The 57,671-nt window shown below is 28.5% G+C and carries 40 protein-coding genes (2 of these 40 running past the window's edge); 33 read left to right on the top strand and 7 right to left on the bottom strand.

Annotated elements, in window-relative coordinates; all coding sequences use genetic code 4:
- The 27 genes from ACWXVT_RS02275 to ACWXVT_RS02145 form a co-directional block, all read left to right on the top strand.
- A protein-coding gene (locus ACWXVT_RS02275) for a hypothetical protein (RefSeq protein ID WP_455967923.1) crosses the window boundary here: on the top strand, positions 1 to 886 show its 3' end. The gene continues 3,677 nt to the left of window position 1, outside the view; only the last 886 of its 4,563 coding nucleotides appear in the window; its start codon lies off the left edge, out of view; the stop codon is at positions 884 to 886.
- 78 nt (positions 887 to 964) lie between these two features.
- The gene (locus ACWXVT_RS02270) at positions 965 to 4,810 is read left to right on the top strand and encodes a ZmpA/ZmpB/ZmpC family metallo-endopeptidase (RefSeq protein WP_455967921.1); all 3,846 of its coding nucleotides are present in this window, start codon (positions 965 to 967) and stop codon (positions 4,808 to 4,810) included.
- 125 nt (positions 4,811 to 4,935) lie between these two features.
- Positions 4,936 to 5,259: a hypothetical protein gene (locus tag ACWXVT_RS02265; protein WP_455967919.1), complete on the top strand. Its 324-nt coding sequence runs from the start codon at positions 4,936 to 4,938 to the stop codon at positions 5,257 to 5,259.
- 282 nt (positions 5,260 to 5,541) lie between these two features.
- Positions 5,542 to 8,187: a hypothetical protein gene (locus tag ACWXVT_RS02260; RefSeq protein ID WP_455967918.1), complete on the top strand. Its 2,646-nt coding sequence runs from the start codon at positions 5,542 to 5,544 to the stop codon at positions 8,185 to 8,187.
- A 57-nt stretch (positions 8,188 to 8,244) separates the two neighbouring features.
- Positions 8,245 to 9,498: a hypothetical protein gene (locus ACWXVT_RS02255; RefSeq protein WP_455967917.1), complete on the top strand. Its 1,254-nt coding sequence runs from the start codon at positions 8,245 to 8,247 to the stop codon at positions 9,496 to 9,498.
- A 201-nt stretch (positions 9,499 to 9,699) separates the two neighbouring features.
- Positions 9,700 to 11,610, top strand: a complete 1,911-nt coding sequence (locus tag ACWXVT_RS02250) for a type IV secretory system conjugative DNA transfer family protein (RefSeq protein WP_455967916.1) — start codon at positions 9,700 to 9,702, stop codon at positions 11,608 to 11,610.
- Between the two features lie 3 nt (positions 11,611 to 11,613).
- Entirely contained in the window at positions 11,614 to 12,123 is a 510-nt protein-coding gene (locus ACWXVT_RS02245; protein WP_455967915.1) for a single-stranded DNA-binding protein, read from the top strand.
- Between the two features lie 13 nt (positions 12,124 to 12,136).
- Positions 12,137 to 12,490, top strand: coding sequence for a hypothetical protein (locus ACWXVT_RS02240; RefSeq protein WP_455967914.1), 354 nt, complete (start codon positions 12,137 to 12,139; stop codon positions 12,488 to 12,490).
- Positions 12,483 to 13,850 carry a DNA cytosine methyltransferase gene (locus tag ACWXVT_RS02235; RefSeq protein ID WP_455967912.1) on the top strand — a complete coding sequence of 456 codons (1,368 nt, stop codon included), beginning with the start codon at positions 12,483 to 12,485 and terminating at the stop codon, positions 13,848 to 13,850. The genes ACWXVT_RS02240 and ACWXVT_RS02235 overlap by 8 nt, the downstream gene beginning before the upstream one ends.
- Complete coding sequence (gene dcm_N / locus ACWXVT_RS02230; protein WP_455967911.1) at positions 13,819 to 14,421, top strand: DNA (cytosine-5-)-methyltransferase N-terminal subunit; 603 nt, start codon at positions 13,819 to 13,821, stop codon at positions 14,419 to 14,421. Before ACWXVT_RS02235 ends, dcm_N begins: the two co-directional genes overlap by 32 nt.
- Complete coding sequence (locus ACWXVT_RS02225) at positions 14,417 to 15,013, top strand: DNA cytosine methyltransferase (protein ID WP_455968062.1); 597 nt, start codon at positions 14,417 to 14,419, stop codon at positions 15,011 to 15,013. Before dcm_N ends, ACWXVT_RS02225 begins: the two co-directional genes overlap by 5 nt.
- Positions 15,014 to 15,221: 208 nt before the next feature.
- Positions 15,222 to 15,350 carry a hypothetical protein gene (locus ACWXVT_RS02220; protein ID WP_455967910.1) on the top strand — a complete coding sequence of 43 codons (129 nt, stop codon included), beginning with the start codon at positions 15,222 to 15,224 and terminating at the stop codon, positions 15,348 to 15,350.
- A gap of 119 nt (positions 15,351 to 15,469) precedes the next feature.
- Complete coding sequence (locus ACWXVT_RS02215) at positions 15,470 to 16,015, top strand: hypothetical protein (protein ID WP_455967909.1); 546 nt, start codon at positions 15,470 to 15,472, stop codon at positions 16,013 to 16,015.
- A 7-nt stretch (positions 16,016 to 16,022) separates the two neighbouring features.
- Positions 16,023 to 16,568 (top strand): hypothetical protein, encoded by a 546-nt coding sequence (locus tag ACWXVT_RS02210; RefSeq protein WP_455967908.1) that lies wholly within the window; start codon positions 16,023 to 16,025, stop codon positions 16,566 to 16,568.
- Between the two features lie 8 nt (positions 16,569 to 16,576).
- On the top strand, positions 16,577 to 17,116 hold the full coding sequence (locus ACWXVT_RS02205; protein ID WP_455967907.1) for a hypothetical protein: 540 nt from the start codon (positions 16,577 to 16,579) through the stop codon (positions 17,114 to 17,116).
- 37 nt (positions 17,117 to 17,153) lie between these two features.
- Entirely contained in the window at positions 17,154 to 17,900 is a 747-nt protein-coding gene (locus ACWXVT_RS02200) for a hypothetical protein (RefSeq protein ID WP_455967905.1), read from the top strand.
- Positions 17,901 to 17,922: 22 nt separating this feature from the next.
- Positions 17,923 to 18,336 (top strand): hypothetical protein, encoded by a 414-nt coding sequence (locus ACWXVT_RS02195; protein ID WP_455967903.1) that lies wholly within the window; start codon positions 17,923 to 17,925, stop codon positions 18,334 to 18,336.
- A gap of 71 nt (positions 18,337 to 18,407) precedes the next feature.
- On the top strand, positions 18,408 to 19,172 hold the full coding sequence (locus ACWXVT_RS02190; RefSeq protein WP_455967902.1) for a hypothetical protein: 765 nt from the start codon (positions 18,408 to 18,410) through the stop codon (positions 19,170 to 19,172).
- Positions 19,173 to 19,398: 226 nt separating this feature from the next.
- Positions 19,399 to 19,695, top strand: a complete 297-nt coding sequence (locus ACWXVT_RS02185) for an Mbov_0395 family pilin-like conjugal transfer protein (RefSeq protein ID WP_455967901.1) — start codon at positions 19,399 to 19,401, stop codon at positions 19,693 to 19,695.
- A 2-nt stretch (positions 19,696 to 19,697) separates the two neighbouring features.
- Positions 19,698 to 20,468 carry an Mbov_0396 family ICE element transmembrane protein gene (locus ACWXVT_RS02180; RefSeq protein WP_455967899.1) on the top strand — a complete coding sequence of 257 codons (771 nt, stop codon included), beginning with the start codon at positions 19,698 to 19,700 and terminating at the stop codon, positions 20,466 to 20,468.
- Positions 20,438 to 21,307: a hypothetical protein gene (locus ACWXVT_RS02175; protein WP_455967898.1), complete on the top strand. Its 870-nt coding sequence runs from the start codon at positions 20,438 to 20,440 to the stop codon at positions 21,305 to 21,307. Before ACWXVT_RS02180 ends, ACWXVT_RS02175 begins: the two co-directional genes overlap by 31 nt.
- A gap of 8 nt (positions 21,308 to 21,315) precedes the next feature.
- On the top strand, positions 21,316 to 22,050 hold the full coding sequence (locus ACWXVT_RS02170; RefSeq protein ID WP_455967896.1) for a hypothetical protein: 735 nt from the start codon (positions 21,316 to 21,318) through the stop codon (positions 22,048 to 22,050).
- Entirely contained in the window at positions 22,034 to 24,832 is a 2,799-nt protein-coding gene (locus ACWXVT_RS02165; RefSeq protein ID WP_455967895.1) for an Mbov_0397 family ICE element conjugal transfer ATPase, read from the top strand. The genes ACWXVT_RS02170 and ACWXVT_RS02165 overlap by 17 nt, the downstream gene beginning before the upstream one ends.
- Before the next feature lie 304 nt (positions 24,833 to 25,136).
- Entirely contained in the window at positions 25,137 to 25,469 is a 333-nt protein-coding gene (locus ACWXVT_RS02160; protein ID WP_455967893.1) for a hypothetical protein, read from the top strand.
- Entirely contained in the window at positions 25,451 to 30,115 is a 4,665-nt protein-coding gene (locus ACWXVT_RS02155) for an Mbov_0399 family ICE element protein (protein WP_455967892.1), read from the top strand. Before ACWXVT_RS02160 ends, ACWXVT_RS02155 begins: the two co-directional genes overlap by 19 nt.
- A gap of 10 nt (positions 30,116 to 30,125) precedes the next feature.
- The gene (locus ACWXVT_RS02150) at positions 30,126 to 30,359 is read left to right on the top strand and encodes a hypothetical protein (protein ID WP_455967891.1); all 234 of its coding nucleotides are present in this window, start codon (positions 30,126 to 30,128) and stop codon (positions 30,357 to 30,359) included.
- 8 nt (positions 30,360 to 30,367) lie between these two features.
- Entirely contained in the window at positions 30,368 to 33,592 is a 3,225-nt protein-coding gene (locus tag ACWXVT_RS02145) for a hypothetical protein (RefSeq protein WP_455967890.1), read from the top strand.
- A 43-nt stretch (positions 33,593 to 33,635) separates the two neighbouring features.
- Here ACWXVT_RS02145 and ACWXVT_RS02140 read toward each other — a convergent pair whose 3' ends face one another.
- Positions 33,636 to 35,363, bottom strand: coding sequence for a hypothetical protein (locus tag ACWXVT_RS02140; protein WP_455967889.1), 1,728 nt, complete (start codon positions 35,361 to 35,363; stop codon positions 33,636 to 33,638).
- Between the two features lie 58 nt (positions 35,364 to 35,421).
- Entirely contained in the window at positions 35,422 to 36,771 is a 1,350-nt protein-coding gene (gene ffh, locus ACWXVT_RS02135; protein ID WP_438341752.1) for a signal recognition particle protein, read from the bottom strand.
- 174 nt (positions 36,772 to 36,945) lie between these two features.
- On the opposite strand from ffh, the gene ACWXVT_RS02130 reads away from it, so the two are divergent.
- From ACWXVT_RS02130 to ACWXVT_RS02115, 4 genes are all read left to right on the top strand, one after another.
- A complete protein-coding gene (locus ACWXVT_RS02130) occupies positions 36,946 to 39,321 on the top strand; it encodes a phosphoketolase family protein (RefSeq protein WP_455967888.1) in 2,376 nt (791 codons plus the stop codon).
- Between the two features lie 44 nt (positions 39,322 to 39,365).
- A complete protein-coding gene (locus ACWXVT_RS02125; RefSeq protein WP_438341754.1) occupies positions 39,366 to 39,671 on the top strand; it encodes a hypothetical protein in 306 nt (101 codons plus the stop codon).
- A 69-nt stretch (positions 39,672 to 39,740) separates the two neighbouring features.
- Positions 39,741 to 40,691, top strand: a complete 951-nt coding sequence (locus ACWXVT_RS02120; protein ID WP_438341755.1) for a Cof-type HAD-IIB family hydrolase — start codon at positions 39,741 to 39,743, stop codon at positions 40,689 to 40,691.
- A complete protein-coding gene (locus ACWXVT_RS02115; protein ID WP_438341756.1) occupies positions 40,681 to 41,340 on the top strand; it encodes a ribonuclease HIII in 660 nt (219 codons plus the stop codon). Before ACWXVT_RS02120 ends, ACWXVT_RS02115 begins: the two co-directional genes overlap by 11 nt.
- A gap of 49 nt (positions 41,341 to 41,389) precedes the next feature.
- On the opposite strand, the gene tpiA is transcribed toward ACWXVT_RS02115, so the two are convergent.
- Positions 41,390 to 42,151, bottom strand: a complete 762-nt coding sequence (gene tpiA, locus ACWXVT_RS02110; RefSeq protein WP_438341757.1) for a triose-phosphate isomerase — start codon at positions 42,149 to 42,151, stop codon at positions 41,390 to 41,392.
- Between the two features lie 89 nt (positions 42,152 to 42,240).
- On the opposite strand from tpiA, the gene ACWXVT_RS02105 reads away from it, so the two are divergent.
- Positions 42,241 to 42,615 carry an NUDIX domain-containing protein gene (locus tag ACWXVT_RS02105; RefSeq protein WP_438341758.1) on the top strand — a complete coding sequence of 125 codons (375 nt, stop codon included), beginning with the start codon at positions 42,241 to 42,243 and terminating at the stop codon, positions 42,613 to 42,615.
- A gap of 83 nt (positions 42,616 to 42,698) precedes the next feature.
- Here the strand turns inward: ACWXVT_RS02105 and ACWXVT_RS02100 are convergent, their stop codons facing one another.
- From ACWXVT_RS02100 to ACWXVT_RS02090, 3 genes are all read right to left on the bottom strand, one after another.
- Positions 42,699 to 45,584 (bottom strand): GmrSD restriction endonuclease domain-containing protein, encoded by a 2,886-nt coding sequence (locus ACWXVT_RS02100; RefSeq protein ID WP_455967887.1) that lies wholly within the window; start codon positions 45,582 to 45,584, stop codon positions 42,699 to 42,701.
- Positions 45,568 to 46,812 carry a DNA cytosine methyltransferase gene (locus ACWXVT_RS02095; RefSeq protein WP_455967885.1) on the bottom strand — a complete coding sequence of 415 codons (1,245 nt, stop codon included), beginning with the start codon at positions 46,810 to 46,812 and terminating at the stop codon, positions 45,568 to 45,570. Before ACWXVT_RS02095 ends, ACWXVT_RS02100 begins: the two co-directional genes overlap by 17 nt.
- Before the next feature lie 493 nt (positions 46,813 to 47,305).
- Entirely contained in the window at positions 47,306 to 47,701 is a 396-nt protein-coding gene (locus tag ACWXVT_RS02090; RefSeq protein WP_438341762.1) for a hypothetical protein, read from the bottom strand.
- Between the two features lie 34 nt (positions 47,702 to 47,735).
- On the opposite strand from ACWXVT_RS02090, the gene ACWXVT_RS02085 reads away from it, so the two are divergent.
- A complete protein-coding gene (locus ACWXVT_RS02085) occupies positions 47,736 to 47,966 on the top strand; it encodes a hypothetical protein (protein ID WP_455967883.1) in 231 nt (76 codons plus the stop codon).
- A 111-nt stretch (positions 47,967 to 48,077) separates the two neighbouring features.
- On the opposite strand, the gene ACWXVT_RS02080 is transcribed toward ACWXVT_RS02085, so the two are convergent.
- Positions 48,078 to 57,671, bottom strand: the 3' portion of a protein-coding gene (locus ACWXVT_RS02080) for a GDSL-type esterase/lipase family protein (protein ID WP_455967882.1). 4,773 nt of this gene lie beyond the right edge of the window; only the last 9,594 of its 14,367 coding nucleotides appear in the window; its start codon lies beyond the right edge, outside the window — the gene reads right to left on this strand; its stop codon occupies positions 48,078 to 48,080.

The raw sequence follows: 57,671 nt of genomic DNA, 5'->3' as shown, positions 1-57,671 counted from the left end.
ACTTGAATTATTCTTAGACTTTTTTGATCTAAATAGTTCATATCCTAATTGAGAACAAAACAAAGAAGAGATTGTTTCAAAATTAAAAAATAAATATGCTCTAATTAAGAAAGCATTATTTGAAGATTACAAATGTATAAACTACAGTGACTATTTAGCAGAAGATCGAAAAGATGATCCAAATGAAGCAATTGAAACACTTAAAAAATGTTTATTTTACACATTTATTCTTCTACACACAGATAAAGATGGAACAGTTATAACTAGAATAAAACATCTTGCGTCAAGTTACGAGAATTTAATAAATAGTTTACAGCAAGATAATGTGAATGATTCTCTATTAAACGAGCTAAGACAAAATAGCGATTTTAATCAATCGATTAGTTCACTTCAAAATTATTCATCAATGGATAATAGTGATTTCATAAAAACAGGCAGAGAAGATGAAATCAAAGCAAATCATCAAGAGGTTGCTGAGTTGTATGCAAAACATGAAGAACTAGGTTGATGAATAGAGTGACAATTGAGAGAGTATTATGAAGATGGAAATGGATATATGACAAACAAAAGCAAAAATGCTTATGACTTCATCCAGGCTATAATATCAACACAAAATAAGATAAATCTAGTTATTGAGAATTTATATAATAAAAAAGTAAGCAAAATCAAACAAAAAGCACAACAAATTGAAAACAAACTATCATCAAAATACTTTGATATTTTGCAAAAACTAGACGAAGCACAAAATTACTATGATCAAGCTTCAGTTAAACAAGAAAATCTTGATGACAATTCATATTCTCAAACATACGATTCGTTACAAAAGGCTAATAAAGCTTTCAATATTCTTGATTCATTAATTAATTCACTTTCAACAGAAAATTAACATTTAGCACTTAGCAAAACCTAAGTGCTTTTTTGTTTGTATAAACTACTATAATTTAATTAATAATTAAGGAATAAAATGGCGAAAAGAAGAAAGATTTGAATAACATCAAGCATATTTTTATCATTATCATCACTATCTTTAGGATCGTTTGTGTTATCTTGCAAAAACACAAATGAATCAGTTGTTGATTATACAAAACTTTTGCAAGCAATCAAAAGTGCTGAAACTTTAGTTAAAAATAATGCCAATAGTCAGGAAATTGCTGAATTGCAAAAGTTGCTCGAAAAGGTGCAAAAAGAGTTAAAAATATACAATCAAGATCAAGTTGATAACACAGTGAAATTGATTAACGATCTAGCAGAATCCACCGCTAAAAAACTTTCAGAAATTAAGCAAACTAAACATTCCGACAGTGATGAAAAACAGGGTGAAAACATTAATAAAGAGGATAATATTACTAATCCGGAAAATATTAAAAACACTGGTGATAACACTGAAAACAACACAAGCAACACTGACACAAAGACCCAGGATAATGAAAATGCACCAAGTGAATCTAAAACAGATATAAACCCAGAACATGCCGATCATGATAGACAAAATTATTTCACCCAAAAGCTAAATCTACTTCAAGAATTTCAAATCTTTTCTTCGTTAGTAAGAACTAATTTATTGAACTTTTTTGCTCAAGAAAAATTAAAACCACTATATGTTACGAACATCGAGAAAACGTTAAGTAAAATAACACTTGATTTTCAAAATGATGAAATAGCCTTGCAAGACATACAAAATCAAATTTCTAATCTAAAAAGCTTCTACAACACTGAAATAAATGAGTCTTTAACTAAGTTGTTTTCAAGATTTGAAAAACTGATCAATTTACCAAAAGATGATAATCTTAATCAAGAAGAATGAAATACTTTTAAGTCAAAACTTAGCAAAAAAATTGAGGATTTGAAACGTAATTTATGCTCTAATAAAAATACAATTTCATTTATTAAACTTCAGCAAAATGAGCTTGAAAATTTTGTTAAGCAACAACAGCCACATTCTAAAGATATAGAACTGTCTTCAGACTCTTTAGTTGTACCGTTAAACAACATTTTGAATGCAAAAATTTACTATAAAAATGCTAACAATAAATATGAGTCTATTTCAAATTTAGATTCTTCTAAAATACCAAAAAACAACATTTTTATTGAAATTTTTACACAAAATCACACTTTTTATTTTCCTATCATTCAAATTTCGAAATTTCAAAACCTTTTAAAAGTGAGCTTTGATATAAGTAACTTAAACTTAGTTAAAGCATCAGAATTTATCTTTTTACCACTTGGTAATCAGCAACCGGAAAATATTAAAAATTTGAATCAACGAAATGTTGATTTTAGCAAAAATGATGCATACAAAGAAAAAAACCTTGTCGTTTATCAAAATGTTAGTTTATTAGCTCCATTCCTGACTGAAGAACAAACAATTTCACTAGCAAACAAAATTGACATAAACAGCCATATAGCTTGCAAAAAAATCACATCAGTTGTTCCTTTAAATGAAAATGAAGTTGTTGTCAATTTAAACAAAAATCACTCAGATATTAACAGAATCCTAATCAGATATGAAGATGGATTTGTCGAAAAAGTGAATGTTAGTCTTGAAAACAATGCAAGTTTACAAAAACGTTATCAGTACAAAATATCTGGACTAGATTTATATTATCAACCACTAGTTTCAAACCTAAAATCTGACAATATTATTGAAAAAGTAAAAGATGATTTTATGAGTCTAGATTTTTCGTGGCAACAAATAAAAAATCATTTCAATCTTGATTCAAATTTTGTTGATGTTTCTTCTTCACTGCATTTGCAAAAAACATTTTTGAAAAACAAGCAAAATATAGTGACGATCCTAGAAGACATTCTTGAAAGTAATGCAATAGCTGCAAATAGTGAAGATATTACTTCGTTTTATGTACAAAAATTAGCTCAAAACTCTTTTAGCATATTGTTTAACTACTCTTATTTTGATAGATGGTATTCAATAGATTTTGCAGGAATTCACTTGACAAAATTACTTATTTTTTATAAACATTTCTGACATATTCAAACCACTAGTTTATTGGATTGATTAATAGAAGTTAGTCAAGTTGATTTTTCTTTCTTCAAACCAGAGTTAAATGTGGAAATGTTTTTGAAGTCTCTAGCAACTAAACTAGATAAAAAATCGCTTTTTGACTTTATTGTTGATACTAGAAAAATGTTAGTGCCTAATCTTTCGAATAATGAATGACTAAAACAGTCTTCAAAAGCATATATTGTTGAGGCTTTTACTTCAGATAGCGAACTAAAAATATTGCAAATGCAAGCTAACCAGCCATACAGTATCGGAGTGTTTGATAGGATTAGTGATTCTAAGTTTAAATATCGTCAAATGTTATTGCCCTTGTTAACTTTATCAAAAGAAAGCATGTATATAATTTCAACCTTATCTTCACTTTCTTTTGGTTCATATGAACGATATTTTGATTTAAATGACAATGTAAACGTCCAAAATAATATTCAAAACATTCATACTATGATAAACAATGCTGCCAAGTGACAAAGTAATTATTTTGATTTCTGATATCACTTATTAAACAAACAAGATAGAACTAAATTATTTGATTATGTAAACACATTCGACGGTTATTTATTTGTTAAACAAAGTAACATTGAAAATTCTGAAGGGTGACAAGATTTAAATTCGTCTTGCCCTTCTATTGAAGAATTTTTTAGTCCTATTAACAAAGGAATTAAATATTTATATACAGCTGGTGCTTATGCAATAAGTCATGAAAACTATTTCACTTTCAGAAAAATATTAACACCCGACGGACATACTATTTTTACACACGAAACGACTCATAATTTAGATGGAAGTACGTACTTTTTAGGTTATGGACGAAGAAGCGGAATGGGAGCTGAAGCCTATGCCCAAGGTCTGCTGCGAAATCCAATGTTTGATGAGTCAATAATCGGTATCAATTTTTCGTTTGAAACTGATTTTAACAACAGACAACGATACCAAGTTTCAAATCCACTAAGTCAATTCAGCAGTGACCCAGCATTGCAAAACTATATGCATAATGTTTTTGACTTTATTTATTTGACCGAATATCTAGAAGCAAAAAGTCTTCTAAAACAACCACTTAAAACAAAGAAAATATTATTTTTCCAAGTATCAAATCAATTAGAAAAAATCAACAATGATTATTCACATGCTAATAATGTAATTGACATGAATTTATCTGATGATTTTATTAACAATTTAAAAACTGTTGATGATCTTGTCGATAACAATATCGTTTCTATTAGAAATCAAAATCGTAAAACTAGTTTCTTTTCCAGAAATGAATATAATGAAGTGAGCTTGACTAATAGTATATGAGCAGCCCTTGACAATCCAAAGGGCGCTCCTGGATCGTTTATGTTCAAAAGAATGGCTTTCGAATTACTAGCCTACAAGGGATATTACAATGGGTTTATTCCTTATGTTTCGAATCAGTTAGCAATCACTTTAAAAGATTATTACGACCAAAAAATTGTTACTGATAAGCAAGTTTTCGATGCTATTTTAAAAGATAAATTCAATAGTTGATCTGACTTTAAAAAGACCATGTATAACAATGCTTATAAAGCAGCTCAGAATTTTATTAAACCTATAACTATCAATTATGAACTTGGTAAAGAAATCACCGATCAACAAATCATAATTAATAATGTTGCTCAGCTTGAAAATTTAATTAATCAAGCAATTACTTATGACAACAAAAATCTAACACTAGCAAAACTAGGTTCAGGTGAATATGATAGACTTAAAAAACTCTTATTTAAAGCATACCTTTTTGCAACTAATGATTTTCGTACCTCGATGTTTAAAAAGTAATTTAAATGCACAAAAAAACTTAAAAAAGTAGTCAAAATAAGTAATGTTTCACCTTTTAAAGGCACATTACTTTTTTTTTTTTTTTTTGTGATAATATTTCTTAAATATTAAAAGCGAGGAGAATTATGAAGAAAACCAAAAAATATGCCATTTTGTTATCACTTCTCAGTGCTATTGCAGCAGGTAGTTCAATAGCCTATTTGTTAAGTGCTAAAAGTGTTGAAAATGAACCTGTTAAAGATTTTGAAACCTTACGTAAAACATTGCAAGACAGCAATGAGTTTTTAGCTCAAAACAATCAAAATAATGATTTTGAAACTCTAAACGATAAATATCAAACAATTAACAATGAATATTCCGGATACAAAAGTCAGGATATTATCGATACTCGTAATAACGAATTGCAAGATGAATTGCAAAAAGCCAAAGATAAACTTTTAGTAATGTAACAAAAGCAAAAAGATTTACAAAAGGCTATTGAAAACAACAAACAAAGTCTTGAAAATTTAAATTCTTGAATTGAAGATAACAAAAACAACCTAGAAGAAAATGAAGAACAAGATTTAAAAAACAAAATTAATGACAATCAGAATAAAACTCAAGAAGCTATCAATGCAAAAGATGATAAAAAAGTCAATGATTTAACTCAAGAGCTGCAACAACTTTTAGAAGACGCACAAAAGAATTTAGAAAATAAAAAGCAATCGCTTTTGACCAAAAATAAACAGTTAATGCAGAAAGCGCAAGACTTAAACAAAGAAGTAAATGATGAAGAAAGTCAAAAAGCAATTGATAACAATAAAGGAAATGACAAGGACGCAACAAAAACTTTAGAACAAAAAAATAAACAACTAGAAGACTTAATATCGAAGTTACAAGAAAGTAAAAACAAAGACGATCAGCCAGTTCTTGATTTTGAAACTTTAAAGAAAACATTGCAAGAAAGCAATGAGTTTTTAACACAAAATAATCAAAACAATGATTTCAAAGAGTTAAAAGAGATACACCAATCAATCAATAGTGAATATGAAGGTTACAAAAGCCAGGATGTTATCGATACTCGCAATAAAGAATTGCAAGATGAATTGCAAAAAGCTAAAAATAAACTTTTAGCAATGCAGCAAAAACAACAAGATTTACAAAAGGCTATTGAAGATAATAAGCAAGCACTAAATAACTTGAATTCTTGAATTAAAGATAATGAAGACAATCTAGATAAAAACGAAAAACAAGATTTAGAAAACAAAATTAATGAAAATCAAAAACAAGTACAAAATGCAATCAATTCAAAAGATGATAAAAAGATCAATGATTTAACCAAAGATTTGAAAAAGCTTTTAGAAGATATTAAAAACAAAGTCGACACTAAAAAGCAACAACTTTTAGCAAAAAATAGACAATTGGCACAACAAGCACAAGATTTAAATAAAGATAAGAATGATAAAGATGTCCAAAAAACAATTGAAAACAATAAGGGAAATTATCCAGATTCAATAAAAACTTTAGGACAAAAAAATAAACAACTAGAAGACTTAATTTCAAAATTACAAGATAATAAAAACAAAGAAGAAAGTCTGAATATTCAAAACGAGTTGGCCTTACAAAAAGCTAATGAACTTTTGGCTAAACTAAAAGCCAATAAAACTGTCAAAACTGATGATTTGATTAAAGATTTAAATGGCGAAATAGAAAAAGATAAAAATAGCTTCCCATCAGCTGACTTAAGTCAAAAACAAGGTTTGATTGATTCATTGAATCAAGCCATTACAAGAAACGAAACCACTTTTAATAAGCGTCTATATCTAAAAGCACTAAATGATGCTAAAAATCTAAATCAATTTATCCAAGATTCTCCTGATAATAATAACCCTTATAACACTCAACTTCCAGAAGTAATTAATTCGAATACTCTTAGCGATAATGCAACTGTAGCTCAATACGTTGCAAGTACAGAAAAATTAAACGCAACAACTAGCCAAATTCAAGCTGTTTTACAAAACAAATTAAACACAGTAAAAACAAGTTACACTCAAGCACTTAATAATGCTAATGAAGCTCTTAGCTTTTTAAAGAAATTGAATGCTGAAAATCCAAAAGATGAACTATCTGAAGCAATTAAAAACCTTTCACAAGCAATAGAACAAAACAATAGCGTCGATAGCAATTACAGAAAACCATATGAACAAGCAATTTTGGCTTTAAATAAAACTGTGGAAGATGCTAAGAAACGTGTCAAAGAACTTGAAACTTTATCAAAAGAAAATTATGAAAAGTGACTAGCAAAAGATAAACAATTGCAAAGTGAAAATCAAGATAAAACTAATATTTTCAACTACCTTGATAAAGTTATAAAAGCTAATAGTAATTTCAAAAACCCAACAACACAAATTTATGATGCTTCCAGTCAAAAATTACAAAATGCTTACTATAAAGCAACAAAAATGCAAGAATTTGAAAAATTTGCACAGCAAGCTGATGAATCATTAAAAAATATTAACTTAGATCCTAAACCAGATTATGTTACAAAACTAGAATCTGACATTTCTGCATTAAAAAACCAGTTTAACAAACTTTTAAATGATGATACGAAAACTAGTGATGATTTAGTTATTCCTACCCAACAAATGTCACTTCTTTCTTTAAAAGCAAAACTAGCTCTTTTGAAAGAACCTAGCCAAAAACTTCTAACAAAAGTCACCGAAGAACTAACAAAAGAATATAACGACATTCCAAAACAAAATTTGAGTCCTTTAAAACAAATTGCTCAACAAAATTTAGACTTAGTTAACAAACTTTTAGAAGCTGATAATATCACTGAAGAACAAATTAAATCAGTTCAAAATACTATCGATTCTTCAAACACAATGTTGCAAAAAGTATCAATTCAAAACCAAGGTTTAAATTGAATTAAAAAGATTGATGATTTTCTTGCTAATGAAAATTATGACGAAGGCACAAAACAAGAATTGAATAGTGTTCTAAATGAAAATAAACCTGTAATTTTGGATTTAAATAACCAAACTAGTGCTCTTTCACAAGCATCAAGTAACTTAGAAAATGCTTTAAAAACTGCAGAGAAAAAACAATACAAAATTGACTTACAAAATCTTAAAAACAAGTACAGTCTGTTGAGTCAAACAAATACTGAAAAGTTACAAAATTCAAACTCAGAGGTTCTTGAACATGTCAACCTAACTGACATCAATCAACAAATCAACACCAAAACAACAACTATAGATACCTTGATGGAAACTGACGAAGTAAAGAGAACTGAATACAATGACTTATTGCAAAAATATAATGACTTGCTAGCTTCTTCAAAATTAGAGTATTTAAGACAAGAAATAAGAAAAAATAAGGAACATAAGAAAAACTAGGGGTAAGGGTAAGACAGTCGCATTTGCGGCTGTTTTTTTGTTGAAGGGAATTTTAGTATGGCGGATAAAAGTTTTCACGACGACCCTAGAGTTATTACCAAAATAAATTTTACTCCTTGAAAAAATTTAGATAAGGGAGTGGTGCACGATACTAAGTTTTACAAATTAGGGGGTTGAGCGGATTATGTTGGACGCAAAAGCGCAATTATAAGCGAACCCGAAGATATTGACTTGATAGAACAATGAAAAGCAAGTGAGTTGGACTTACAAGCATTTATGAGAACTCAGACGCAAGAAATGAGTAAGCGAAATACCAAGGATTTTAATAGACTTTTTGAACCTGGTAAATTTTCAAAGGAAGAAGTCAAGGAAGAAATGCGAAAAATTGATAACGAACAAATTGTTTATGAAATGTTTGTCAACTTAGGACAGTTAGGAATTGACACTAAATTTATTACCACGGACAAATGAAAGAAAGTTTTGGAACCTAGTTTAAAAGGGTTGTTAAAAGGGAGTAGTATTGATTGACAAAATATAACAGGTTATTGAGTGCTACACGGTAATACTAGTTGACCCCACGCACATATTGCTTTTTGAGAAAAAGAAAAAGTTTATGAAAATGGTAAGTCTTGACGGAAGCGGGGTTTCATTGATAAAGCAAGTAATAATAAGTTTAAAAGAGTTTTATATCAAAGAATAGCACAAAGTCAAGAATATGAAAACATTAATGCTAGCAAAAATGAAATATGAAAGCAAAGGAATAATTTAAGGGAAGAGTTGAAAAACATTGTTAATACTCTTAACAGTGACGAAAAAAATAAAGTGTTAGGAGATATAGCAATTATAAGAAATGAACTTAAAGGGATTAGAAATGTTTCTTATGCTAAACAAAATGAAACCGTTAAAAAAGCAGTATGAGAAATTTTTGAAGCAGTTAAGGAAGATAATCCATATTTTGAAAAAATTTATTATGAATATACAACTAAACTTGATATCTTAAACAACTTAAAATCTAACAATACTTTTACAAATCGGCAGGTTATGGAAGCAATTAATAAAGAAAAAGATAATTTTGAAAAATTCGTTGGGAACATTATTATCAAAAGCGCAATTAGTGGAGATAGTGGTAGGTTTTTAGACAATATTAAAAGTTACAAAAAAGAAGATTGAAAAGACATTGAAGAAGACAAGAAAAAGCAAAAGCGTAAAAAGATTATTGATAAATTGTTTAATGAAATTATTTTCGATATTAATAGAAGAGAAAAAAGCAAAATCAATAAAGCAACTTGAAAAGCGCGCCGCGGATATTAGAAAGGTTAAGTTATTAAAAAGTTTTTTCTACACTTAATTGGTATTGCGTTGTTGTTTATTGTTTTTGGATTGTTATTTTATGCGCTTTATGTATTGTTATACAAAAATAATATATCTTCTTATATTAACAAAAAAGAAAATTATTGAAATTCATTTTGTGTTGCGATTTTTGATAAAGACTTCTTAAAGTCTTTTAGTCCTATGTTTTTAATTTCATTATTATTAAGTCTTTTTACTTTTTATTGATTTCAAAGTGCTAGATTCCGTAATTTCTTGCGTCAATTAGTTGGTGGTAAAACGGAACAACTTGAAAATAAAAAGAAAATGAGTTGACTATTTAATGAATTCGAAAATTGAAGACTTAAAAAACAAGTTAAAAAATGATTCAAAAGCAATAATGCTAAGTCTACTTGAACTAATAATTTCGCTTTTGGATATTCTAAAAAGTTTAAAGGATATTTTACTGATACGTCGGACAATCACGCATTAGTTATTGGAACTAGTGGTAGTGGAAAAACGGAAAAAGTTGTTATACCAAATATTGTTTATCAAGCAAGTTTAAGTCACGATAAAAGACCGAATTTAATAATAAACGATAGTAAAGGGGATATTTTAAGACGTACTGGGAGTTTTTTAGAAAAACAAGGGTACAAAATTAAAACATTGAACTTAAAAAATCCTTTTCTATCTAACCGTTGAACCCCATTAGCAAAGATATGAAGAATATTTTGAAACTCGGACAATACCTTAAAAGAAAATCTTGATTATGATAAGGCACTAAGTGAAATTCAAGAGATTATTGTCAACTTAGATTGGGGTAGTAAAGCGGACGAGTTTTGGGGATTAAAAGCAAAAAACTTAACTAACTCAATTCTTAAATTCTTTTTGTTTTTAAGTACTATCAACCCTGACTTTAAATTCGATTTTTATAACTTTACTACCTTTAGAAATATGTTAGATAGTGAAGTGTTTACAAAAAGTGAATGAATATCAATTGTTGAGAAAAATAAAAATAATAACAAGTACTGAAATCAATTAGCAAATGATATTAAAAGTGACGCTTCTTTACCGGACGTAACTTTAGGGGGTATCTTAGGAAATGCTACTGCAGTTTTAAATAATTTCTTGAAAATGGAAATTGAAGAGTTAATGGCAGAAGACGATATCAAAATTAATGAATTGTTAGAAAGCGATAAACCTTTTGCTATTTACATAACTTACAACGACTCAAAAGATAATTTACTATTTTTTGTCCCTTTATTCATTAAAGAAATTTATCAGACTGCGACAGAAAAAGCGGATAAATCACCTAAAGGTAAATTGAAAAGACAACTAAATTTTGTCTTAGAAGAATACTTTAGTATACCCCCAATAGATAAACTTGGAAATTGACTTTCAATTTCACGGTCAAGAAACATTTTCTTTATGATTGTAGTCCAAGATTTCGAACAACTTGGAGCAAAAAATAAGGAACAAGGACAAATTATAAAGTCACAATGTAAAACGTTGATATTCCTGGAGACGAATAATGTTAATACGCTTCAAGAAATTGAAAAGATTGCTGGAAAAGTGGAAGTTGTTAAAGAAAGTGACAATAATCAAACGTATACAAAAGAAAAAGAGTTTTTGAGTGTTAACGACTTGAAATTCAAATCTTCAGATATGGTAATTGTTTTTAGTGGAACCAATAAACCTTTAGCACTTAAACCGGAACCTGCTTGAAAATACTTAAAAATTGAAGATTTTGTACTCAGAGAAAGACAAAGAAGCAATTCTAATAATAATGAAGTATGAGACATAAAAACAATGAAAAAATTGGATTTTAACAATATACAAAAAGAAGAAAAAGAGTCAATTAGTAGAAAAACTAAACGGAGAATTACAAGTAGAGAAAGAGAAGTACTTGCTAAGTTAACAAATAATCACAAAACAAGAAATATTGGTTTTGAAGCAAGCGAAGACTTAGATTTTGATTTCGAAGATTATAAAGCAATGCTTTTAGAAGAAAAAAGAAACCCGGAATATAACGAAGAAATTGACTTAGCAAATATTCATATTGAAGAAAAAGATATAAGTGGAATAGAAGAAGAAAAGAATGATAAAGAAAGGTAAGAAATGTTTGAATTTACATTAATTGGAAGAGTAATTGACAATCCTACTGTTTCAAATTTACAAGACAATAGAAAAATGGCAGTTTTCAATGTTGCAGTTGAAGATAAGTATATTGTTGGTAATCACAAAATATATGGTTTTAGCAATGTGTGTACGTTTATCACTAATCAAATAAGACAAGGAGACTTAGTGGTGGTAAAGGGTAATGTAAAACAGACTTTTATTAATTACCCTAACGCACAGTATATGAAGATATCGTTTGTAGCAACAAATATTAGAAAATTGGACTTAACTTTAGAAAATAATGAAAACTTGACAAATGAAAATGAAAATTATTGAAAACAAGATTATGGATATAGAAGAAACAATTTCGAGTATGGAAACGAGTCACAAAGGGAGCAAGAATATGATATTTCAACTAACACTCATATAGATAATGGATATTCAACAGGGGAAAACTTTAAAGGAAAAGAACCGGTTTTGAATTGAGACGAATTAGGATTTCTAGATTAAATGGAGTAAATGTGTGAACTGTTTTATAGCAATTAAATTGAGTAATTATGGAAAGTTTTTTCTTAAGGATTTTTATAAGGTTTTAGAAGACACATTTAATGCTATTCCGATTAAAAGCAATAGTGAAGATAATAATGAAAATTTACAAAATTATCAACTTAGTAATATTAAAAAAATTGCTTTTATAAGTTTTAAGTTGGATAAAAACTTGACATTAAATGAAATTGACACGATTGGTAATTTACTCACTAAAGAATACGACTACTTAATTAATCATAAATATAAATATCTATTAGATTATATTGAAGATTTTGAAGTTAGATTATCACAAATGAAATATACAGTTGAAAGGGAAAATATTGAATAAAAAAGATAATATTGTGCTTTTTGAAGTTTTTGGTGGAATTGGATCGCAATATATTGCTTTAAAACAAGCACAAAAAGAACGTAGTAAAAATGAAAGTGAAATAGAAGAAAGTGTCTATCGAGCAGGAACGATTGAATGAAATCCATATGCTTTAGTTTTTGCTGATTTTGTAGCGGAACAACTTGAAAATGATAGATTGATTAATAAAATTAAAAACGATAAATTAAGCAAGGAAGAAATTGATTTTTTAAAAGATAAACAGTTTTCAACAAACTCAAAATCGATTAATTCTCAAGCGGTAAATAAATTTAATAATTGAATGCTTAATAGATTGATAGAAACTTTGGTGAATAATCAAGCATTTTTAGATATATACGAAACAAAAGGTAGTCAAGTTGAAAATAATATTAAAAAAGTAGTAGAAGATATTAAAGTTAAGGACAAAAAATATGAAAACACATTTAATTCAATACTAACTTACTCATTCCCGTGTCAAAGTTTAAGTAATGCTAACTTTAAAGAAAATAAAGGAATAATGAGTACGGACTCGCAATCTAGTGTTGTGTGGGAAGTTATGCGAATATTGAATGAAATGAATGATAAACCGGACTTTTTGTTACTTGAAAACGTGAGTCAGTTAAAAACTAAATATGGAAGTGAATACCGAATATTAAAAAATAGTTTAAGTCACTTAAAATATAAGACTTTTGATATTGTGTCAAATTCACAAGAACACGGAGCATTACAATCACGAAAAAGACTTTTTGCTATTAGTGTGTTTAATGAAAATGGGTTGTGGGATAACATAGAAGAAGAACAAATAAACGAATTATTTCAAGATATTGTTAATAGGAATAAAAGCAATAAACAAGACATTAAACAGGTTATTGATTTTGGTAACAATAAATTTAAGTATGAGAATAGTCAAGCAATAATGAAAGACACAAAAACGCGTCGAAAAATGGTAGAACAAGGAGTTGTTTTAGACAAAGATAGTACTAAAACCCGGACTGTTACTACAAAACAAGATAGATTTCCTAATACTGCAAGCGTTAAAGTGGAACAAAATAATCCTGACTACTTAGATTATAGACTTTTGACTCCACGTGAATGTTTTAAATTAATGGGTTGAGATACTTATAAGGATTTTGATAAAGTCTTTAATTATTTTGTTTCAGTACCTGACAATAAGCAAAAATTAGCATTTAATTACCCGAATAGCATTCTTTATCAACTAGCAGGTAATGCAATAGAACTTAGAACACTTAAAAATGTTATGAGTCTTATTTTAGAACTTAAAGATTATAAAGAAAGAAAGTTAGAAGAACGTGAAGAAAATAAGATTGTATGAAGCGTTTAGTGGTATAGGGTCACAATATAAGGCGCTTAAGAATATATCTAGCGAATTAGATATTGAAGCAGTTTCAGTAGGACAAATTGAATGATACATAGACGCTATAGTTTCGTATCAAGTAATTAATTATGGTATTTTGGAACCTGAATTTAATATTGATTCCAACGAACAAATAAGATTACTTTCTAAGTTTAATTTTTCTAATGATAGTAAAGCAAAAGTATCTAAGGACTATTTCAAGAAATTGTCAGTAAACAAATTAAATGCAATCTTTAGTTATTTATATTCTTTTATTAATAATGATTATTTTGAAAAAAGATATGGGGCGAAAAGAGAAGAAGATTTTCTTAGTTATACCGACATTTTAAGTGTTAAGCATTTACCTGAAAAAGTTGATATATTTACATATTCATTCCCGTGTCAAGATATAAGTTTACAAGGTAAGCAATTGGGGTTTAACGGAAATACAAGAAGTAGTCTTTTGTATGAAGTTAAAAGAATTCTAGAACATAACAAAAATAACTTACCTAAAGTCCTGGTCTTAGAAAATGTTAAGGCGTTAGTGAAAATTTATTAATAAATTTAATGAGTGAATTGATTATTTAAATACTTTAGGATATAAGACATATTGAAAAGTTTTAAATGCTACTGATTATGGTAGCGCGCAAAATAGAGAAAGAGTCTTTGCGGTAAGTATTTTAGAAAATGAACTCAAAAAAGATTTTGTCTTCCCTGAAAAAATAAAACATAATAAAACGTTAAATAGTGTTATTCATAATTTAGAAAACGACAAATGATTGAATGTAATGAATGAGTATAAAATAAGTGATTTTAAAAAGACTAAGCAAAATATTGTGAAAGCAAAAATATTAAATTATTCAACATTCAACTCAGAAGCACAAATATATCAAGCAACAAATTATGGCGCAACATTAACTGCTTCAGGTGCGAACAGTAGGTTAAAACTTTACTTACCTGAAGAAAATAAAGTGAAAATCATTAATGCTTTGGAAGCATATTTATACACTGATTTTGATTATCAAGATTGACAAAAAGTGAACTCTACACAACTAATAAGTAGTCAAAAAATGATTTTTTGTTGTGGTAATAGCATATGTGTAAAGGTGCTAGAAGCGTTATTTAAAGAAATCATTAAGCACTTAAATTAAAAAATGTTAGCGCTTTCACTTCCGCATATTACTAATAGATTTTAATAACAAAATAAATTACATATTGTCCTTTTCATTTTCTTCTTTGTTATCTATGAGTATATATTCAAAATTATTATTCAAAAGTTATTTCCTTTTCTAATGATTGTATTGAGTAATATGCGGAAGTGAAAGTGCTAATAAAATATTTCAAATCTATGGAGTTGGTATGGAAATAAAAAATGAAATGAAAAATATAAAAACAGCAAGCCCCGGAAAAAATAGATTGATTTTTGGAAGAGTATCCGAAGTTTATAGACAAGGAAAGCGAGAAAAGAATAAAAAAAGAGTTTTGTAAAAGTTTTGATAATAAGGAGTTGAATTGCTTTTAAAAAATAAGGTAAGGTATTTAGATTGACATACTCCACCATAGAGTAGAAGATTGTTTTAATAAAAGTGTAGATTGAAAGGAGACGAATGAATTTCAAAAAAAGAATTGATAAGGAAATTGAAGAAATTGAAAAAATGAATATTAGCACAGGTTGAAAAGAAGAAGATATTTATAAGTTAAAAACTTTTAGAGATTTTATTGAAGAAAATCCTGACTTGGAGAATGAAGAAAATTATGAAACGTTAAGGGATTTCTTTATTTATAACCCACTTGATAGTCAAAATCCTGCTTGTGAGTTCATAGAAGAAGAAAATCAATATGATAATCGTAATGGGGTTATTGATTATCCTAGGTTAGAACAATATCTTGAATTGTTAATAGAAAAGCAATATATGGAAAAAGATTTTGATTGAGAACGCATACAAGAGTATACGAGTACTTTAGCCGAAGCACACGGGAATGAAGAGACATATTACAAAGCGGATTTTATGTACGAAGATTTTGAAATAATGGATTGAAAAGAATTACAAGATTGAAAGGTTGAATTTTTTGAAGATTATAAGGAAGAGTTAATTGAAGAATTAGGATTGGACGTTGAAGAAAAAAATAAAGAACAAGTAATGAGTGTATAGGAGCAAAATGGAATTTATTGAAAAAATTGATGAAGAAATGGAAGCAAATAGAGAGTGGATTAAGGAGTTAGAAGAAAAAAACGAAAAGTTGAATTGATTACAAGATTTTATTAAAGAAAATCCTGATTTGGCGAATGAAGAAAATTATGAAACGTTAAAGAATTATTTTATTTACGACCCTTTTAGTGCAAAAAATCCTGCGAGCGCTTATTTTTATGGACTTTCAGACAATGAAAAGTTACCTTTAACAACTTATAACAAATTAGAAGCAAAAATGAAAAATGAATGTAAAAAACAGTTGGAAAATGAAAATTTTGATATAGAAGTTATTAATAAATATATTAGTAGTTTGAAGCGGACGAAATATCCGGAAAGAAACCCATACTATTATTTAATAAGTGACAATGAATATCAATTGTTGGGAACTAAAAACATACTCAAATTCAAGTGAGATTACTTTTATAAACATTCAGAAGAAATGATTGAAAGATTGGGTTTAGTTGTTAATGAAGAAGTAGAAGATAGAAGTAATACTTTAACAATGAATATGTAAGGAATAGAATGGATTTTAGAAAAAGAATTAACGAAGAAATTGAAGAAATTTTGCATTGATATGGTAGAGAACAAAAACAAAAAGAAATTTATAGCTTAGAAGTTTTTGGAGAGTTTCTAGAAAGTAATAAGGAATTGGCGAATGAAAATAATTATGAAACATTAAGGGATTTCTTTATTTACGACCCACTTGATAGTCAAAATCCTGCTAGTAAGTTTTTAGAAGAAAATCAATGTAAATGGGGGGAATGAGTTATCGATTATCCTAGGTTGGAAAAACGTTGTAAACGGTTTATAAGAAGAGAACAACCATATTGACCGCACATACATAAATACACTGAACTTTTATCTAAAGGATATTCTAAACCGTGAAAATATTTCTATGAAAATCCTGATTGTGGACTTTTATGAGAATTGAGTGATAAAGGATTACAAGACTGAAAAAAATATATTTTAGAAAGGCGCAAAAAAAAGTTAATTGAAGGATTAGGGTTAAAAGTCGATAAAGAAGATAAAAATAAAAATAATACTCAACTAATGAGTGTATAAAAAATAATTAAAAAAAGAAAAAAAGAATGGAGAAATTATGAAAGAAAAACAATATTTTAAATACATTGATAATGAAGAAAAGATTAAATACTACAACACTTTTGTAGTACCTAGAATTTATGGAGCAACTAAGGATTATCGTTTTGACGACGATAACTTAACGAAAGAAGAAAAAGACGAAAAATTGAAAGAATACACACAAAAACAGTACTTTGTGAATTCAGATTTAATGGATATGTTTATTAATCAGTTTCAAGATTTTTCAGTTTTGAGAAATGAAACATTATTAGGAATTTTAGAAAAATATTTAAGGGAAGAAAACAAGACATTGTTAGGATTAGTACAATTCACAAATAAAGAGTTGGATAAGCAAAAATATGATAGAGAACAAGAAAAAGTGTTAGATTTTGTGTATACATTTAAGTCACCAACATATAAAACTTATACAAAAGGAGAAAGTTTTAATGAAAGATTTAAAGACGCAGTAATTGACTTTTTAGACCGTATCAAAACACAAGAAATTTTACAAAATAGAACAAGTAATGAAGAACAAATTATTAAATTGAATTATGAAACATTAAAAGTTATGAACGAAGCGCAAAAAGAACAAAATAGAGAAAAATGAAGTAATAGAAACACAAGAGAGATTGAAAAACGTGAAGAACGAAAAAAATTATGAGAAAAGAAAAAGGATAAAGAAAGAAGCGATAGATTAGATAATTTAGAAGAAGAAAAAGAAGAAAAAGTAGAACGACTTGCTTTAAGTTTTAATCCTTTTGATTAAGGAACTTTAAAATAAGTTAATTTTGAAAAGAAAAATAGAAAAAAAGAAGAAAAGTAATAAATTAAAATGAAGTATTAAAGGGGCAAAAACCTGAATATTTCATTTAAGTCCAATAGTGTTGCTATTAAGTCCAATTAGTTTAATTAGTTGTATTAGTTTACCACAAGATATCGAAACTAGAAAATGAGAATATGAAAAACAAAAGTATGTTGTACTGGATAATGAAGATAACTATACTAAGACACAATTGAACTTGAAAGATTTTTTGAAAGATAGCAACTTAAATAATAGTCAAATGGATACTACTATTTTCACTGATACCACAACAACAATTGAAAATCAAGAAGTACCTTTTTTAGAAGATATTTCTTTAGCAATTAAATTGTTAGATATTCGCAAAATTAAAAATCTTAATTTAAAAAAAATGAATTGCTAGAGTTAATTGAAAAACTTAGAAATTATATTGAGAATTTTTACTTACTAGGCAGGGAATTTTCAATCCATACATTGAATGAAAAATACATAGAAGAAGTTAAGAAAGAATTCAAAGAAACTGTAGCATTAAGTCCGGAACAAAACGGGGAACGCGTTAATAATAGTGATAAGTTGGTAGAAAATAAAAGCGAGTTTTATTGAGACGCAAATTATTTATTTAAAGCGGAGCAACTTGAAGAAGAGAAGAATGATTATAACTTTTTAAGTTTTCATTTTTATATTAGAAATCTTGATGTAAATCATTTTTATAACTTGGATTTTCAATGAGTAATTATGAAAAATCAATATGAGTCAGTTTTAGCACTTATTAAGCAAGTAAATTTATACTTTCACTATCTTAATTTTTTGGAAAATTACATTCAAAACAATTATTGCTTTGATAGGAGTAATGAAACTGATAAAAGGTTATTGAGCGAAGTTTATGAAGCGTGTCAGGAATACTTGAAAGGGAACTATCTTTTAGGTTACCAAGACGCTAGCAATCAAGAAACTCCTATTTATGTATTTCCTGGCAGCAAGATACTAGATTTTAGTAAAAAAAGTGATTTCGCTTCGACATACCAATGAAGCAATGAAATGTATAACAAATGATTAGCACCCTTAGCATTAGCAAGCGGAGTATGAAAAACTTTTAAATATGATTTTGACGACAAGTATGTAGATTTTTTTGAAGCATATAAGAAGGAAATAATGAAGTTAGCAACTATTGATAATGATAGAAAAAATATTGAGTCACAATATAACAATATTAGGGAAGGGATAAGTGTGAAAGAATAGTGGATAGCGCAACCAAAATTTTAATTTCAAGTCTTGTTATTTTATTTTTTTCACCTACTCCACTTATTATTGACTTAATAAGGGTAAAAATGTCTAAAAGTAAGTTTGGAGAGTACAAAATTGGTTTGTGCTTAACAATTACTTATTTAATGATTTGAATAGCGCTAGGTATTTTAATAATCGGAAATTTTTTAATTAATAAAAATTAAAGAAAGGAGAAGAAAAAGTGGAGAATATAACAAATTTTATAGATAGTACAAAAACTCAAGCATATAGCATTATTTATGCTATTGCAGGAGCGGTATTAGGTTTAACGGTACTAATAGTGATTTTATATGGAGTATGAATTGCTTTAACGTATGCAAAAAGTAGTGACGCTAATAAGAGAAAAGAACACTTGAAGAAATTAGGTTTTATTGTCTTGGGTTTCGTCATTGCTGCTTGTATTTTCGCTGTATCAGGACTTATTACTCAACTTATTATGGGGAGTTACCAAAGCGCAATTCAAAAGAGTGATAGTTAATTATGTTTACCGGATTGTTTTATTTAGCTTTTTGGGCGCTATATCAAGTATTTGTTGTTTTACCTTTAAAAATGATAGGAACTTTAATTGACTTACTTTATAAGATAATTTTCACTTTACCTAATTATGTTTTATTTGGTAATTTTAATAATTTTGGAAAGATAGAAGATATTAATCAAAATGTACCTATGCTTTTTGCTAGGTTAGCAATTATTTCGGGTAGTTTACTTGTATTGGCGTTTATGATATCGCTAATAAGGTTTGTGTTAACACACAAAAATACAACGGAAGCAGGACACAATTTTATGTTAAGTGTTAAATGGATATTCTTATATCTTTTAGCATTAATATTTATTCCAACAATTTTGTATGTTTTTAACATACTGGCAGTTAACTTATTGATTTTAATAACAGGAGAAGACACGAATACTGTTTCCAAAGCACTATTTTTGGGGTTGTATGATAAAAATTCTATGCCGGGAGTTAGTTATGAAACGTGAAAAGCGAATGCGGATAATGGAACTTATTCTATTTCGTATGGAATGTATAAGTCAATGGGTATAGGACAAGGGGGAGTGGTATTATTTTGCGGAGCATTTATTGCTTTCGGTACCTTGATACCCCTGGCGCTGTCTTCTTTAGTTTTAATATGTAAATTGTTCGAGCAATTAGTCTTATTTATAATTAGTCCTTTTGTGTTTTTATCTTCTGTTGCCGACGGGGAAAAAGAGCAAAAATGTGAATGCGTCAATACGTTTTGAAAGTGATTGTAATTATCGGTTTTATGGTAGGGATTCAATTATTTTCGGTTTTCATATCAAGAGCGTTAAATTGACTTAATAGTCAAAATTTTGTTTGAATAGCGAAATTCATAGGATTAGTAATTATTTCAATTGGGGGAGCAGTTGCGACAAAATCAGCAAATAGTATTTTTGCGGAGTATATCGGAGAAAGCGCTTCAGCTAAAGAAAGTTTAGCACAATTTAGACAAAGTACCACTGGTGCATTAGCAATTGGTGGGGGACTACTAGCAGGAACTAAAGCAATTGGTGGATTAGCAAAAGGAGCTAGTCCTATCTACAATCACATTGGAACTAAAGCATTTAAGGAGCGTAATAAGAAATTACAAGACTTAGCAAAAAGTTATAGACGTGGAGACATTGATAAGGATACTTACAAAATTGGTAAAAGAGAAATTGCTAAGGAAGTAAGAGAACAAAGCATTAAGGGAAAAAGTAACCGTTGGGACAAAGAAATTGATAGAAGAATTATGTCAAGTCTTAAAAATAAACAAGATTATATGAGTGATAGAAAATTAAATAAAGAAATACTTTCACAAGACGAATTGCTAAGCAAAATGGAAGCGTCAAAACAAACTACGGGAAGACACGAAGCGGAATATATAAAACAACTACAATATAGAGAACAACTTGAAAACGAATTAAAAGAAAGACAAAAATATCAACAATCACAAAATAGGAAATATAAAGCATATAAAATTGACGAGTTTATTAAAAATAATACTAACAATGAAAGAAATAATGTCTTGAAAGAATATAATGCAAAACTTGAAAAAAGTTTAAAAGAAACTAAGAATGTCACTGATAAATAAGGGGGATAATGAAACTAAGTGAACGAATAAATTTACATATAAATAGGACTTATACGTTGTGTATTGATGATTTAAATTACTTGGATAAGTTAATAGTCGAAAAAGAGATAGGAATTTATGAGTATTTTGAAGTTTTATTTAATCTAGCAATTAAAAAAGCAAAAGTAAGTAGAGTGAATACCGTGTGTGTTGAATGGGGATTGAATAAGGAAAATAAGATACTTGTTAAAGTTGACAATGAAACTAAAAAACTTACTTGCTATTACTGAATATCAGGTACGCATTCGGGTTGGTTTTCAATAAACGAAGAATGGGATAATAAAGTATTAAGTTTTGTTGTTAATTATCTTCCTGAACCGCACTTAAAGGGAATTCAAAATAAGTGAAATTATAGGTTTTTAAACTGAATAGCAAACAATAAAAAGAATAGTTTTTTTGTTGTTAAAACTCCATTCCTAACAATAAATGCACCTTATTTCAGTGTTAGCGAAAATGAAATTAGAAAAAAAATGGAAATTTCTAACGAGAAGAGTATTGATAACAAAGAATTTAAAAATATTGTCTTAATTGCGATTGAAAAAATGTTGATTAATTATCACGCTAATTTCTTGAAAAGACAAAGTCGTAAAGTAAAAATTCCTTTCAAAAAAATCTTGATAAATAATACAAAAGAAGAGTGAGTGTATAAGGAGAATTCTAAGTTTAGAGAAAGGGAAGAAGATAAAGTTGAAGCAACCAAGTAATTTAAGAAGAGTTGGTACATACATATTTAGAAAATTTAGTTGAAGTGACATTATTGTATTTATGATTTTCGCTATATTTTCGTTTATGTTTTGTTTTACAGTATTAGGGAATGTAGCAACTTATATAAAAGCAATAGTAACAATATGTATGCTAGCATTGCTTAGTGTCTTATTAATTAATTCACCTAAAAATGATTGTCGCTTGTATTGTTTACTTTTTAGAAAAATAATGTTTTTATTCGCTACTAAAAAATTCAAAAAGGATACCAAACAAGACACAAGATTATTGATTACATATAAAGAAATTGACAAAGACGCAATTATACAAAATGATAATGGAAGTTATACACAACTTATTAAATTTATTGGTAAAAATATATGAAAAGAACACGAAGCGGATATTCAAAGGTTTATCAACATTTTCTATCGTAGTTTAGATAATTTTGACGCCAATTTATCAATCTTTAAAATTAGGAACTCTTCTGTTTTCAATAAAAATATTGAGTATCTAGAAAAAGAAGCGGAGATTGCTATTGATAATCTTTATATTGTTAAAAATCAAGTAGTAAATTATTACCAAAATCTTGAAGACGATTTTGATATGCTTGAAGAAAATAGTTTTGGGAATAGTTATTATTTAGCAATATCAACAAGTAGTAAAAAATTGACTCAGGAACAAATAAAAGTGATTATTGACAGTTTCAATGATAGCGGTATTTATACATTTACGCTATCACAACAAGAAACGATTGAAGTGTTAGCAAGAATCAATGATATTGAGTTGGATAAGGATAAATTACAAGAATATTTAGATAAAAAAGAAGTACAAATATCGAAACCTAAAGCAACAGTTGTTAATGAAAAAATTACTGTAAAGAAATTTATTAAGGATTTTGCAAAAAACATTGGAATAGTTAAAGAAAAAAATGTTGACAGTGTTGCAAGAGAAGAAAATGGTAATAGTATCACATTAAAAGACTTATTAGCAAATGAAGAAGTGGAATTTAAAAATGGGTATGTAATTAAAGACGATATTTACTACAAATATAATCTTGTTACTGAATTAGCAAATGATTTAAGTCAAGGCTGACTAAGTGTTTTATTAGAAAGTGATAGTGACACTATTATTCACTTAAATAAAATTCAAAATCAAAAACTAGAAAAACTTATGCAGTTAGCAAGTGTTAAGGTGAAGGCAAGTTTAATTGATAATAAGAATAAGTTTTCTTCTTCAGTTCTAAGTCAAGAACTAGAGGCAATTGAATTTATGTTAGAACAATTAACGAGTCAAAAAATGTCGTTGTGGGACTTACAAATAATAACTGTTGATAAGGCATATAGTAAGGAAGAATTATTAGAAATTAATAGCAAGAATTATCGAGAAGCAAAAAGAGAACGTATTAATTTAGCACCACTAAACACCTTGCAAATTAAAGGTTATAGTTATTCGCATATTAATCGTCCACTTAATAAAAATGTTATTCAAATTACTAGTGAAAATTTTGCGAGTGGTTGATATTTTGTTAACGACGAAATTAATGATTTTAACTCATTATATTTAGGAAATAGTGTTTCAACTTATGAACCGATTATTTTTGATATGTTTTATCGCAAAGATAAAAAAAGGGTTAATCACAATATGTTTGTAGTTGGATCGTCGGGAGCAGGTAAAACTACAATGTTAGGTAAATTAGCACTTAATATGTTATTTTCTAACAAAAGGTTATATGTAATCGACCCACAAAACGAGTACACTGCTTTAGGTAAAAAACTAGGAGCGCAAATTATTCGTTTAGACGCAGGAAGTAATACAACAATTAACCCTTTAGAGTTACAAATCATTCTAAGCAATCCTGACGAGAATTTAGTGAATAATAAAATGATTGAAATTGAAACGATACTAAAAAATAATATTGCTTGATTGGAAAATTTCTTGTATATAGCATTAGACGGTATCACCGAAAATAAAAAGATTTTTATCTTTAAGACGATTAATCAACTATACAAGGATTGAAAAGTTTTAGATATTAGGACACTTGAAGAGTTTAAAAACTTTACTTGACCGACAATGAGTGACTTGATAAATAAAATGCGTGAAGCATTGAATTCAAAAGAAAATCTCGACAAGCAAGTGCTTATTAAGGAAGTAATATCAAGTTTTGAATATCGTTTTGAAGATTATGGTAAATATGAAACTATGTTTAATGGTAAAACTAACATAAACTTGGAATCCGATTTTGTTATTTTTGACACGTCGCAGTTATCGAATAGTGTAGACGAAAGCAAAAACTTGGGATTGTTTATTTTGCTAAGTTTCTTACAAAACAAAATTTATACTAATTTCTATCAAGATAAAAATAAAGATACATTGATTGTAATTGACGAGTTACATAAATATATTGCTAATTCAACAAACACAACAACTCTTGAATTCATTTATAACTTGGTTAAAACTGTACGTAAATTTAATTGTGGAGTGTTATTGTGTACGCAAAATCCAGCCGACTTTTTCGCAAATCCTGCTACAACTGAAAAATCATTAGCAATTATGAATAACTGTCAATATAGATTGTTTTTAATGCTAAGACAAGACGACATTAAAAGTGTTTCAAAAATGTTTGAAAGTAATGGGGGATTGACGGAAGCGGAACAAAGATTTTTAGCAAACGCACAAGTAGGACAAGGTATCTTTAGTTTAAATTCTTCACATAAATTACCATTAATCTTACATTACAATGAATTCGAAAGGGAAAACTTATTTAGAAAAGGTAATTTTACATAATTAGAAAGGGGTAGTTATAGCAAAGCAAAAACAAAAGAAAGATAAAGTTGAAAGCCCTAGTGACGAAAGACTTACAATTCGTTTCTATAGTGACAATCAAAAGAAAATTATTAGACACTTTAAAGAAGAACAAAAATCAAAAAGTGTAAATTTAAATAATTATTTATCTTCATTGATACTTTCACACATTGAAGAAAAAGATAACAAGAAGTTTTTTTCGAGCATTAAAAACGATATTTACCATATGCATTTACGTGCTAATTTTGTGTCTTTTCAATACTTGCAATTTAATATTTTGAAAGAAATGAAGAAGCAAGAGACTGAGTTGTTGTTATTATCACAAAAAATTGACTTGTTACTAAACATTTTATTGAAGAATAATCCGGAACAATCAGCACTTGCTAATAGTGTTAGTGAAGCAAATAGTATGTTATCGGAACAACCTATTTTTAGTGAAATTAGACAAAAAATTAAGTCTAAAGTTGAAGAATGAGAAAAACAAGAAGAAGTGTCAATTAAAAAGGACAAAAAAAGACTTGAGAAATTCGAAAACTTTAACATTAGTAATGCTTCAAGTTTTACTTTAGAAGATAAGGTTGACAATATGAAATACGAACAATGAAGTGACGAAGATTAATAAGTATTTTAGGTGTAATTTCAACACCAGGAATATCAATGCTAAGTTTATTGAATGTTAGTGCTACCCAATTAGAAGCACAACCGATAAAAAATGTAGAATGATATGGTTTTGATAAGACTAAATATAGTAAAAATAATACGGTTGAAGTCTTAAAACAACAAATTCAAGAATTAAGTTATGCCGATTTAGAAGATACTCATTGTTATGGGAGTTTCGGGTTATATATTGGTGACGAAGAAGTGTGTTATTCGACTTTAAGATATGAAAGGGAACACTCAATTTTAGTGTCGAAAAGAATTTTATTAGAAAATCTTACTAAAACGTTAAATCGTTTAGAACAACAATATAATGCGTTTTATTATGCATTAAAAGAAGAATTGAGTGAAGAGAAGATTAGTGTTGAAACTTGAAATATCTTTAATTTAGACGAAGTTTCAATCCAAAATAAAAAATCGAATATTGAACTTATCGACGAAAAGATACTTGGAATACAAGACAGGATTTTAGATAAGTTGAAAAAGCAAAAGATTTTTGATAAAGACGAAATTTTAAACCTTAAATTTGAAGTTAGTGAAAATAGAAAACAAATTAATTTATATTATGAAAATGTTACATATGGACTAAAACAATATGTTGTAAAAAACTTAAAAATTGAACTTGTACCGATTGATAAAGAAGGACGAGAAGTTGAAGATAGAATTAAGATTGTTTATAGTAAGTGGTTAGATTTTAATAATGGATTACCAGAACTTAGAGAAGAAGTACCACAACGCTTAGAAGTTGAAAGAAAAGAAGAAAATAAGTTTTATGGGGGTAAGTGATTAGTACACTATCCAAGTAAGTTATATTTTAAAGGTTTGAATAGTGAGACAGAAAACTTATACATTAACGATAAACCGATAGAAGTTTTAAATGCGGATTTTGAAGAACAATTGATTGACTTAAGAAACATTAACGATTATTATTCTAAGCAAAATAGTGAAGAAAATAATGGCGAAAATGTGGATAATCCGGAAGATAGTAAAGAAAAGAAAAATCAAAATGAGTATAATATCAAGATTTTAGTTTATAGCGATTATGATAAACAAAATGTGATTTATGAATATGAAAAAGACTTAGTAGTCGATAGTTATGCTAGTTATGAAGATTTTAAGTATTATGCTTGAAATCCGAGTGCTAATCCACAACAAAAATTGTTATTAGAAAAGTATAAGGTTAATGAAAAAGGGGAAACATTACTAGATAGTGACAATAACCCTATTCTTAATGAATTTTATGATAGTGAAATCGACGAACAAACTGGTACTAAAAAACAATTGGTGTGGTTAGATTTTAATAATCCTAACTATCACGAAGCAATTAGAGAATGATACATTGAGTTGGTAAATAATCAAAGGATTAAAGATAAAAAGAGTTTATTAGATAGTAAGAACAATGAATTAGAAAAAATTGATAAGGATATACAAGATTACGAAGAAGCACTAGGAGAAGTGTCAGGATTAAATAGTAGTTACGACGAAGAACATTGACAAGCACTGAATGATATTGAAAGATATTATAGTGAAATAGAAAATTTAAAAAATAGAAGAAAAGAAGTATTGGCAAACATTGATAAAGAAATAGAAAATAGTGAATATGATTTCAAGCAAGATTATTATTACGCTACAAACGCACCTTTAGAAACGATTTTACCATTCCATAGAAACGTTATAGATAACGATATGTGAAAAGGGGTAGTAGCAGAAGCGGTTGTTATTCCTAAAGGAACATTAATGTTGCTTGATAAAAATGTTGATAAGTTTAAAGTCTTTAAGTTAGCAATAAATGAAGATAAGTTGACTTTTGAAAAATGGGATAATGGTAAATATATTCGTAGTCTTCCTAGTATAGTTTCACAAGATAGTTACTTTTCGTTTAGCGGACTTTATTTATTCGCTTCAAGTAGTGAAAATTCAATTGACAATCTAAAACTTGTTTACGTTACTGAAAGTAATCAACCATATAAGAAATTCACTGAAATTGTTAAACGCAATTGAGCGCAAGATTTTTGACAAACAGAGCAAGGAATGTATTTTAATAGGTATTTATTAAGTTTAGGTTATGAAGCAAACGAAATAAGTGAATTTAATTATGAAATGATATTACAACTTTATATTAAGTTTCTATACACTGATTACTTAATTAAAAACAAGGAAATAGTTAAAGTTGATTTTGACTTAAGTAACGCTAAAAATTATACGATTAGTGATTTCAATAAAAAGTATTTAAGTGGTAATTTTGGAAACTTTAAAGAAGATTTCTTGATTAAAAATGCTTTAACCAAATATGTAAATGTTACTAGTGCTAAGTTGATTGCTTCTAATGCTATTAAGATTGATTATGAATTGAAAACTAGTCGAAATGATATTAGTTTAAGTGAGTATTCACAAGTTTTAAATGTTGAATTTAAGAAAGATAAAAATAGTGAAAAAACGGATAAATACTTAAAAACTATTATTAAGTTAAAAGTTAATGAAGAATATTTAACTAAGTTAGCGCAAAAGGCGGTAAATTCAGAAGAATTGGATAATTTATTAGCAAAAGATAATAAGGAAAATTGAGTCAGGTTAGACAAAGGAGAATACTTTAAATACATTAGAATAGGTTATGTTTTTGATAAAGAAGCAAATAAACTGACAATTATTATTAGTGTATTAAAAGAATTTTCAAAAAATTATGAAGTAAGTAGAAACTTTTGAGAACGCACGTTAATGTTAAGAAATGAATTAACAATTAAAAGTGAGAATGAAAAAGAAAAAAATCAAAAGATTAATGTCTTTAAAAATGTTGGAGATATTGAAATAAATATTAATGGTATTACTGATACTAAAGTAATTAAGGAGTACTTGGTTAGTGAGTTAAATAAGCGAATATTGGACTTAAAATATGGAATTGATTATGAAATTAATGATTTAGATAAAGTCGTTGAAAAATTGAAAATTGTTGAAATTTTGAGAGTCTTCAATGAAAAACCAAAATATTATGTAAGTTTAGAGTTGGTTGCTAAAAAAGAAAATACATATGGAATTAAGTACATTAAAGTTTCTAATGCTTCAACAAGTATTGTGAACGAAGAAATTGACTTAGCAAATATTCATATTGACGACTTAGAAATTAATGAAAAGAGTATTCCTAAAACTTTACAAGCAATTAATAACCATATTAATACTTTTTTACAAAAGGAAAATTTAGAGTTGGGTAAACAAGTGTTTATTGACAATTGAAAACAATTTATTAATAATGTGATTTTACTTAAAGAATTTCAAATCAAAATTGTTGGTTTAAATAGCAATGTTAAAAATTCAACAACATTCAAAGTTAAAAACTCATTTAATGTCAGTCCTTATACAACTAAACTTAAGATTGACTTGTCAGCATTTAAGAACATTAGACTAGAATTCAGTATAACTAATAAGTCAAAATTAAGACAAGCAATAATTGACGAAGTGGTATATGAGTTGAGAAAGCATAGTTTAGAACTTAATAAGCATTACAAAATTGATTATTTAAAACTAAATGATATAGTACAACAAGTTTTCTTGACAACAAAAGGTATTTTGAGAATTGAGTCTATTAAGGACATATCGACTAATTATATTAATATCGAAATTGTGAATAATGTTTCACTTGAAGAGTTAAAAGAAATGCTTGAAAACCAAAATAAACACAATAATGAAAATGATAACAAAACTGGGAATCAAAATCAGGACAATAAAAATCCGAATGAAGATATTGAGTTAAACAATGGTGAAGAAAGTAAGCAAATCGAACAAGATATTAAACAAGAAAATAAGATTTTTGACTTAAGCAAAGTATGAATTCAAAAGTTAGTTTTTGAATACTCGCAAGCAAGTTTATTGCGGCAATCAATACTTGATAATCTAAAAACTCAACTTAAGGATAAATATAACTTAGAGTTTAAAAAACATTATCAAATTAAAACTAACGAGTTAAACGAGTTAGTGAAAAGTTTATTGAAGGGTATTGGTAGTTTTGAAGCAAAATTAAAAATTTATCCAGTTGAAAACGAAACTAAAAATGAAGCAAAAATTATTATTGCTAACAATGTGAAAACTAAACCTATTAATGATATTGAAGAAAATTTAGGAATTGAAATTACAAATACAAATTTATTTAACTTAGCAAGTGTTGAATTAAAAGACTTACATTTACATACTAATTCTAAAAAAGAGATTGTAGAAGCGATTTTATATCACATTGAAAGCACAATGGATACTTATAAATTAGTAAACAATAAAGATTATAAATTGTATGTAAGTTGACAATTAATAGCAACGTTTCTAACGAGTAAAAAAGACAGTGAAAATAAATACATAATAACGATAAATAATGTTTTCAATCGCAGTAAGGGATTGACTAAGTTAGTAGTTTATAACACTACTACTAACAATTTAATTAATGATATTGACGATAACAACATTAAACAAGATAACAGTGTTTTAAAAAAGGTAAAGCAGGAACAATCACATAAAAAGAGATTGTTATGAATAATACCTTTAGTTGTTTTGGGAAGTATCACATTTATTGGACTAGGTTTTTGAATATATAAAAGACATTCTAAACACGGAATGAAACCTAGTTAGAAAGGAACGAATGAATAAGGAAAATGAATCAACTAAAGAAGAATTAGTGTTAGAAAAAGTTTATTTTAACTTTAAAAACAAACAATATTTAATTGACTTAGTGAAAGTGAAAAGTGAAGACAAAAATAAAATTGGGGTTTTGTGTCAAGTCAACGGCGACACAATTAGTGAACTAAATTATTTTAGTTTTCGCAATAAATTGAATTACGAATTTATAAAACGATTGATTTTGAAACATAAATAAGGAGTTATATGGAAGAAAAAAAGAATAAAAAATCAAAGAAATTTTGAGTTGGATTAGCACTAGGAGCAACCGCTATTGGATTAATTACTATTCCTACAATTGTTGGAGTTTCAGCAAGTAAAGGTAAAAAGATTGAAATTCAAAAGTCAGAAATTACAAGGTTGAGAGAAAAATATACTAAAACAAATGAAGACTTAGAACAAACTAATAAAACATTAGAAAAACTTAATAGTGAATATGATATTTTAGTACGGGATAATAACGAAACCAACAAATTATTAGGAGATTATGTACGAAGATTGGAAGAGTTGAAAAAATCTTCACAAAATTCAAATTATGATAATCGAGAAAGTGCTTCAAAAATTGAAGCATTAGAAAAAGAGATTAAAAGGTTGATAACTTTAAGTAAGCAACAAGAAAGTGAATTAGACACTAAACAACAAAATATTAAAAATTTAACGGAACAAAAATTACAATTGGAAAGACAAATTTCAAGTGTTGTTTCTCAAGCAAAAGCAAAAGAAGAAAGCAATACAAAAGAGATTAATCGCTTGAAATCAAGTATTAAGGAAGCACAAACTAAAATTGACGTTTTAAATGGTAATGTGTCTTCATTAAATAATCAATTGATTATTGCTAATAATGAAGTTGCTAAATACAAAAAGCAAGTCGAATCAACTAAAAGTGAAGTAAATAAAAATAATGAAGATACTAAAAACTTACAACTTTCATTAGAAAGTGCGAAACAGCAACTTGTACCTATTATTAAAAAGGTTATTTTGAATGGTAAAAATACTATTGACACATTAGCAATTTATGATAATATCATCCAAAACGCGAGTGAGAAGACTAGTCCAGGACTAGACAATAAGAGTCCAAAACAATATTTAAGTGAAAAAATGTCAACTACACAATTAGATAGTTTAAAAGCACAGCTAACACAATATCAACAACTAAATGATAATCAGTTGGTAAATGAGTTTTTTAATCAAGCAAATGTTAATAATGAAAAACTTACTAAGTTATTAAAATTGTTAGCCGATATCGAATCAAAAGTACGTCAAGTATTTAATACTAATAAGCAAGTAATTATTGATTACGATAACAAAATCAGTGAAATTAACGCACAAAATGAAGACAAGATTGAAAAAGTAGAAGATAAACTTTTAACATTAACAGGAACAAAAAATATTGACGAACTAACTACTATTAGTCCACAAAACGCAAAAGATAATTCATTATTAAAATCATTGTGAAATGATATTGAACTAAAGAATAAAGAACTGAAACAAAAACAAGCGTTAATCGAACAAAATAATCAAAAAATTAGTGAACTAGAAGCAAAAATTAAGCAGCAAGAAGCAAGTAGTCTAGCATTGGAAAACAATTTAGCACAAGCAAGAATTAATCTTGGTACAAAAGATACTAAAATTCAACAATTACAAAATCAAATTGTGACTTTACAACAACAAAAAGATAGTTTTGAAAAACAAAATCAAACTTTAAGTACACAAAAACAAGAATTAGAAACTCAAAAGCAACAATTGAGTAAAAAGGTTGAAACTAAGAATACACAAATTCAAACTTTAGAGACTCAAAAGACACAATTGCAGGAACAAATTAGTACCTTAGAAGCAAAGATTAGCAGTTTAACTAGTGAGTTAGACACACTGAAAAAATCACAAGTTTCCTTGAGTAGTCAAGTGTCTAACTTACAAGAACAAATTAAACAAAAAGACACACGTATTAGTCAATTAGAAAGTGAATTAGCACAAGAAAAACAAAAATCAAAAGAAGAAGATAAGCAACGAATTAGTCAACTTGAAAGAGAAAAACAAAAATTACAATCAGCAAGAGATAATTTACAAAGTCAATTGACTACGACAACAAGAACTCTTTTACAAGTGCAAGGAGATAAAACTAGAAAAGAAAGTGAAATTAGACAAAATGAAAGAACGATTAGTGACTTAAGAAGTCAAGTGTCTTCGAAAGATAACGATATTAAACAAAAACAAACTACTATTAATAGTTTAAATAGTCAAATTACTTCAAAAGATAGTCAAATTTCAACTTTAAGTCGCGAAATTCAAAGTTTAAAACAACAAAAAGCAAGTTTAGAAGCGACTATTCAAGCAAAAGATAGTGAGATTAGACAAAAAGACCAAACTATCGAAAAACAACAAGATAAAATTGCAGTACTAGAAGGTAAAACAACAAAAGAAGAAGCATTACGTCAAGAAAATAGTGAACTTAAAAAGCAAGTCGAAACTTTAAATGCGACAATTTCGGAAAATACTAAGGAAATTAATAGACTAAAAGGCGAAAATAGAGAACTAAACTTGTATATTCTTGACTATCAAGATTGACAAAAGTTTAGTGAAGCAAAGAAATTCATTGAAAAGTTTAATAACATTTTAGTGTTTTCGAAACAATATCTAGAATTTTTACAAGGTGACGAAGTGATTAATTGAGAACGTCCTAACATTCGGCAAGGAGAATATCACTCTTGAAACACACCAAATACGGAGTTTTTCAAACAAGTTGAGAAAGGACAAAGGGATTTTGATAGTTTATTCAGTGACATTGACTTAACAAACAAAGCAAAGGTTGCTATTGTACGTTCGCTTAAACCTGACAACTATATGTTAAATTGAAACCTTTTAAAAGAAGATTTTGAAAAACTTAAAAAATTGCAAACACTGAAAAAAGTTAAAGAATTAACTTCAAGACAAAGAACTAATAGTGAAAAACAAGAAATGAAACAACTTGTGTGAACTATTGATAATGTGTATAAACAAGTAAACTTAGTTGACTTGACTACTGAAGTGAGTGTACCTTTTAGCACTCCTTGATATAGAAATTGAGAAGAAATGTATTATGCTGTTGCGGAAGCACAAGACGATTATCAAGAGCAAGCCGGTTTAAATAACACTGCAAGTGGGAAAAAGAATTATATTGAAGGAGAACTAACAAAACTTGGGGTTGAAGACGAAAATTGAGTTCTTAGCGTTTCTAGAAGTTTAGAGGCACTGTTACAAGAAAACATTATGAAATTACAAGGATACAAGAGTGGAGAACCGGGATTTTATGAAGATATGAATAGTGGTTACAACTTAGAGTTGAGTAATATTAGAAAACTGAGAAGAGTTGAAGATATATTTACAAGATTTATTGCATTAGCAAACTTAATGGAAAGAGTTAAAGGCGAACTTGCGCGTTATGAAAGAAATTAATTAATAAAATAAGTAGACTTTTTTGAAGTCTACTTTTCTTTTACTAAAATGGAAGATTATCATTAGTGTGTTTAATTTCAATAGGAGTTTTGTCGTAGTAAAGGCTATATTCATTCATATAACTTGCTTTAGTTACTAGATAGTGTGACTTATTGTATATAAATCAATCTATTGTTTTTTGCAAGTCAAAATTGTTTTTCCAGTCACCTATATCGTCATTAAAAGTTGCGTCAATTACCATTTCAGTACCGTCTAAAACTAGTCCTGCATTGACGTGTTGAAAATCTTCATTATTAGAAATTTTATAGTACTTTCCATAAAACATTAAATTCTTGTATCCTAGCATATCTAAAGCAATGTAAACGAATTCGCTGTATCCTTGACAATTAAAATAAGCATAATTAGTAGTATCAATAGGGGTATCAAAAATAGTAATGTAGTCGATTAATTTCTTGTTATAACCATACTCATAAATTACTTTAATGCTTAAAAATCTAGTCAAAACTAATGCTACCTGGTCTAAATTAAAGTCTTTAGAAATTAGTTGTGAAACAAAGTGTTTTACGATTGAAATTTGTTTTTCAAATAGTTGTCTCACTTCTTGTTTTTGTGCTTCATTTAGGTCTTTTCAATTAACTCAAATATTTAACTGTTTTTCAGTTGCTTTTTTAAGCATATATTGGTAAACATCATCGTACTGAAAATTATATGATTTTGACAAATCCTTTCTAACAAAAGGAGTAATGTGAGTGTAACTATCTAAATTAACTGCTTTATCTTGTGAAAATACCATTCAGGTATCATTACCATAATCACGCATTGAAGTAAATAAAACGGTTAATTTATTTTCTAATTCACTGTCACTTCAAGACGCAATTTTTTCGATTTCCTGACTTAATTTATCTTTTCAAACAGTATAAAATTCTTTTAATTCAGGATTTAAAAACTTAGCATAATAAGTATTGTAAGTTTCAATAAAATCACTACCATTTAGTAACGCTTGTCACTTACTTACTAAGTTATCAAACTCAATGCTTAAACGATTAATACGGTTAACTAAAACACTAGGATTAGTGTCAATAAAAGTTTTGTATTCTTCGATTACTGTATTAATTTTGGTATCAAATCTTTGACTTAATAATTCAAAAATACGCTTAAAAACAACACTATTACCACTATATAAAGTGTTTAATTTAGTATAAAAATCATTAATTGCTTTTTGAATTGTTTCATAAGTATCTTTTAGATTGCTAATTCTAATTTTGATTACATTATTATCATTTTGATATTTTGATTTTTGATTTAAAAGTAACGAAATGTTATCGTTGTATTCTTTTGAAAACTTACCGTTAATTAGGTTTTGAACTACTAAATCATTTTTCTTATTAATATTGTTTTTCGTTTCAAATTCTTTAATAAAAGTAGCAATATTTTCAGTTGAAAAAAGGTTATCAATGTCACTTTTTAGTTGTTTAAAAGTTTCTAAAGAGTTGTAATTTTGATTTTTGATTTCAAGAATTTTAATGTTAAAAAACAGCCTTAAGTTTTCGAATGGAGATTTTTTAACTTGACTTTCAAGATTATCTAAAAGGTTTTGATTTTCATTCGATTGCTTAATTTTAATGTAGTTTGAGTCAAAAACTTGCTGACTAAAATCAGCAATTCTTTGTTTATCGTGGGCGTTATTAGCACAAGAAACTAATGCAGTTGGAAGTAGCACTAGTGGACTAATTGATAGCGATAATGCACTTCATAAAACTCTTTTTTTCATTATTTATCCTTTTTACAACTAAAAGTGCTTCTAGGTAAAATTTTTGGGTTATTTTTACTTAGAAACCGAAACCACCATTTTTCATCAATTGAGCCATATTCATTTGACCTCTTCCCGAAGCCATCTCTTTCATTTGCTTTGCCATGCGCTCATAATCAGTTATTAACATATTGTATTCACGCGCGCTACGACCAGAACCACTCAAGATTCTTGCTTTGCGGTTTGCATCTTTTAATAATTTAGGATTTTTACGTTCTTTTTTGGTCATTGAGTCCATTAAAATCTTGTAAATGTCGAATTTTTCTTCTGCTCTTGAAATTTGATCTTCGTCAATTTTATTTCCTAAACCAGGAATCATTTTCAAGATTTTAGTCATTTTTCCTAATTTCTTGATTTGTGCCATTGTTTCCATTAAATCTTCTAAACTAAATTGACCGCTAAAAAATCTTTGTCCTAATTTGCGAGCTTTTGATTCATCAATATTTTCTTCTGCCTGTTCGATAAGTCCAACAATGTCACCCATTCCCAAAATTCTTTTTGCCATTCTTTGGGGATCAAAGGCTTCTAAAGCGGAAATTTTTTCTCCTGTTCCGATGAAAATGATTGGAACGTTTAAAAGATGAGTGATTGAAAGAGCAGCTCCACCACGAGTATCAGAATCTAGTTTAGTAATAATTGTTCCGTTTAATTGCAACTCATCATTAAAAATTTTGGCAACATTAATAACATCCTGCCCACTCATTGCATCAACTACTAAGAAAATGTAGTCTGGGTGAATATTCTTTTTGATATTTTTTAACTCTTGCATTAAGTTTTCATCAATTGCTAAACGTCCCGCTGTATCGACAATTACTAAATCGTTGCTGTTTTGTTTGGCTTGTTGTAATCCGTTGTTAACAATCGCTAATGCGTCATCAACTTTTTCAGTATAAAAATCAACATCAATTTGTTTTGCAAGAGATTGTAATTGATCTCTAGCAGCCGGACGATAAATATCCGCTCCTATTAATAATGGCTTAGAAGCGATTTTTTTCTTTCTTAAAAATGCTGCTAATTTGGCAGTCGATGTTGTCTTCCCACTACCTTGTAGCCCAATCATCATAATCTTGGTAGGTTGTGATTTTATCTTGATTTCTGTTGCTTTTGAACCTAGAATTCGAACTAATTCTTCTCGGAAGATTTTAACTACGGTTTGTTGTGTGTCTAAATTACCTAATTTTCCATTTTCAAGAATTTTTGTTTTCACTTCTTTTGTAAAAGTTTTAACAACTTCTAAGTTAACGTCAGCTTCAAGTAATGAAAGTTTTACTTCACGGATTATTTCTAAAACATCAGCTTCCTCAATGCGAGTTTTTTTATTCATTTTTTCAATTGATTTTTGTATTCTATTACCAATAAATTCAAACATAATATTTAATTATAACCTAAAACCTTTTTTAAGCACTTGCAGTGACTTTTAACAGCCATAAAGACTCAAATTGATAAACAAAATTACTCATTTTTTCTTTGCAAGCACTTACATTTTGAAGGTTTTTAATGGTACAATAAATAAGCAATATACACATTATTACGAAGGAGAAAAATGAAATTCAAAAACGATAAATTTTCAACCAAAGAATACTTTGACAAATTAGACGCTTGATTTAGAGCGGCTACTTACATTTCTGCTGGTCAAATGTATTTAAGAAACAATCCATTATTACGTAAACCTTTAACAAGTGATGATGTTAAGATTTATCCAATTGGGCACTGAGGAACTATCCCAGGACAAAATTACATTTACGCCCACTTAAATCGTGTGATTAATAAATACGATTTAAACATGTTCTACATCGAAGGACCAGGACATGGTGGACAAGTTATGGTTTCAAACTCATACTTAGATGGAAGTTATTCAGAACTATTTCCAGAAATTACTCAAGATGAAAAAGGGATGCAAAAATTATTCAAAATTTTCTCATTCCCAGGCGGAATTGCTTCTCATGCCGCTCCTGAAACTCCCGGTTCAATTCACGAAGGTGGAGAATTAGGTTACGCTTTAAGCCATGCAATGGGAGCAATCTTAGATAATCCAAATGTGATTGCTGCAACAGTCATTGGAGATGGAGAAGCTGAAACTGGACCTTTAATGGCTGGATGATTCTCAAATTCATTCATTAACCCAGTAAAAGATGGAGCAATTTTACCAATTTTGTACTTAAATGGTGGAAAAATTTCAAACCCAACAATTCTAGAACGTAAAAGTGATAAAGAACTAGAAATGTTTTTTAAAGGATTAGGTTGAGATCCTATCTTCGTTAAAATTGATAATACTTCAAGCCAACACGCTTTAATGGCTTCAAAAATGGATAAAGCAATTGAAAAAATTCTTGCAATTCAACAAAAAGCACGTGCTAAAAGTGCACAAGTCGCAACTCGCCAAAATTGACCAGTTCTTATTGCTCGGATTCCAAAAGGAATTACTGGACCTGAACAATGAGATAATCTTCAAATCGAAGGAAGCTTCAGAGCACACCAAGTTCCTATTCCGGTAGCAGCTGACAAAATGTCACATGCAGATAAGTTGGAAGCTTGATTGAGAAGTTATAACCCAGACCAATTATTCGACGAAAACGGAACATTCAAAGATGAATACCGTCAAATTTCTCCAAAAGGTGACAAGAGAATGTCAACAAACCCTATCACCAATGGAGGAATCAAACCAGTCAAATTAGATTTACCTAACTGAAAAGAATTTGCTTTAAATTTCAAACAACCAGGTGAAATGAAAGCACAAGATATGGTTGAATTAGGTGGTTATTTAGCAAAAATGATTACAAACAACCCTGAAAACTTCCGTATTTTTGGACCTGATGAAACAAAATCAAACCGTTTAAGCAAAGTTTTCGAAGTTACTAAACGTCAATGATTAGAAAGTATTAATCCAAAACTAGATGAATGATTAGCGCCTTCAGGAAGAGTTATTGATTCACAACTTTCAGAACACCAAGCTGAAGGATTTTTAGAAGGTTATGTATTAACCGGAAGACACGGAGTTTTTGCTAGTTATGAAGCATTCCTAAGAGTAGTTGACTCAATGATTACTCAACACATGAAATGAATCAAAAAGGCTGATGAAGTGCACTGAAGAAATGATTATCCTTCATTAAACATCATGGCTGTTTCAACTGCTTTCCAACAAGACCACAACGGTTATACTCACCAAGATCCTGGAATTTTGGGGCACTTAGCAGACAAACAAGCAAAATACATTCGTGAATACTTACCTGCTGATACAAATACATTATTAGCAGTTATGGATAAAGCATTTTCAGACCGTAATGTAATTAACCTAATTGTCGCTTCAAAACAAGTTCGTGACCAATTCTTTAGTGTTGAAGAAGCTCAAGAATTAGTTGACAAGGGACTAAAAGTTATTGATTGAGCTTCAACTGCTACTGACAAAGATGTTGATTTAGTAATGGTTTCATCTGGAACGGAACCTACAATCGAAGCACTAGCAGCAGTTAACTTGTTACACAATCAATACAAAGATTTAAAAATTCGTTTTGTTAATGTTGTTGACTTATTAAAACTGCGAAGTCCAGAAATCGATGAACGTGGACTAACAGACGAAGAATTTGACAAAATCTTCACTAAAGATAAACCTATTGTTTTTGCTTTCCACGGATATGAAGCTTTAATTAGAGATATTTTCTTTAAACGTCACAATCACAATCTTCACATTCATGGTTATCGTGAAAATGGAGACATTACCACAACATTTGATATTCGGGTAATGAGTAAAATGGATCGTTTCGACATCGCAGCTACCGCAGCTAAAGCAGTATATGATCAAAAAGCAAATGATTTTGTAAACGAAATGGCGCAAAAAATTGCTTACCATAACCAATATATTCGTGAAACAGGAACAGACATTGACGAAGTTAAAAACTGAAAATGACAACCTATTAAATAATTACAAAAGTCCGATTGATTCGGGCTTTTTGTATAATTTTAAATATGAAAAAACTAGCCAAAATATTTGCACTAACATCACTTTTAACTTTGACTAGCCTGACTGTTGTTGCTAGTCCAGTTGTTGTTCAAAATATGAGTCAAAATCACAATCAAAAGACTCAAAAAATTAATGCCGAGCCGATAATTACTAACTTAGAAAACCAAACAACACTCGTTCCTACTAAAGAAGAAACTAAAACTGTTTCTAAAAGCACAGCTCCTTGAAATGCTTTAATTATTGCTGGACTTAGTATTTCAGTAGTAGGAATCATTGCTGTTATTGTTTATTTAATCTTTAAGAAGAAGTAAAAAAGCACACAATATGAGTATTTTTTCGCTTTTTTGTGTGTTAAGTTATAATTTTTAATAAGGAGATATATGGATCGAAGAAACAAGCAAAGAAAATTTCTATTCGCGATCGATTTGGATGGTACTTTGTTAGCAAGTAGTGCTGAACAAACTATTCACCCAAAAACAGTTGAACAAATTAAAAGAGCAGTTGATGAAGGACACGTTGTTTCAATCATCACTGGACGTCCTTGAAGAAGTACAAAACCAATTTATGATCGCTTAGGACTTAATGCTATTGTTGGAAACTATAATGGAGCACACATTCATAATCCTAATGACCCATTTTTTATCCCAACTATTTCTTATTTAGATTTAAATGAAGTTTTATACATTTTAGGTGATAAAAAGGTTGAAGCAGAAATTTCTAACTACGCTATTGAAGGACCTGACTGAGTACAATTAATGCACCGCGACGAAGCTCTAGAAAGAGTTTTCAACTTCAATACAGCAACAAAATTTAAAGAAAAAATTGAACTTACTAAATTACCTTTAAAACCAACAGGAATTGTTTTTGATGTTAAACCAACTACTGATGTTGTTGAACTATTAAGTTATCTAAAGAAAAGATATGGAGACTTAGGAGAATTTTCTTCTTGATCTAAAGGAGAAGGTTTAACTCCAGTTGTTGATATTACTTCAATCGGAGTAACAAAAGCCAAAGTAATTAGTTTATTAATGCGTTACTACGATATTGATATTGATGATACTATTGCTTTTGGAGATTCATTCAATGATGCAAGTATGTTTGAAACATGTAACATTGGAGTAGCCCCTGCTAATGCCGAACAATTCATAAAATCATTAGCAAGTGAAAAAATGAAACAAACTAATAAAGAAGGAGCTGTTGGTATTTTTATTGAAAAGTTCCTAAACAATCCTGAAAAATACATCAAAAAAGCCAAAGCCTTCCATAAAGAATTAGATAAAGAAAAATTACAATTAGTAAGTGCTTCACACTTTTACGAAGATGAAAAATAATTTAGATTTGATCGGTTGCGATGAAACCGGAGTTGGAGATTATTTTAGCCCCATTATTTTTGTAGCAGCTTATGTGCCAGACCAAGCAAAAGAAGAAATTATTAATTTAGGTGTTAAAGATTCTAAAAAATTATCAGATAAAAAAATAGTCAAGATTGCTAGTCAAATTCTTGACAAGGTTTTTTATACAAAAACAACTTTAACCCAAAAAGGCAACAATAGTCTTGCTCGATTTTTAAATGTTAATGAAGTTAAATTACTTTATCACTACAAAAATATTGTTGCTTTACAAGAAAAAATCTCTAAGCCGGCCATTATTGACCAATTTTCTACTCTCCGCAGCATTGCTGGCTATGAAGCAAGATTAGCTAAAACTAATTTAAATTTTCAAAAACCGCATTACGAAGTTTTATTTGAAACTAAAGCTGAAGATAATTATTTAAGTGTTGCAGTTGCTTCAATTTTGGCACGTTATTTCTTTTTAAAAGCAATGCAAGAACAAAATGAAAAATATAAAGTAATTTTTCCATTTGGAGCAAGCAACAAAATCATTGAGTTTGGTAAAGAATTTATCAAAATCTATGGCAAAGAAGAGCTTAATGTTGTTGCAAAAACTAATTTCAAAACTACCGATGCCATTCTAGGTTAACAAAAAAGCCAGTTTCACTCAGAGACTGGCTTTAGTCTTAATTGGATAACTATTTTTGGTTTAACAGTTCAATGTTTTTATCCATAATTTCTAGCATTTCAAAAAAGCTTTCAGCTTGCAATGATGCCTTACCCACTAAAAAACCACTTATGTAAGGGATTTCTAGCAAGTGTTTAATGTTTTCTGGTTTAGCACTACCACCATACATAAAACTTACGTTTGGTAGTTTTTTACCTAGTACATCATAAACCTTAATAAGATGTTCGTTTGAAGCAACTTTTCCTGTTCCTATAGCTCAGATTGGTTCATATGAAACAATAACATTTTTAAGGTCACTAACTCCTTCTAATGCCTCATCTAGTTGTTTGATTAGTGAGTCTAAGGTTTGGTTGTTTTCATACTCTTCTAAGGTTTCGCCAATACACAAAATAACATGTAATCCAACAGTCAATGCATTTTTAATACGGCGGTTAATTTTGTGCCCGTTGTCTTCGAAAAATAGCCGTCTTTCCGAGTGCCCAATAATTACAAAGTCCAAATCAAGATCTTTTAATTGTGCAGCTGATATATCACCAGTGTAAGCTCCCTTATCAAACATAGAAATATTTTGTGCTCCTACCTTGATATCTGAACGACTCACTCCTGGCAATGTCTTAACTGCTAAATTACACAACGATGGAGCTACTCCAAAGAATACACCATTACTTTTTTTACGCTTTGAAAAGTATTCATCTAGCTTTACCATGAACTGAATTTCTTCAGTGAATGTTAAGTTCATTTTATGGTTACCAATTAAAAAATATTTATCCATTTTTTCCTTCTTTCACACTTAATAAAAAAATTATAACTTTTTTAAGAAATTTTTGAGTTCCAAGGCCATTTAATATTTATAATAAAAGTATGATTTTAGAAGTAGTAGCAGGATTAATTAAGAATTCGGAAAACAAATTTTTGATGCTTAAAAGACCAGAACACAAACACAATCCACACCTATTTGAGTTGCCTGGTGGAAAATTTGATTTTGGACTAGATAAAGAAGAACAACTAAAACGCATTATCAAAGAAGAATTAGATGTTGATGTTGTAAATTACAAGTTTTTAAGAAAAATTTCACACGTTCACGAATTAGGGAAGCTAGAAGTTAACTTCTATGAAATTGAAGTGAAGGGTGACATCAAGTTATTACAACACAAAGAAGCTAAATGGGTAATCAAAGAAGAAGCATTGCAAATTCCGATGACTAAAGCAGCACACGAATTTGTTTCAAAACTATAAAAGGAAGAAGGAAGAAGAAAAAACTGGCGTTTGCCAGTTTTTGCTTAACTTTTAGAGACTAAGGGTAATCTAATATCTGTATATTAAACGCCTTTATAAATTTCTTGCAATGCTTTAATAATATTATCTTGTCTGTCTTTGATGTTTTGAACAACTTTTTTAATAGTTTTTTGATCTAATGAATCGATTCCCAAAATTGTTGCATTTGGAAATTTCATTTCTTTTAATAAGAAATTAAGAGCTTTATCTTGAGGATATGTGTTTATCTTTTCTTTAAAATCTTTGTTTGACATTTTTGAGTTTAAATTCTTTGGTATTAAACAAGTATTTCCAATTGAGTAAAGATATTTTTTATCATCTTCGTTTTTAAAAAGTTTAGATCCTTCTCTTGGTTTTTGTGGGTGACAGTGCTCTAAACTTAATTCATTATCCTTGTTTTTGTCTTTGTTTATTGCATGGATAATTTTGTTGTATATTGTATCTACTTCATCAATAGGTGTAGTACTCAAATTATCATTTTTTGGGTAAATATATTCCAAGATTAATTTAAGTCAAATTCTAGTATAAACTTCATTTAAATTATGTTTGTTTTCTTCTTTGTTTCATTCATTTAGTCCATCTTCGACTAATTTATTGAAATCTTGGTCGAATGAAGTTACCTCTTTAATGTTGGAAATTTCATTTATTAAATGTATCTTTAACTCTTCTTGAGTATCAATTTCGTATTTCGAATTTTTATCATTTCAGTCTAGAATTTTGATTGCAATTCTATCGAAATTTGATCTTAGAGACCTATCATGAAAATTACCTTTAGTTTTTCATCAAATGATAACCTTTTCCAATGTTTTCAGTCACAATCTTAATTCATGAATTTTATAATCATTCAAGCATTCATCATCAAAAACACCAAATTTATCCAGAATAATATAAATTAAATTGATAGCAACATCTGGTAAATTTTCAGCCTTTTTCACTATAAAAATACCTTTTATTTTTGAAACCATAAGGGTATAAATAAACTTAAGTTGGTTTCTTTTTTCTTTGTCTATGATTTTTGGGTTATCTAAATCTCCGTGCTTAATATATGACATTCTCCAAAGCTCAGTTATTAGATTTTCTTTTAAATTCTCTACAATTTTTTGTTTATTATTATTCTCAACATCATTAACAGCCTCATGATCAATGATTTCTTCTATAGTTTTACCTATGTTATAGATGCTAATTTTTTCACTTTGAGTTTTTTTGAAATTTTTTAGCATGATAATTTGGAATATATTTTCTAAAATATCCTTATTATTAGCATTTAATTTCATTTGTTTTTTGAAATCTCGAAATTGCCTTTCCGCTTCACCTTTATCTTTGTAATGAGACACGTGCAGCGAGTAAAGTTTTGAGAAAAATATATCGTACGTTTGTAAAGGTTTCGATAGAGTGTTGATGCTTTCAAAAAATTTGAAGGTATCTTCTTTCTTTTTATTTACTTTCGCAACAATTATAATATTATTAAGTAAACAATCAATGAATTTTGCCAATATTTTAGCACGTTTATTGACTTTATATGAGTTCAATTCTGATTCAATAAATTCTTTTGTTTTTAAAAATTCTTTTATTGCTTCTTTATTTTTGTATTTTTGAGGATACATGAAGAATTCATTTAAGTTTTTATAACACTTGATTTGTTGAAGATCTACAAATTTATTTAAAACATATAAAGTTTTTGATCCATTGATAGTTTTGGGTTCAAATAATTCAACTAAATTGTCATAACCATTTATTTCTAAGTCTTTTGCTTCGCTTGAATATAGCATTCTGATGGCTCAATAACAAATAACTAATAACGTCATTGTTCTTTGTTGACCATCAATAAGTCAATATGTGGAGCTTTCATTGTCTTTTAACAACGAAATAAAACCTAAATCTAACGTTTCTTGTTCATTTTCAGAATTAGCTAATGAAAACACATCTTTAACTAATCTCTGAATCAGCTCGTTATTTCAAGCATAACCTCGTTGAAACAAAGGGATTAAAACTGAAAAATCCCCATATTTGTTAAGAAATAACATTTTAAAATATTCTTGAATAGTCATTCTTTCAGCTTCAAAATTAGGTTCAATACTACTTTCTCTCTTGCTATCTTTAAAGTTTAAATATTTAGCATTTTTGTAAAGATGTTCAAAACTAGTATTAATGTCTACCTTGATTGAATCATTATTACCATCAATTCCATGGTATTTGTAAAGCCATGTTTTGAATTTATTTTCTAGATAGTTTTCGGAAGAAGAAATTTTGTTATTTTTTCTAGAAATTTCATTTTTATAGTTATCGATGAACATATAATAACCAAGTGACTTGTTTATATTTTTTATGTCTGTGTCTAAAGTTCTAGCTAGTTCGTTTTTCTTTTTGTTATCTGATTTGTTGTAAACAATAGTAAATAATATTGAATAAAAGAAATCAACTTTATTATTGTTTCATTTCCGCGATTCTGAACTTAAAAAATCCTGGTTTTGATTAATTAAATTTTGCATATTATTCATTGTCTTATCATAAACATGCTTTTTTAATTTTTCTGTTAACTTAGAAATATTTGAGTCTTTGTCATGCAAGTTTACAGCATCTATTACATCTTGACTAAGAGAAAATTCGACACAATACTCTTCATCATTTGTTTGGTTTTTTATAACTATTAATTCAGTAAATAGTAAAATTCTAAGAAATTGTGTGATGGTACTCTTAGGATGAATAGTTCTATCCCGAAAAACGAAACAATCTTTCAACTCTTTGAAGTAGAGCTCACATTGATTATTATCTTTCTTTTTCTCTTCGTAAACGATAGTGAATTCTGAAGGTTTTTCGAGAAGATATTTACGTATTTCGGAGCTCTTCATTCAAGATTCAAAAAAAGTATCGAGATATCGACTTACATTTGTGCCAATTTTTCAATATTTAATATTATTTTTTTCTGTCATTCTCTTTCTCCAATTCATAAATTAATTCAAAAACAGGGGTAATAGCTTTAACATCAATCGAATTACCAGCTTGGCGGTACAAGGCAGTTCAGTTAGTAATTTGTGAGTCAATGAATGGTTTTAGCTTGTTATATTGTTTGTTTGTAAAACCCATAATTCTAAATGCTTCTCGCGGGGTGATGAGACGTCAGTTTAAAAAACCTTTCTCATTTTTGTTAATTGGAATAATACCAACATTAGGAAATCTATCTTGTCTTGTAGTTACCGTTGGAATAGCTTTTTCATAGTCTTCTTTAGATATTTGTCTTCCTTCTTTTATGTATTTTTGTCTTGAAGGTGTATCTTTAAGTGCCGCTTGCATTTTTTCGTCTAAATATTTATTTGAGTTAAAGCTAAAGATTTCATTGAAATATCTTTCTTTTGTTTTAGTTCTTGATTGAGTATATTCTTTGCCTAATTTCTTGATAAATGTGTCAAAAGCTGTATCGTTTTTCAACCACTTAGGAACACTGTTCTTTTGAATGCTCAAAGCAAAAACTCTTTGTCGTTTTTGCAATGAACCGTGTTCACGAGCATCAATAATTGTTGTAAAAGTTTTATATCCCATTTTTTGCAAATATGCTTTTCACTCATCATATTCGTGACCGAATTTTTTAACCAATTGAGTGACATTTTCTAATAATAAGTATTTAGGTTTGTGTTCCATTTCACTTAAAATTCTTCCGACTTGTCAAATTAAGTGTGAAGTTGAACTTTCATTAATAATCCCTTTTTCGCGCCCCATGTTAGCAACACTAAGACCTTGGCATGGAAACGAGTATGTAAATAGATCAATTTTCAATTCATCTAAATTCTTACCTTGAACTTGTGTGATGTCAGGAAAATTGTTACTTAGTTTGTTAGCAACAAATATGGCTTCAGCAAAAGCCTTGTTATTAAAATTAAAGTTTCTCATCGGTTTTTTACTGTCTAGTGAAAAAGTTTGCCCATTTATAAAATCTTTAATTTGTTGCTCAGTTATGTTGTACTTTTGAATATAGTCACTAATGTTTTGCGGACTCAAGTTGTGATAAAAAGCAGCATAACTTATGTTACTTCTCACGTCTCAATCACTTGTCGCTACTATCTTGAAAAAATCTTTAGCATTGTTTTTCTTGTTAACATTTTTTGCTGCTAAATGTTGTGCCCCTACACCTGCAAATGCTTCGAAAACTCTGATTTTAGTCAAAGCTAAAAAACCTATAGAAAACTATAGGCAAAAAGTATTGATTAAATTATTGCAGATGAAAAAGTTTAGAACATTTATACTAAAAATGTTTCTAAATTGAGCTCAGAGAGAGAGAGAGAGAGAGAGACGCTTCGCGTCAAATAACGTTACTTAATGTATCATTTGTTTTCATATTTATCTTGTACTTAGACATAATTTTAATTATACTGTAATACTTTTTCAGTACAGCACAGCCTTTTTAGTAAAAGACGATTATAGCTGTTATATTAATGTTTCTTCTCGAAAATACAAAAAAAGATGTTTTGATACAAATGTTTTGTATCTTTTGAGTCTTTTTGATACAGCTTGTTTGTATTAGTTTTTCAATAATTATTCAAAAAGCATTTAGTTAGTCGAATAACGTAGTGAAAAAAACAAAACAAGTTCACTTAAGAACTCATAAATAAATTAAAAAGCAGTCTATTGACTACTTCTTAATCCTTTCTAAAAATTATTAACTAACTAATTTAGTTTTTTGTGCTTGTGCTTCTAATTTGTTTAATTTAATAACTCTTACCATTTTGTAAACTGCAAAACTTGTTAAAAAGATGCCAGAAATAATGAAAAGAGAACAAAAAGCATAAAGGGTGTTTTGAACCGATCTGTGATATGTCATGATGTAAAAATCGTTTATAGCTTCATACTTATTGGTAACTATTAATGGATTAGAACCACCTCAAACAAGCTTTTGTGCGAAATTGAAACTACCATTTCATGCACCATTCTTAACCGTTATTGCATCATTACCCAAATGTAAAAAGATAGAAGTAAAAAGAATTACAAAGACACCAATGATTGTCAAACTTATTCAAAAAAACAATTTAAATTTAAAGGTTTTTAATACTTTCATATAAGTAAATTATAAAACCCCCAAGGAGAATAACATGAAAAAACCGTTAACAAAAGAAAACTGACTAACAGAAAGTTACGAAAATTTTATCTCAGTTAACTGACCTACTTTACCTTTCGTCAAAGCATTTTTTGACTACATCCTAGAGCCCAATCAACAAAATTTGCAAAACAAAAGTTTTTTAGCAACTGACAACTTAACAACTCATAGCTTAGATTTTTCAATCACCAAGTTAGCTCTTTTTATAACCATGTTTATCTCATAAACTCGAAAAATTTAGGGGAATTTTACTTTTTTATTTCGAGTATGTGCTAAAAAGTAAACAAAAAAGAACAAAACAATATGCTTTGCTCTTCTTGTTATATTGAAAATATTATTAGTATTGTCCTTTTTCGATTTGATTCATACCTGAGAACCCATTTATTGAAACTTTTCCTGAATTATTCATTGAGATGGCTCACCCACCGTCTTTTATGGTTTTAAGAACGTATTCTTTTTTAGTTATATGTGGACGACCATCACCATAAGCATCAAAGTTGATATAAAGACTTGTTGCTTTTGGATCTCCTGCTTTAAATCCAGAAGTCATCAAAATGTGGAATATAGAATCCGGACTGTAATTATTTTCGTCAGCATATTTGTAAACGTATTTAAAATCAGATCAGCTTCATATTTTATCAGATATGTAATATTGATTTAATTCATCTCTTATTCATCTGTATTTTAAAGCGGTATCTTTGTTTCCTTTAAAGTAAGCTCCTAAAAACTTATTTAGTGAAAAAGATGAAGCATAGTCTTCTTGTAATGCTCAGAATATTGCAATGTCTGATGTAAACATTCCAATAACTCCTTTTTCTCTATCATCAACATAAGTTTCACGATAATACATATTAAATACTGCGTAATTTACCAATGTAAATATTCTATAAACAGCTTTGTATTCTTCATATTGACGACGTTTTTTGAAATCTTTATAATTATCAGGAACTTTTGCATTAGTCCAGGCAACTGCCAATAATTCATATGTTTTAGAAAGGAAACTTACGATATCTCCCGGACTTGGTACTCAGTAGTCTTTATTTTCACCTTCAGGAACATTTGCTGTGCCAGATTTGGCAGTTAGTTTTCCGATTACTTCAAAAAATGAGCTTCCAGTAATTTTATCGATATCTTTCTTACTTGTTCTTTTTGAAGGATCTGGATCCATATTTAAGTTTCTTAAACAATTATATAGTGGAGAATCTTCAAAATTTGATTTTCCGATAAATAAGTTAATAAGTTTAACCATCATTGTTGGACCTATTGGTCAGTTATCAGTTCTTCCCATCAAACTATTAAGAATAGTAATATCATCAATTGGTATTCTAGAAATTACTTTATTCATAGCACTGGTAATGAATTCTGTTGGTTTAAAGATATTGAAATTTAGGGCTTCTTTTTGTAATCATCAGAATGAACGATTTAGAATTTTATTTTCAAATCAGTTAGTATTAATGATTTGAGGCAACACTCTTTGGATAAATGTACTGAATGTAGTAATGTCATCATCGGTAGTATTATCAAGTTTCATAACTTTAAATACCGCTTTACTAAAAATTCTTCGGTTTTCTTCTTTGCCAATGAAAGTTAGAAGAGTGTCTTTAATGAAGTTTTTAACTGGCGTTTGTTCGTGTTTAATTAATAGGCTTAAAACCTTTTGTAGACTTTGTTCATCACCTGATGTATATTCTTTTCAAGTTTTTAGATCACTTGTGAAGAAATCGCTTAATAATTGGCGAACAAATCTACTGATACTATCATATGTTGAAATGTCTTTAACAAGTTTGTTAACTTCTTTTTCTTGCTCTTCATCAGTAATTCCTAACAAGTAAGCAATATTAATGTTGGAAATAGCATTGCGTGCTAGACGAATAAATGCATCAGAAATAATTTGTGCTTTGAGTCTAGGAATTGTTTCATTATTTGGGTTAGGAATTGAGTTGTTAAATACTCGTAGCAAGTTAAGAACAATACCTTCAAGTTTTTCACGTTTCTTTTGTTCTAATTCTGGATCTTGTTCAGTTGAAGGAACGTCTTGAGTATCACTTGTTGCTCCTTCGCTTGCTTTTGCTTCCTGTTCTGTTATCTTTTTAACAATTTGCATAATGAAATCTAAGAAGTTGGCAACTTTATCTGTTTGAGTACTTACAGCTTCATCTTGTTGTTTGCTATCAGCAAAATCAATTGATTCATCAGGAATCATAGTATTAATTACATATTCAGGTAATTCACTAGTGATAATTGCATTTCAATCAATATTAGTGATGATTTTTACTAATAGTTTGTCAAAAATCTTACTGTCTAGTACCATTCCATCAAGAATATCTAAATCTTTCAGTTGTTCCATTGCATCAGAAATCAATCTTTTAGCAAAGTTTTGTTTTGCTAGTTTTGATAATAATGCTTCAATGTAGTATCTGAATTGAATTACATTTTCGTTGCCAACTGTTAAACCTATTTTGTATTTATTATTGATGTAATTAAATAAGTCTAGTGAGAATTCTTGTGTATTTGATTCTTTTGAAAATGCTGCATCTAAACCTTTGATCAATATATTTTTTAGATCTTCAATGTTTAGGGAGATGAATTGTTTTACAAAATTGTTTAAATCTTCAGCATTTTGATACTCGTCTAATTTATTTGATAAGTATTTTTGTACTATTCCCTGCAACAATGCATCAACTTCCTCATTGTTAACAGCAGTTGACAGAATGTGTTGCACTGTTGGATCTGAAATGAAATCGGAATTGATTTTTACTAAGTTTTTATCTGTTTCAATGCCTAATTCATATCTAATGAATTGCGATACAAAGTCAGAAGATCAACGAGAAATTTGTTCATTTGTTGAACCATTCAAACTTTTTAGAACAACCAAAATGGCATTCATAATTTTGTTCGATTTTTGTTTTGCTTGTTCTTCAGATTGACTATCCGATTCTAAACTTGACTCAGGATTTGATGTTTCTGAAGAGTCTGTGCCATTGCTATCTGTGATTTGTTTAATTGCTTCCAGACTCTTAGATCTAATTAATTTGTAAACAGTAATCAAGTCATTTGCTGAATGTTCTGAATTTATCATAGAGTTAATTAGTAATTTTGTGTTCTTTTCAGTGACATATTCACTTAGATCAAGATCTTCAAATGCTTCTTTAACTGCACTAACAATTCCTTCTTTATTAAATTGTGAATCCTTAATAAAGTCAACATCTTGCAGTTTGTCTAGTATTTTCGTTAAGGCTGTTGTGTAAACATCTGTGCCTTTGATAAAGGTGAATAAACTTTCCAAAACATTTCTAGTTGCTTGTTTTTGGTCATCAGTTAATTGCTCTACGCCAACATATTTAGCAAGTACTTCAATAAGAATTTCTTTTAATGAAGACTTGATATTTTCATCTGAAAGAACTGAATTGATAAAGTTTTCAATTCCTACCACTACATCACCTTTAGCAAGTTTAATGAATGTTTTAATTACTTCGTTGGCATTTTGAGCTGGCGTTAAATCATAACTTTTATCTAAGAATTTAAAAATCAATGATGTTAAAAGACTGGTATTCATTGACTCAAGATCTGTTGGTTTTTGATTTTCTAAAATTGCCAATAACAAGTTTTTAATGTTAGTTTCTTGCGATGAATAATCTTTTAATGTATCTTTTAAGTCTAAATTACTAATCTCAAATTTAGCAATGTTATACATTACATTAGCAACTGCACTTTTTAGTTTTACATTATCTTGTTCAATAACTCCATTTAAGGTTTTAATGATGTTTGTTGCAAGTGATGCTAGATCAATTTTTTGACTATTTTCAGTATCTAGTTCAGTGTCTTGATTTTCTGAATCAGTATTTTTATCAGTATTTGAGTGTTCTTGAGTGTTGTTTGATGAAGATTGTTTGTTATCAATAGTTCTTGCTCATTTATAAACATTTAAGATGTCGTCTTGCGCTTGATCGATATCGTTTTCAGTGTCAAAAATAGCATTAATTACTGCTTTTAGACTTGGCTGATCTAACAATTCACTAATTGCTTGACTTGAGCTAAAAATATTGTTTATTGCCCTAATGAATTCATCTTTAACTTTTCAATTTAAGGCAAAAATATCATTTTCACTCAAGACTGTTGAAATCTTATTAAATATTACGTTGTATGTAGGAACACTAGCAACTGTTTTTAGAATTCTTTGTGCTAATCTTTCAAAACTTTCTCTTTGGTCTTCAACAAAATCGTGTTTTGTTACTTTTTGTGCAACATCTGCTAACGATTTAGCGACTAAATTGTTTACTACATCATCTTGCAATAGAGATGCTACTTTCTCTTTTAGATATGTAATCACTCTTTGTGCATTTGCTCTTATTACAGCATTAGCAAATTCTTCAATACTTTGTTTTTCTTCATATTTGTGAGTTGAAGCAAAATCTTTAATTAAATCTTTTACTAGGCTAATCAAATCATCTTGATTTAAAACTTTTTGACGTAATTGCTCGATCAAGTCTTTCTGATTTTGACTTAGATTTGCATATTCTGGTAAATCTTTTAATTGTTTGTTAACAAATTCGTTAGCAATTTTGTTAATTAATTTTGCTATTTTTGAAATTATGATTGCATTGTTTTCATATTCTTCAGGAAGTGATCCATGAAGTGCCTTAGCAATAACTAAACTTCAATTTAAGCTCGGAACTGATAAGTGGAATTTATTATCAACAGTTTCCTGACTTTCAGTGTTAGCTTCCTGTGAAGAGTTTTCATTTTTGTATTTAATTACCTTAAATGCATAGTCATAAACTTGCACTAAGTCATCTAATTCTTGCTCATTAGCAGTTAATCCAAGTACTTTTTCAAGTAATTTTTGAATATTTTGCGCGCTAAGGATGGTTTTTAGATACTCTTCATTTATTACATCGTTAACAAACTCTTGAACCAGGTTAGTGTTTCAAGCGGAATTTGTAATAATGCTATCTTTTGTTGCTAGGAATGATTTAGCTTTATTTAAAACTAAGTCATAGATTTGTTGTTCACTAACAAAATCGATTAGTCTATTTGCTAGGTTAGTTAATGCTTGTAAATCTTGTTCATTTGCTTGTTTATCAAAAGAAGTATTAATTGCTTCAGTAATAACTTGTGATAGTTTTTGTTTGATGTCTTCGCTTGCTAAACTTTGTGCTATGACTGAAGATAGTGAATCAATGATAGCTTCTTTATTTAAGTTATATGCCTTGTTAACTATTGCATCGAAATCTTCTAATTGTTCATAGTTTTCAGAAGCAATTAAGTTAGCAACAGCATTCGCAAGAGTTTGGTTTAGTTTTGGATTTTCAATTGCTACATCTTTTAGTGAAGCAATTAGTGATTTTTGTGCTTGGCTAAGAGTGTTGTTGTTTTCATTATCTAAGAATTCAACTAAGTGTTTATTAACTATTTTTAGCGCTAAAAGCACAACTTTTTGACTAATTTGTTGACTATTATCTGAAACTGAATTTGAAAGAAGTTTTACGACTTTAACAACATAATCTTTTCAGGTTAATTGTTCTTGTGTTTGACCTTGACTGGCTTGTGAATTTTCATCAACTGGTTGACTGATTTCAGCATCTGTAGATTTTGATTCTTGTTGTTTTGAAGTTAATAACTCTTTTAAGTTTGGATAAACAATTTCGTAAAGTTTAAATAATTGTTCAACATCATGATTTTGTGCATCAGCTGAGTCAAAAATTGTGTTTGCAACAACATTGATATCTTGTTTTGCAGTATTTTTAACCACGAAATCAAAAGTTAAGAATTCTTTTTTCAATTCTTCAACAAGAGTGTTGTTCAACTCTAGTGAAGCTGTTAACAAGTCGTTAGCTTCAGTGATTGAAGCAAATTTTTCAAATGCTTTTTGGAACAAGGTAGTTGTTGAAACTTTAGCTAGTAAACGGCTTAGAAGTGGAGTTGCATTAAGCTCAAAATCACTAATTTTTTCAGTTTCAATTTTTAATTCTTTTTCAACTAGTTTTAAGACAACTTGAATTATCGACTCTTTAACATCGTTGTCACTTAAAAGACTAGTAATTTCGCTTTTTAGTGAAGTCGTTACAGTTTGTACGTTAGCCTTAACTAATGAATTAACGAAGTCTGCTACTGAAGTTTTAGTCTTGTACTTGTCGCTAGCAAGATAATCTTTTAGAACTGATTTTAGTCCATTATCGACATTTTCAGAAACTAATAGTTTTGTTTCTAGAACATTAAATAGATTTTGTTGTTCGGTTGTCAAGTTTTTAAATGTTGCAGTTTCTTTAAACTCGTTATCTAAATAATCTTGACTAATTAATTTAGCTAAATCTAAAAGTTTATTGATGATTACTTCTTGATTTGCATAATCATTTGGCATTGAGTTATGGAAAGCTTGTAAGACTAGTAAGCCTCAATCTATTTGTGGCAACTCTATTTTGAATTGATTGCTATCTGTTTCGTTAGTATTTTCTGGTTGTGAATCAGTATTTGCTTCTTGCGGATTATTCGCTTTATCTTTAACAACTTTAAGAGCGTAACGGTAGACTTGAACTAAATCATTTAGCTCATCTTTTCCTTGTCCTGTTCCCAAGATTTTTTCAGCTAGTGCTTGAATATTTTTATCAGTTAGTAGACTATTAATGAAATCTTTATCAACTAAAGCGTTAACAACATCTTGAACAACTTGTTTGTTCCACATTCCATCACTAATGATTGTTTCATTTGCATTTAGAACTTGAGTGGCTTTTTCAATAATTGGATTTAACACAAAATTTTGGTTTGCAAAATCAAGTAGTTTTTGCACCACATTAATCATTGCTTGTTTATCTTGCTCTGAAGCTAAGTTATTTAGATTTGTATTGATTAAATCGACAATTATTTTGGCTAAATTAGTCTTTAAATTTTCATTTTGTATTAAATCAGAAACTAAGTTTTCTAGTATTGGAGCTAATTGTTCTTTATTTAAGGCAAAAGCTTTATTAACTATGGAATCAAAAGTAGTTAAATCATCATAGTCATTTTGACTAATTAATTGTTGAATTGCACTGGTTAAAAATTCATTGAATTTAGTATTTGCAAAACCGTTTTCAATAACTTGTTTGATTAAGTCTTTTTGTTCTTGAGTTAGATTCTGACTCTTATCTACTAAATCATTTAATTTCTCGCTTGCAATATTTAGTCCCAATAAAACAACTTTTTTGCTAATGATATCAGCATTTTCATCCACTGAATTATTTAGCATTTTAACAGTTTTAACGACTCAGTCTTTTCAGTCTAAAGTCTGTTTATCTTGACTATCTTCAGAACTTTGTGAACCTTCGTTTTGTTGCGATTTATTGATTAATTTAACAATTTCTGGATATAGAATTTTGTAAAGTTTTGCTAGTTGTTTAACATCATTATCTTCTTTGTCATTAACGTCAAAAATGATGTTTGCTAAAACTTTGACATCACCTTTAGAAGCATTGTCAAATACAAAATTGATTGAGCCAAAAAGTTTTTTGAATGCTTCAACAAATTCTTGATTAATTGCAAGTTCTGGAGTTAGTAAATCTTTTGCATCGAAAATTTCCTTTGATTTTTCGAATACTTTAGCATACAAGTCACTAGAACTTAGTTTAGCGATTAGACGCGAAACTAAGGGTGCAGCATTTTGTTCAAACGTTGCTTTATCTTCTTCTTTAATTTCTAATTTCTCTTCAATTAAGTGAAGAAACACATCATTTAAAGGCTGTGCAATTTCATTATCACCTAGTAATGAAGAAATTTCATTCTTTACATAATCTAGAACTACTTGACTATTGTTTTTAACAAAATCATTTACAAAATCAGCAACAGTCTCTTCATTTTGATATTTATCTGTTGATAAATAGTCAGATAAAACAGTTTTTAGAGTGTTTTGAAGATTTGAAGAATTTAAAACTTTTGCTTTAACTTTTTGCAATAAGTCTTTTTGTTCTTGAGTTAATGATGTGTAAAAATCTAATTTTGTTAAATCATTGTCTAGATAATCAGCAGCAACTTTAGTTAATAAAGTTACTAGTTTGTTAACTAAAACATCTTTTTTGTCAAAACTATCAGGTAACGAGTTACTAAATGCTTTGATTATTACTTTTGCCCAATTGATTTCAGGGATTGAAATAGTGTTTTTGCCTGTTGTTTGTTGTGAATCTGCTTGAGTATTTTGATCACTAGTTTGTGAAGATTTGTTTTGGTCTTTTACAACTTTTAATACGTAATGATAAATATTGACTAAATCATCTAATTCAGTGTTATTTTCTTCAGTTCCCAATACTTTTTGTAATAAAGATTGTACATTTTCAGTATTAAAGACTGAAGTTAAAAATTCTTCATTCAATAATCCATTGACAACGGATTGGAAAATATCTGTATTCAATTTGCCATCAACCATTAAATTATTTTGGTTTTCAAGAACTGTTTGAACTCGTTTGCTAATAGTATCAATTATGTCTTGTGAAGACACAAATTCAAGAAGTTTTTGCACTAAATTCTGCAAAGCGTTTTTTTCTTGTTCGCTTGTTAAATTGTTAAGTTTTTCATTAATTGTAGAAGCAATGATTTTAGCTAGTTTTGCTTTATTATCTGGTTGTGAAATGAAGTCTTTTGCAACTGAACTAATTGCCGAAATGAAATCATTTTTGTTTAGTTCAAATGCTTTATTAACTAAAGCATCAAAAGTTTCAATTCCTTGATAGTCAGGACTAGAAATTACATTGTAAATTGTTTTTTCTAGAAGCGAAATAATTTGTTTATTTTCTAAAGCTTGTTTTTCAAAATCATTGATTAATTGTTTTATGTCTTCTGAAAGATCTAGCTTATTGATTTGATTTTGAATTTCACCATCAGCTAGTTTTAGACCTAATTTGACTAGTTTGTGGGCTATTATTTCACCATTGTGATTTACCGAATTATTTGCTAATTTAGCTATTTTTACAACTAGTGATTTTCAGTCTAAAGAAGTTACATTTGTGTCTCTTTGAACATTTTCTTGTTTATCTTCACTAGAAGCTTCTTTATTTTTAGTGTTTAGAGAATCAATAACAATTACCAATAATTGATAAATTGATTCAACATCTTGATCTTCAGTATCAGTCGAAACAAATAAAGCATTTAGAATCTTATCAACGTCTGGTTTCGATGTTGAATCAAATACAAAATCAACATTTAATAATTGTTGTTTGATAAGTTTTACTAATTCTTGATTAATCTCAGTTAGGCTAGTTAATAAATCGTTTTTAGTTAAAATTTCACTTATTTTTGCGAATGCATTGTTGTAAAGTTCAGTTGAAGGAATAACAGAAAGTAATCTTTTAGCAACTTGTTCAAAGTATTGTTTTCAAGTCGCTTGTTGTTCATCATTTAGTTTTAATTCTTTGATTATTAATTCGTTTACTAAATCTATTCAAGCTTGTTGATTTTGTTCTGTAGTTAAACTTTGTGATAATGATTTTTTGACTAAATTAATGACCTTGTCAACATTGTCTTTTACTAATTGATTAACAAAATCTTTTGTTGATGTTACATTTTCGTAACGATTTGAAGCAATAACACTTGTAACAAATGAGCTTACTAGTTCGTTAAAATCTGGATCACTAACGAAATTAATGCTTAATTGCTTAATTAATGTAATTTGATCTTCAGTTAAAGCATCTTTAATTTGTTTGATGTCAAATAAGTTATTTTCAACAAAATCTTTAATAGCAAAAGTTATAAACGAAGTCAAATTAGTTTTAATTTGTTCGTTTTCGAAGTTTACAGAATTAATAATTTTCTTGATAATTCCAATGTATGGATCTGTGTTTTGACTGCTTTGTTGTTGTTTTTCATCACTTGCTTCTTGATTTTGTGATTGTTCGTTAGTTTTTTCGCTTAACACTAAATCCAGAACCGGTTTTTTGATTGCCAGTCAAATTCTAGTTAAACGAGC

Source organism: Mycoplasma sp. 1573, assembly GCF_053851775.1.
The sequence above is the reverse complement of the archived record's forward strand: the minus strand, read 5'-3'. Positions and strand labels throughout refer to the sequence as shown.